This window comes from Marinomonas sp. G8-14, from assembly GCF_055808935.1.
Genome location: NZ_CM147891.1, coordinates 3,255,001 through 3,312,671, shown reverse-complemented (window position 1 = coordinate 3,312,671; position 57,671 = coordinate 3,255,001). Strand labels below are relative to the sequence as shown.

Here is a 57,671-nt window from a genome sequence, read left to right as displayed (position 1 = left end):
TCGCAATTCAGAGTACAAATAAGGAACCAAAATAGCCAAGACACAACCTAGCATCACCATAGCCGATGCTGAACCCAAGCCGATTTGGCTTCGTGTAAAGGTGTAGGTATACATGAAGTTAGCAGGTAAATCAGACGCGTAACCCCGCCACCATTAGTCAACGCGGCCACCAAGTCAAAGCTCTTAATCGCGATGTGAGACAGAACCACCAAGGCACTGAAGAATACCGGTTTCAATGACGGCAAAATAATACGGCGATAGGTTGTGAATGTGCTGGCACCGTCAAGATGAGCAGCTTTAATAAGGTCGCCATCAACACCACGAAGGCCAGCTAAAAACAACGCCATGACGAAACCGGATGCTTGCCATACTGCCGCAATGACCAAACAATAAACCACCATGTCAGGGTTAATCAGCCAATCGAACTTAAAGTTGACGAAACCAAAATCAACCATCATTTTCTCTAGACCGTTGGTTGGGTTAAGCAACCATTTCCAGGCGGTACCAGTAACAATGAAGGAAATCGCCATAGGATAAAGATAAATAGTACGGATTGCGCCTTCGGCACGAATTTTTTGATCCAAGAAAATGGCGAGTGTCACGCCAAGGAACAAACAAATAAAAATAAACAAACCACCGAAAATGCCAAGGTTGGATAGGGCTACCATCCAGCGGTCGTTATTGAAAAGACGCTCGTATTGTTCGAAGCCGACAAAATTGTACGACGGCAACATACGAGAGCCTGTAAAAGACAGTACGGCTGTCCAAATCATATAGCCGTAGATGCACACCAAGGTAACCAGTACCGTTGGGGCCATGACGATTTTCGGCATCCAATCGGCCAAACTTAGGCGTGCAGGACGTCCTGACTGAGTCTGCCCTGACCCAGAATTGGCGGCTTTAGTGTTCATAGTTGATGCTTCACTATTTGGAGATATTAAGAAGAGGTTGGCCAGAAGGCCAACCTCGTATGCTTACTGCAAACTAGGTGCTTGCAGGGGTAGATCTTACATACTGGCTTTAACAGCGCGAGCTAGCTTGTCTACGGCTTCTTTAGAAGTCATCGCTTCGTCATTGAAGAAGTTAGTTACTACGTCAAAGATAGCGCCTTGCACCATTGAGTTCACAGCCATGCCGTGAGCCATACTTGGTACTAGGTTGCCTGTTGTAGAACTGGCTAGGAACGCATCCATAGAAGCGTGTGCACAAGTGTCAAACTTCTCGCGAGGCATATTCAAGCGAACTGGAATAGAGCCTTTGTTCAAGTTAAATGTTTCTTGGAACTTAGGTTCAAGAATCAAACGAGCAAGGTCTTTTTGCGCTGCTTGTTTGTCTTTACCGTCTACTTTAAACATGGCTAGAGAGTCGATGTTGAAAGTAAACGCACCGCTTGTGCCTGGTGCTGGGTAACAAACGTAATCGATGCCTGCTTTTTTGCCAGCCGCTGTAAATTCGCCTTTCGCCCAGTCGCCCATGATTTGCATCGCTGCATCACCATTGATAACCATGGAGGTTGCGACGTTCCAATCACGGCCAGAGAAACCTGGATCAACGAATTCACGCATTTTTTTGAACGTATCAAACACGTCAATCATGTCTTGGCTGCGAAGCGTTGCGTCAGACAAACCGATGAACGCACTGTTATAGAAGCGAGCGCCTTTAGACAAAGCAATGGCTTCGAATAACGTAGCGTCTTGCCAGTTTTGGCCGCCATGAGCAAGTGGAGTGAAACCTGCTGCTTTGATTTTTTTCGCTTCTACAATGAATTGTTCCCATGTTGTTGGGATAGACGCACCTGATTTACGGAATACTTCAGGGTTCGCCCACATCCAGTTTACACGGTGAACGTTGACCGGTGCCGCTACGTAGTGGCCGTCGTATTTCATTGTGTTACTAACAACTTGAGGAAGGATGACATCCCACTCGCCCGCTTTAGCAACATCATCGAGATTGGTTAGGAAACCTAGGTCGCCCCATTCTTGAATGGTTGGGCCTTTGATTTGAGCCGCGGATGGAGGATTTCCAGAAATAGCACGAGATTTTAGAACGGTCATAGCAGATTCACCACCACCACCGGCGACTGCGAAGTCTTTCCAAGTGTGGCCAGCGCCTACCATTTCTTCTTTAAGTACATTGATCGCAGCGGCTTCGCCACCTGATGTCCACCAATGTAGAACTTCTACTTCACCAGCCTGAGCGGTTGCGGCAGCTAGAGAAAGTGCAACTGTGGTTAAACCGAAAGCAATTTTTTTCATGATAGTAACCTTTGTTATTGTTATGTCGTCCAATCAAATACAGAGTCTGTTTTGATGTTGCGTTATTTTCTATATCGACGTCGCCGTCTGATCAGTCAGTGTAAGCGCACGTTCGAGTGATAGAATTTAGCAAAGGATATGACAAGAGAGGGTAAAATAGAGCAACCTATTGTAACAAAGTCTTGCAAGATGGTTGTTCGGGTGATCATTTCTTGCTTGTTAAATGACGATTTATTGCATTTTACCCTTTACGAAAAAGGGCTTTTTCATGCTCTAGATACTCAATGTCTTGGTAACCAGAGTTTGGCTTCTAAGCCTTGTTCTATATGGTTACTTAGGGTGACTTCACCACCGTGAGCGCGGGCAATATTACGCGCAATACTTAAACCCAGTCCCATGCCACCAGGGTGACCGGAGTGATCGGGTGTCAGGCGAGTGTAGGGCTGAAAAACCTTATCCATTTTATCAATTGGAATGCCAGGCCCCTGATCACAGATACGAATACAGACCTCGTCTTCATCGTCTTCGATAAAAACCGTGGCGGTTTTGCCATAATACAAGGCATTGTCGACCAGGTTGCCCAGACAACGTTTAATTGCCAGCGGTTTACCGATAAAAGGGTGTTTTAACTCACCGACGACAGTGAGTTTGGTGTCGTGTAAATTGGCCGTAGATTGCATATCTTTAAGCATTCTTGAAATGTTCACTTCGATGCGATTTTCATGAATATCCGTCTCTTTTACGCTCTGTAGAGCACCTTTTACCAGCATATCCAAATCTTCAAGATCTCGAATCATTGCGTCGCGGATGTCATCTTCATCCAGCATTTCGGCACGTAACCGTAAGCGAGTAATAGGGGTTTTTAGATCATGGGAAATGGAGGCAAAGAGTCGTTCCCGGTCATTGAGGTAGCGCTGAATACGCCTTTGCATGTCGTTGAAGGCTTTGGCTGTATTGCGAACTTCGATACTGCCCACTTCCTTGATAGGTTTCCAGTCACCTTGACCAAAACGTTCTGCGGCTCTTGCCAAGGTAGCAAGGGGACGCGTTACTCGTCGAAGCACAACAATGCTAAGCAATAATACCGTAATGACCGACATGGCCATGGAAAATAGGCGGTCTTCGCTCAGCGCAGAAGCACCATCTAAAAAATACGGGTCGGGCATTAAGCTGGCGAGATACAACCAATCTTTATCGTTAATGGGAATTTGAATCACAATAATGGGCGGCGTTAGCGGTTTGACCAATAAGCTGTGATGTCCCCAGCGCTCCGGTAAGTCTACTAGGCGTGTATGGTTGTTAATAACGTGTAAATCACTTGGGCTGGAGAAGGCAATTTTGGCGTTATGAATGCCTAATTGTCTTATTAATGTGCCCTGTACTTCGTTTTTGACAATGTCTTTGAGCGGCGAGTCGGGAATATTATTGATGCGAATTTCTTCTTTGTTGAGCGTAACGAAGAAGCGTGTTCCCCCCATGTCTTGTAATTGATCGATGACAATGTGGCGATAGTTTGTCGGTAAGGATTTGAAATAGCTGACGGTCGCCGCAATGCGAAAGGCCATGTGCTTGGACACTTCACGGACGTTTTCTTCCGTGTCAGACTCTAATTGACGTAGCCAAATGGTCGAGCTGATAAATTGGGCACTGGCCACACCCAGCGCCATGATGATTAAAATTTGTCCTGTCAGCGACTGTGACCAGCGTTTAATGCGTGAACTTTTGCTGGTGGAAGCGTTAGTCGCGGACATCGCTGATGGCTTCCACGCTAGCGGTTAAAATGTAGCCTTGACCACGAATGGTTTTAATTAATTGTGGTTGACGAGCGTCTTCACGCAGACGTTGGCGTAAACGACTGACATGGACATCGATAAACCTATCCAATGGCGCACTGTCTCGACCTCGAGTGTTTTCGGCAATGATTTCACGAGTGAGTACAGCCCCTGGGTGGGTTAAGAACAACATCAATAAATTGTAGTCGGCACCAGATAATGACTCTTTTTCGTTTTTAAAGTGCAGTTCTCGTGAAAGGGTATCCAATGTAAATTGCGCGAACCGGTAAAAACGATGGGCGACGGGGGCGATTTCCACCACTTCACTGTGTTCCATACGTCTTAAGATTGCTTTAATGCGTGCCAGTAGTTCCTGGGGATTAAAGGGTTTAGCAAGATAATCGTCGGCTCCGATTTCAAGACCGATAATACGATCCATTTCATCCGAATTTGCCGTCAGCATGATAACCGGTACTTGCGATTGAGTACCTGAGTGATCGACAAACAGCAAAACCATCTTGGCCTGGAAGCATGATATCTAAAATAACCAAATCGACTTCTTGTTCTGCTCGAAAATCCGCTAAAAAGGTTTCGCCTGAGTCAGCGGTTAACACCGTAAATTGGTGTTTTTCTAGGTAAGTTTTGAGCAGGGTACGAATCTCATCGTCATCGTCTACAACATAGAGGCGTTTAGCTTTGGTCATTCTCTTGCTCAATGAAAGTTAATGTAAAGGTCTCTAAAGAATGTTACTGGTTTAGAAAGCTAGTCTAGCAAGAAAGTGACAGTGAACCAATTGTCATCTGAACCTATGGTGAAGAGCGCTTTAAATAAATTAAATTGATTTAATATTTTTCCCCCTGCATAATTTTTCGACTAATCTTTTTCCTATCTTCGATTCACAAAGAGAACCAAGTAATGACAACAAAAGTAATGGCGTTCGGTGAAGCCTTAATTGACTTTCTTTCAAATGGAGCCACTCAAGCAGGAGAGCTCGAATCCTTTACCAAGTTTCCTGGCGGTGCGCCAGCAAACGTGGCCGTGGCGGTCGCCCGTTTAGGTGGCAACAGTCATTTTGTGGGTCAAGTAGGTGATGATGCATTTGGTCATTTCTTAAAAGCGTCTTTGGATGGCTACGGTGTTAATACTGAAAATATGCTGATGACTAAGGAAGCCAAAACGGCACTGGCATTCGTCAGCCTAGATCAAACAGGCGAGCGTAGTTTTGAGTTTTACCGCAGCCCTTCTGCGGATATTTTGTTTAAAGAAGCCGATTTTGAGGCGTCGTGGTTTGCCGAAAAAGGCGTTTTTCATACGTGTTCCAATACCTTAACGGATGCGGATATTACTAAAGCAACGCTCGCTGGAGTCAGCATGGCACGTGCGGCTCATTGGATTGTCAGTATTGATGTGAACCTGCGCATTAATTTGTGGCCAAACGGACAAGTGGATACCAAGCGTGTTATCGATTGGATGCAAAGCGGTGACGTGGTGAAAGCCAGTCTTGAGGAGCTTGCTGTTTTGGCGGCAGATCCGTTTGCTTTAATTGATGAGTCTTTAGCCGCTGGTGTCACCTTATTTGTGTTAACGGACGGCGCGAATCCGATTCGTTTTTACACAGCAGCCCATGGTGAAGCGACAGTTCTTACACCAAAAGTAGAAGTAAAGGATACCACGGCAGCGGGTGATGCCTTCGTCGGTGGTTTACTTTATAAGCTGGCAGAACAGGGCGGTGATCGTGCTTCTCTGCATACATTATCTGCGCAGGAATTGGTGGATATTGTGCGTTTTGCGGCGGCTTGTGGTGCGGATTCTGTGACGAAGTTAGGTGCTTACCCTTCTTTGCCGACGCTGAGTGAAGCGCAAGCACAATTAAGTCGTTTCTAACTGACACAAAGCAAATATTTGCTTGTGCTTTGGCCGCAAGTGGCTTTTAAGTTAAACGGTTAAGACAATATTTAGTGACTCTAATAGCGATAAAAAGCGTGGTGATACCACGCTTTTTTTATGCGAAAAATAAGTACATAATGTGCAAATATACGATATGAAAGCGACGTTTATTGTGTACTTTTTTGCCATTAACCTGCTGAATTTAGTGAAAAAACCTATTTCTGTTGTTTTTTCATACAACCCACATCGATGAAATAAGATTCGCATTTTGGTGAGAATCTACTAAATTTTAAAAATAATTAAGTCAATATTAAGGAGTCTAAGCCCTTGAAGGGCGTGATTTGTTTGTGAATAATCAAATTTCTTCTTAATCCTTATAGAAGACATGTTTACCTTGTTTCGACCTATGATAATAAAAACAAAGGCATGCTATGGGTTTCCCAAGCCAGCCTGTGAGGAGCAATGATGAAAAAATCTCTATTGTCTGTGGCGGTCGCCCTGACACTATCCACAAACGCTGTGCACGCAGCTGACCTTTTATTTGCACCAGGTGAAGACGCTCGTTTTAGTTGGAGCAGCTATGATGCTTTAAAATCCGTTAACTTGTCTGGTGAAACTGTTTCTGTCTTCGGTCCTTGGATGGGAGACGAGAAAACCAATTTCGAACGTGTAATTGCCTACTTTGAAAAAGCCACTGGTGCAAAAGTGAACTATGCTGGTTCAGATTCTTTTGAACAGCAAATAGTGATCGATGCCCAAGCTGGTAGTGCGCCTAATATTTCTGTTTTTCCACAACCTGGTTTGGCAGCAGACTTGGCGGCAAAAGGCTTTATTAGTCCGCTTAGCGATACTGTCAAAAATGCCGTAGTAAAAGACTATGCGGCAGGTCAGTCTTGGGTTGATCTTGCGACATTTAAAAACCAGAAAGGACAAGACGATTTCTATGGTGTTTTCTATCGCGCTGATTTGAAATCTTTGGTTTGGTATTCGCCAGATAACTTTGCCGATGCAGGTTATGAGGTCCCTGAAACCATGGAAGACCTAAAAGCGCTAACCGAACAGATCGTTGCTGATGGCGGTACGCCATGGTGTATTGGTTTAGGTTCTGGTGCGGCAACAGGTTGGCCTGCGACGGATTGGGTAGAAGATCTATTGCTCCGTACTCAGCCAGCGTCTGTCTATGATGGTTGGGTAACTAACGACATTAAGTTTGATGACCCACGTATTGTGGGTGCGATTGAAGAGTTTGGCTGGTTCGCGCGCAATGATAAGTTTGTTGATGGTGGTGCGGGTGCCGTATCGTCGACGGATTTCCGTGATAGCCCAAAAGGTTTATTCCAGTCTCCTCCTAAGTGTTATTTGCATCGTCAAGCGTCATTTATTCCGGCTTTCTTCCCTGAAGGTACTAAGCTTGGTTTAGACGCAGATTTCTTCTACTTCCCATCGTATGCGTCCAAAGATTTGGGTAATCCAGTCTTAGGTGCGGGGACTTTGATGAGTATTACCAATGATTCGAAAGGGGCGCGTGCCTTTATTGATTTCATTCGCTCACCGATTGCTCATGAGCTGTGGATGGCACAAACGGGTTTCTTATCGGCACATTTAGGTGCTAATCCTGAACTGTATTCAAGTGAAGCCGCGAAGAAGCAAGGCGAAATTTTACGCTATGCTACCACTTTCCGATTTGATGGGTCTGATTTGATGCCAGGCAAAATCGGCGCGGGCTCGTTCTGGACTGGCATGGTGGACTACACCGGCGGTAAAGATGCCAAAGAAGTGGCTCGTGACATTCAAAAAACATGGGATGCTTTGAAGTAATACTTCTATAGAACCCCTAAGCCAGTGTGTGCTTAGGGGTTTTCGTCCTTTGTTGCCAAATAAATATGAGTAACCTAATGAGTTATCTCATGTGCTGTATGTATTTTTGGAGATTCTATGGCCCAGCTCGCTTCCGCGTTAGTGACCATGATATTGGGTGTATTGGGATGTGCTGTCTACTTTTATGGCTCCAACATTCTTCTAGACAAGATTTTCCCGACGAAAAATCGCCCTGCACAACAAGTCGCTAGTAACCTACGCATTGCTAACAGTATTCGTCCTTGGTTGTTTCTCGGCCCTGCCGTGTTATTGCTGACGTTTTATCTTTTTTACCCGGTGATCGACTCTATTCGTTTGTCTTTTTTCGACCGTAGTGGTGAAGAATTTGTCGGCCTGTCCAATTACACGTGGTTATTTGGTAGTGATGAGTTTTTCGAATCCTTCCGAAATAACATGTTGTGGCTGATCGTTGTGCCGACCGCTGCGACCTTTTTTGGTTTGATTATTGCCACCATGACGGATCGTATTTGGTGGGGCAATATTGCTAAAAGTCTTATCTTTATGCCGATGGCAATTTCCTTTATTGGTGCCTCGGTGATTTGGAAGTTTATTTATGATTACCGCAGCGGCGGCGATGCACAAATTGGTTTGTTAAATGCCGTTGTGGTGTTCTTTGGGGGTGAACCGCAAAACTGGATCACTATTCCTTTCTGGAATAATTTCTTTTTGATGATCATTTTGGTCTGGATCCAAACGGGATTTGCTATGGTGATTTTATCTGCTGCATTACGTGGCATTCCCGATGAAACTATTGAGGCGGCGGTACTCGATGGGGCAAATGGTTTACAAATTTTCTTTAAAATTATGGTGCCACAAATTTGGGGAACCATTGCGGTAGTATGGACGACGATCACCATACTGGTGTTGAAAGTCTTTGATATTGTTTTGGCGATGACGAATGGCCAATGGGATACGCAAGTATTAGCCAATCAGATGTTTGATTGGATGTTCCGTGGTGGCGGTGATTTTGGTCGTGGCGCGGTTATCGCGATAGTGATTATGGTGTTGGTGATTCCAATTATGGTGTGGAATATTAAGCGTGCAAACGCAGAAATGGAGGGGCGCTAATATGATTGCATCCTCGAAACGGTCGCCATTGACTTATTTGGTTCATGCCACTGTGTTGTTTTTAGTGGTGATTTGGACCATTCCAACAGCTGGTTTGTTTATTTCCTCTATTCGAGACAAGGATCAGTTATCTGTATCTGGCTGGTGGACAGCGTTGTCAACGTCAGAACAGCTGATTATTGCTCGAGCAAACGATCCTAAAACACAGGTCCAAGAAGGGGATCAGTTTGTTATTCGCGGTAATATTTTGGAGGGAGCTTCTGGCTCTGTGACTAAGTTTGGTTTTAGTTCTTTGGAACCTGAAGCATTTGACGCTGGTACGGTTGCAGACCTTAGAAAAGGCCAAACATTGCAGGTGATGGAGAATGGTGACTATGTGTTTTCTTCTCCAACGCCATGGCAAGGGCGCAGTCAGCGGATTTTTTATACGGCAGAAATTCCACCCCGCTTTACCTTGGATAATTACCGTGAAGTGTTGAGTACAGAAGGTTTAGGTAAGTCTTTTATCAATTCTTTAACCGTGACCATACCGGCAACCATTATTCCTATTTTGGTGGCAGCGTTTGCGGCTTATGCTTTGGCGTGGATGAGATTTCCTGGTCGGGCTTTATTGGTTGCGGCAGTGGTTGGTTTGTTGGTTGTACCGCTACAAATGTCCTTGATTCCATTGTTAAAAAGCTACAACCTGATTGGTGAGTTTTTTGGTGTGGAATCAAAAACTTACGTGGGCATCTGGCTGGCTCATACGGGCTTCGGTTTGCCTTTGGCGATTTATTTATTACGTAATTATATTGCGGGATTACCGGGCGAAATTATTGAGTCAGCTCGTGTTGACGGTGCCTCAGACTTTGATATTTTCCGTAAAATCATCTTGCCTTTGTCTTTCCCTGCTTTGGCGTCATTTGCCATTTTCCAATTCCTTTGGGTATGGAATGACTTGTTGATCGCTATGGTATTTCTTGGCAACAATGAAGAACATTTGGTGTTAACGGGGCAGCTGCGTGAACTATTGGGTTCTCGAGGTGGTAACTGGGAAATTCTGACAGCGTCCGCCTTTATCACCATTATTGTTCCTTTGTGTGTCTTCTTTAGTTTGCAGCGTTACTTGGTACGCGGCCTGCTAGCGGCTTCTGTGAAATAACATTACTTATACCTATACGAGTGGGTTGAGCTGGCTCCCTACTTAAGGTCAGTATTTAAATTGAGGCAATTGAATCATGGCAGATGTAAAGTTAACCCATGTTAAAAAGATCTACTCAAACAAAGTAGAAGTTCTAAAAGATATTAACTTGGACATCAAGCAAGGCGAGTTTATTGTGTTTGTTGGTCCATCTGGCTGTGGCAAGTCTACTTTGCTACGGATGATTTCGGGACTGGAAGAAATTTCGTCTGGTACTTTGGAGATCGATGGTCAGGTGGTGAATGACATCCCACCCGCTTTACGTGGTATTGCGATGGTGTTCCAGAGTTACGCTTTGTATCCGCATATGTCCGTATACGACAATATGGCGTTTAGTTTGCAAATCGCAAAGGTGAGCAAAGCCGATATTGATCAACAAGTACGCAAGGCAGCGGATATGTTACAGCTAACACCGTATTTGGATCGTTTGCCTAAAGCCCTTTCTGGTGGTCAGCGTCAGCGTGTGGCGATTGGCCGTGCGATTGTGCGTCGTCCGAAGGTGTTTTTGTTTGATGAGCCTTTGTCTAATCTGGATGCGGCGTTGCGTGTGGCGACTCGAATGGAGATTGCCAATTTAAAAGACAGTATGCCGAATTCAACCATGATTTATGTGACCCACGATCAGGTGGAAGCCATGACATTAGCGGATCGAATTGTTTTGTTATCCGCTGGTAATATTGAGCAAGTGGGGCTCGCCATTAGAATTGTATGAGCATCCTGCAAATGTCTTTGTGGCGAAGTTTATTGGTTCGCCTGCGATGAATATTGTGCCTTGTCGAATTGAAAAAGCAGGCGAACAGACTCGTGTTGCTTTGTCTTCTTCGGTGATGGTTGATACACCTATTAAAACCGACTCCGCAGAGCAGTCTAAGCCGGCTTTCTTTGGGATTCGTCCAGAAGACATGGTGGTGGTTGATACGCAAGAACAGGCTTTCTTGTCGGGTGATGTGTCATTTGTGGAGTCTCTAGGGGAGGCGACCTTGTTGTATGTCAAAGTACCTGGGTGTGATGACATGATTATCGCCAAACAAGCGGGCACCTTAAAAACTCAGCGTGGTGATAAGGTTCATTTGTCTGCTTTACCTGAAAAAATGCATTTATTTGATGAAAACGAGCAATCGTATACTCGTTAAGTTGTCCGTTATTTCTCATTGGGGTGGTGTTAAGCACTGTCCCATGTTTTATCTTTTTTGGAGAGTCTGATGACAACCAATCTGAACTGGTGGAAAGGTGGGATTATTTATCAAATTTACCCACGTAGTTTTATGGATGCAAATGGTGATGGCGTGGGTGACTTGGCTGGTATTACCAGTAAGTTAGATTACGTCGCTTCACTTGGTGTGGATGCTATTTGGCTTTCGCCTATCTTTACTTCGCCAATGAAAGACTTTGGTTACGATGTATCGGACTATCGTGATATCGATCCGATGTTTGGCTCGTTGGCAGATTTTAAAACTCTGATCGATCGGGCTTCATGAATTGGGCTTAAAAGTCATGATTGATCAGGTGATCAGTCACTCAGCCGATGTACACCCTTGGTTTGAAGAGAGTCGTCAAGATAAAACCAACCCTAAAGCCGATTGGTATGTATGGGCGGATCCAAAACCAGATGGCTCGCCACCAAATAACTGGTTATCCATCTTCGGCGGCAGCGCGTGGAAATGGGATAGCCGTCGTTTGCAGTATTATTTACATAACTTTTTAGAGTCTCAGCCGGACTTTAATTTCCATAATCCAGATGTTCGTCAGGCGCACCTAGATAATATGCGTTTCTGGTTAGAGCTTGGTGTGGATGGTTTCCGCTTGGATACGGTGAACTTCTATTTCCATAGCGAAGGTTTGGAAGACAACCCACCTGTGCCAGCGGGTGAGCCAAAAACGATGGGCGCACCACACGATAACCCTTATACATATCAGCGTCATGTCTATGATTTGAGCCGTCCGGAAAACTTAGATTTCTTGAAAGACATGCGTGCGATGATGGATGAGTTTCCAGGCAGTACAACGGTAGGTGAAATTGGTGATGATTTCCCACTGAAACGCATGGCGGAATACACTTCTGGCGGCGATAAGCTGCACATGGCCTACACCTTTGATTTTTTGAATAAACCACATACACCGGAATATATCCGTGACGTACTAAAAAATATGCAAGAAATTGTCGGTGATGGTTGGCCGTGCTGGGCATTGTCGAATCACGATGTCGTTCGCTCGCGCACACGTTGGGGAGCTGACGAAGATCCAGAAGCTTACCCGCTAGTTGCTTTGGCGCTGATTCTGTCCTTACGTGGCAGTGTGTGTTTGTATCAAGGTGAAGAACTGGGGTTACCTGAAGCCGAGGTGCCGTTTGAGCGTATTCAAGATCCTTATGGCATTCCACTATGGCCGGTGTTTAAAGGCCGTGATGGTTGTCGTACGCCAATGGTGTGGGATGATTCGGAGCAAGGTGGATTTTCAACGGTAGAACCTTGGTTGCCCGTTGATGCAAATCATTTGCCATTGAGTGTGGCGCAGCAGGAAGCCAATCCGGAGGCTTTGTTGCATAAGGTGCGTCAGTTGATCCATTGGCGTCAGCAGCAGCCAGTTTTGGTTAACGGTGAGTTGTCTCAGCTGGATGTAGGTAATGCGCAATTAATTGGTTTGGTACGTGAATATCAAGGTAATCGCTTGCTCGTAGTACTAAACATGACGAGTGATACTCAGCAGGCTACTGTAAACAGTGGCTTGGTTGAAGTGGACGGGCATGGTTTTACGTCTACGTTAGATGGACAAACATTGACTTTACCGGCTTATCAAGCGTTTTACGCTAAGCTGTCTTAAGCGTTATTGCGCAATGTATTGAGCATTGTTGTTAACAAACCGGTTTGCGTTTTACGTAAATCGGTTTGTTTGTCAAAGCTCTTTTTTGTGAAGCGTGGTTACGAGTGGTTAGTATGACAAAAAACATAAAAAAACTGACTTTAAAAGATGTGGCTGAGCGGTTAGCAGTATCCACAGCAACCATTTCAAACGCCTTTAATCGTCCCGATCAATTGTCGGCGACTCTACGTGAAAATATTCTGAGTGAATGCGAAAAAATGGGCTACTTTGGCCCGAATGCTGCTGCTCGAAGTTTACGAACCGGTCGCACTGGGATTGTTGGTATCGTGTTATCTGATGATCTTAGTTACAGTTTAACGGATCCTGTTGCCAATCAATTCTTAAAAGGTATGGCAGAGGTATTTGAAGCCAACGAATACAACATGTTGTTATTGTCATCTGATCAAGTCGAGCAGGACGCGCAGAGTCGTATGCAATCGTCTATGGTGGATGGTTTTATCGTCTATGGTCATAAGCCTCAGCAATGCATTAATGCGCCTTGGTTGATGCCGAATAAGAACATCATCACGGTGGACAGTTTTATTCCAGGTACCACCTCGGTCAATATAGAAAATCACAGTGGTGCTTACCGAATAGCCTGTCACGCCTTGCAGCACAAGCCAGACGCGGTGGCGATTTTGGGCTTGAGTTTGTTGGCGACCGATCGTGTGTGCCGGATACGTGAAGATGAGCTGTTCGATCGTGCGGCATCTATTTCCATTCAGCGGTTGTATGGTTATTTTCAAGCGCTAGAAGAACATCAGTTATCGGTTGCATCGGAACATATTTGGAATATCCCTGAGAACAATCATAAGCTGGCTTACCAGGCGGCGCGTGAAGCGTTAACCATGGCCAAGCGCCCTCAGTTATTGCTTTGTATGAGTGATTGTATTGCGATTGCTGCTGTACAAGCCGCGTTGCATATGGGGTTACGTGTGCCGGAGGATCTGCAAGTAGTGGGGTTTGATGGCATTGCAGAGGGTGGAAATATTCATCCTTCGATCACGACCATTCACCAGCAAACGGTTGAAAAAGGCCGTGTTGCCGCCGAGGTTTTTCTAGGTCTTAGGGAAGCGAAAGATGTGGTATTAGAAACGGAACTTGTGGTTCGTGAAAGTTGCCCTGCTATTTCTGAGTCCAAGTACATTAACACGGAACACTCTCATTCTGTTTTGGCGTGATTGTTATCTACAAATGGTCATTATCACAGCCAATAATTGGCGATATCGGCTGTTGGGTCCATGTGATGGGCAATTTGTGCTTGTAGTAATTCCGCCGATGATAAGGCATCAGTGAGTGCATGATGTGCTTTATAGCGAGGTAATTTATAGCGCTGACGACAAGCGTCTAAGCGCAACGAAGGTTGTCTGCCAAAGCGCTTCCACCATGGCTTGTAAATAATGTGGCGCTCAATATCCATGGTATCCAGTACGGGAAAATACAATGGGAAGCCGTAGATTTTCATCGAGGCTTCTAGTAGAAACTGACGCTCAATCGCCACGCAATGAACAACGATTACTTGGCCTGTTAGTGCGGCTAAAATCTGGTCTAAAATCGCTTCAAGTGGCGGTGCTTCCGCCAATTCGGAATGAGTGATTTCGTGAATAGTGACGGATTCTGCATTTAACGCTCGCTCAGGTTTTGCCATCCAATACTGGGCACCTTGGCAACGAATGATTTTGTCGCTCAGCGGAATCAAGCCAAGACTGATGATCTCATCTTGGCTCGGATCTAGTCCTGTTGTTTCCAAATCTAAGGCCAGTAATGGCGTATTTTGCAATGAGGTTTGTGGTGTAATCATCCCCGCCTGATAGTAACGTTTCAGTGCTCCTTCTGGCGCTTCTTCTGCCCATTGGGCAAACATGGCTTGCCAGTCTTGAATGTCCTTTTTGGGTTTGTTTTTGAATAAGGGTCTGGCCATTAGCTGCGTTTTCCTGCGTAGCGAAATTTAATAAATTCCTGTTGGCGCGAAACAATATGAAATGCATCTCGTAGATGACGTTTTTCAAAGGAGGACAAGTTTTCAGGATTGACGTGATTATTAGGTTCTTCACCCGCTTCTATTTGCTCTTTTTGATGTCGAATGCGCACCATACCTATCATTTCTAAGGCCAAGGCAAGATCTTTGGCGCGACCATCTGGTAATAATCCTGCCGCCTCTATGTCTTCGATACGTTCTAGCGTGTTTAACTTATCACTGCCACAGGCTAGGGCATGTACTCGGACAATATCTATGATAGGCGCAATGCCTCTCTCTTTTAGGTTAAAAGTACGGGATTGCTTGCCTTCACCATCCAGAACAAACTGTCTAAAGAAGCCTAGCGGTGGCTTGCGTTGATTGGCGTTGCGAGCCATAAAGGTTAAAAAACCGGAGTGCTGTTGCGCTTCACGGCGTATGTGTTGATTGAGTTGGAAGGCGAGCGTTTTATCACCATAGACGCCACGCAAATCAAAAAAGATAGACAGACGTAATAGTGCTTCAGCCTTGGGCCTTTGAATCCATTCACTGAAGTTTTCCTTCCAAACACTGAGCGGCTGACGCCAGCGTGGGTTTGATGCCATGATGTCGCCAGAGCACAAGTCGTAGCCACAGTCATCTAGGTGCCGACAGACCCAATCTGTTAGTGCCTCGAAATAGTCGCCGTGTACCTGTTTGTCGTACTTATCGCTTAATATCAGCGCATTGTCTTGATCGGTCTTTATGGTTTGCTCTTCTCTCGCTTGTGAGCCAAGCGCGATAAAGCAATAGGGCACAGGCGGCGGGCCGAATTTTTCTTCGCCAAGTTGCAGCAAGCGTTTCACAAAGGCGGTGCCTATGTGCGACATGGCGTTACCAATCATTTTCGTATTGGCATCGGCTACGACCAGATGGGTAAAGGTATGGGTCATCTTGCGACTAATACTTTTTAAACCTTCAATGTTAGTTTGCTTATAAATGTCACTGATGAGGTAAATGCTACCGTGGCTTTCTTTTTGAATGATGTCCCCAGTGCTCACGACACCGATAGGACGACCGTTTTTCACCACTGGAATGTGATGAACATTACGCTCCATCATTTTTAGTACGGCCTCAGCGGCATAATCACCGCTGTCCATGACAATTGGGTCACGAGTCATTATGTCTGCAATCGGCGTGTCGTAGGCAAGGCCTTGGGCAACGGCACGAGTCCGTAAATCTCGATCGGTCACAATACCGATAAGCTCACCATTTTCCGTGATGAGCAAACTAGACACTCTATGCTCCGCCATAATTTGCGCTGCGATGCGTATGTTTGAACGGATATCGGTACTAATAGGAGGGCGTCTTAACAGGCTGGCTACGGGACACGTCATTAACGACACGTCTGAGCTTTGTGAATCCATTGCCACACGTAGGCGCACTTCGCGCGCCAATTCAAAGAAGTCTGAAAAATTGTCGTTCTCTTCGTATAGTTTGATAAACCAGCGGGCAGGGATGCGGTACAACAAGCTGTCTTCAATGGTTCGCATGGCTTGCGATGATTTGCCACCACGTAATAGAGAAAAGTAGCCAAATAGCTCTCCTTCGTTCATGCGTCGAATTAACTTATTTTCCTTACTCAGCACCTCTATGGCACCACTACGGATAAAGAAAAGCGTATTATTCAGTGCACTTGGAGCGATCACCCACTCACCAGCACGAACATACTGGATCTCGATTTCCTTAACCATGTCGTTGAGCTGTGGGTCGTCAGCAATCTCATTGAATGGTGCGTGTTGGCAAAGTGCCTCGAGTATTTCTGTTAATTCGACGTCCATCGTACCCTTCCCGTTTAGTGGAGCTTATTTATGACAGTAATGGCGATGCTATGGTCACTATTCCCATGATAAGAAAAAGTAAGCAAGCCAATTGACGAGTGCGGTCCGCATTGATTTTATCCATAATCCAACGTCCTGCGAAAACAACAGGCACGTTCGCCAGCATCATGCCAACCGTTGAGCCAATTAAGACCATCCAAACACTGCCGTAGTGTGCGCCCAATAGAACCGTAGCAATTTGAGTCTTGTCACCGATTTCCGCTAGGAAAAACAACACAAAGGTTGCGCCAAAGGCACCGTATTTAAGGACTTGGCTGTCTTCGCTGTCGTCTTTATCTGGAATCAATAACCATAGCCCAACAGCAATGAAGCTTAGCCCAACAATCCAGCTAATTGCACTTACTGGAATCCACTGAGCAATTTCAACACCTAGCCAAGCCGACAAAGCATGATTGAGCAATGTGGCTGCAAGAATTCCGAGAACAATTGACATTTTAGAGGCGAAACGCGTTGCAAGGAATAAAGCCAAAAGTTGGGTTTTATCGCCCATTTCAGCAAGGGCAACAGTAGAGATAGAAGTAAGTAATGCTTCCATTTTTGATAGGTCCTAGGTGGGCAATAAAACAAAAGACAATGAACCTGTGCCCACCTGAGCCAAGTTATTGTCTTAAGTCTCATCAATCCCGTCAATTCGATCAGGACTTCTTTGCCACGAGCTTGAGGCTCAATTATGTTGACAAAGAATCTTTGCAACATACATCAGGATGTGCAAAGAAGATTACTCCCCTAAGAGAACGCGGATAATAAAGTATTTATAAAAACAACACAACGCAAACGATCTACATCATTTGCGTTGTGTTGAGTTGTTTATTTATAAAGGTGCATATCGCTATGCAGACCTTTCCATAAACTCGCACACATGATTAACATGAGCAAAGTGAATGGTAGACCAATAGTAATGGCCGCCGCTTGGATCGCACCAAGTGCTTCAGACCCACCGCCAACAAGTAAAGCAATGGCGATAATGCCTTCCAGAACAGCCCAGAAAACACGTTGAATCATAGGCGCATCGGTTTTACCGCCAGCAGTAATACCATCAATAACCAAAGAACCAGAGTCGGAAGACGTGACAAAGAAGACCAATACTAGAATGATGCCAACAAAAGAAATCAGACCTGTTAACGGTAGGTTTGCAAACATTTGGAACATGGCTAGTGATGAGTCGCCAATGCCGTCGGCTAATGCACCAATACCGTTGGCAGATTGCTCTAAAGCGGAACCACCAAAAATAGACATCCACACAAGAGAAACAACCGTTGGGACCAATAGAACCGCCACTAGGAACTCACGAACAGTACGACCACGAGAAACACGTGCGATAAACATACCGACAAATGGTGACCAAGAAATCCACCAAGCCCAATAAAACACAGTCCAGCCATGGTAGAAGGTTGTGTCATCACGACCAATCCAATTACTCAGAGGGATGATGTTTTCAACATAGTTAAATAAATAAGAACCCATGGCCGCAAAAATAGCGCCGGTATGGCCCACGATGACAATAAATATTGCCAAGGCAGCGGCAATAATCATGTTGATATTAGAAAGAAGTTTTACACCGCCTTCTAGACCACGTGCCACAGACACGATAGCAACGGCGGTGACACCACAGATCACAAGGATTTGCGTCGTTAACGTATTAGGAATGTCGAATAAGAAATTGAGACCACCAGCGGCTTGTAGTGCACCAAAACCAAGTGAGGTCGCTAAACCAAAAATCGTTGCAATCACGGAAATTACATCGATTACATGACCAATAACTCCCCAGACTTTTTCACCAAATAATGGGTAAAAAGCAGAACGGATTGTCAGAGGTAGGCCTTTGTTGTAAGCGAAAAAGGCTAAAGATAAACCAACGACCGCGTAAATGGCCCATGGATGAAGACCCCAATGAAACATGGTGGCACCCATGGCGAGATCGCGTGCTTCAGGTGTGTTAGCCGCGACATCAAAAGGTGTACCGTACCAAGCTGTATAGTAACCAACAGGCTCAGCCACACTCCAAAACATCAGACCGATACCCATACCTGCAGCGAACAGCATTGAGAACCAAGTAATAGTGGAATGTTCTGCTCTAGCTTCTGTACCGCCTAAGCGAATTTTACCCAAGGGTAATGCAATCAAGAGTAAACAAAAAAGGACAAAGATGTTGCCAGCGACCATAAAGAACCAATCAAAATTATTGATTGACCAGTTTTTGGCTCCAGACAATACCGCACTAGCATCCGCTGGGAAAAGAATACTGCCAATAATGAATGCAAAAATGATCAAAGCACTGGTACTAAACACAGGATTAAGTACATCTAGGCCAAGAAACTGAATGTTATCTTGTCCTACTTTGTACGATGTGTTGTATTCTGCCCGACCACTTTCAGGTACTTTATTACTCATAAACATTCTCCTGAATTAGTGGAAATCTTTCTAATCTTTTTAAACGAAAATCAACATGAGTGTTTTTTATACAGCCTCGTTAGTTCACACTAAAAGAATTCTCATTATCAGATTGTTCTTAATGCGACGTATTTTGTCCTATTTTCACAATTCATTCATAATTTCGGTTTCATGTATAAATTGAGTGAAGCCGCGAATCAAAGAGTCAAAATAGCGTTATTTTTCGTTTAAAAAGACAAAGGAATTAGAAATGTTCACACTACGGTGTGTTTTTAATTAAGCGAAAAAAGGCCATCGAGGATGGCCTTTTTTCATTTTTAACTGGGTAAGAGTTACATCAATTTAATTAGATGTCAAATTATAGTAAACAAAATGGCCCGTACGATCAGGTTTAAGGAAGGAACAGCTCGAGTAATTCATTGAGAAATAGCTTACCCTTTTCTGTGGTTTTAATACGTTGATGTGTCCATTCATCGTGGTCTAAAAGTCCTTGTTTTAGTGCGGTTTCACAGGCTTTTATCAGAGAAAATGGCACACTTTGATAGGTAAATCGCTCATAATCCTTTAAATCGAAGGTTTCGAATAAACGCAGACGATTCATCATGAATTCAATAGGTAAGTCTTCTTGCTCGATAGCCTCTTTAATGATTAGCGCTTCAGGCAGATTGTTTAAGTAATGATTTGGGTGGCGAGTCTTTCGTGTACGAAATATTTCACCATTAACTAATGTGATCTTGCCGTGGGCGCCCGCGCCGATCCCTATATAATCGCCAAAACGCCAATAGTTAAGATTGTGTGCGGCGCGTCGATTATCTTTCGAGTTCGCTGACACTTCATACTGAGCATAACCATGCTGGGTGAGCAGTGCTTGCCCTGCGTCCTGAATGCCCCACAAGGTGTTGTCTTCAGGAAGCGTGGGAGGACGACGATAGAACTCAGTATTGGGTTCTATGGTCAGTTGATACCAAGATAAGTGCTCAGGGCTCAATTCGATGGCCAATGATAAATCTTCCATTGCCATTTCTAAACTTTGGTCTGGTAAACCGTGCATCAAATCTAGGTTAATGTTGTCAAAGCCTGCGGCTCTCGACTTATCCACAGCGTGTATCGCTTCTTCGCGATTGTGGATTCTTCCTAGGGTTTTCAACAGGTTTGGCTGAAAACTTTGGATACCGATGGACAAACGATTAATGCCCGCTTGGCGAAAATGACGAAATTTTTCTTGCTCAAACGTCCCTGGATTGGCTTCCATGGTGATTTCGGCATTGTCAGCCCAACTCAGCTTTTCACGTAGCGCGTCCATTAAACGATAATAGAAGTCTTCGCTCATCAAGCTGGGCGTGCCGCCGCCAATAAAAGCCGTTTGAATTTTCCGTCCAGCCACATAAGGTAAATCGGCGTCTAAATCTGCCAGAAGTTGTGCTAGATAAGCGTCTTCCGGCAGTTTGCCATTACTTTCGAAGCGATCCGCTTGATGGGAGTTAAAGTCACAGTAAGGACATTTACGCACGCACCAAGGTAAGTGAATGTACAAACTCAGTGGCGGTAATTGACGACTCAAAATGCGTTACCCGGTAGCAGAGAAGGGGATTGCTTAAACGCGGCAAACAGCTGTTTTAAGGCTTTACCACGATGGCTAATTTGATTTTTTACTTCTTTTGGTAAGCTAGCGGCGCTGCAAGCGCATTCTGGTACATAAAATATTGGATCATAACCAAAGCCTTCTTGGCCTTCTGTCGACGTTAAAATACGACCTTCCCATACACCATGAAAGACTTGTGGGGTCGGATCGTCTTTATGGCGCATGTAAGCTAGTACGCAATGAAAACGAGCGGTACGTTGCAGTTCAGGCACGCCCGCTAGTTTTTCCAACAGCAGCGCGTTATTTGCGTCGTTGTTGCCATGTTCGCCAGCAAAACGAGCGGAGTAAATGCCCGGTGCACCGTTAAGATAATCCACTTCAATGCCGGAATCATCGGCTAATGCAGGCAAACCCGTTTGTGCGCAAGCATGGCGTGCTTTAAGGATCGCATTTTCAATAAAACTTAAGCCAGTTTCTTCGGCTTCTTCAACGTTAAATTCGCTTTGCGGCTTAACGTCGATTCCCATATCGCTAAGCAAGGCATTGAATTCTTTGATTTTTCCAGCATTATTGCTGGCGAGTACGATGGTGCTGTTCATCGGTTTTTCCTTTGTCATTCTTTAAAACAAAGGCGGCTGATTGGCCGCCTTTGTGTGTGAGGTATCGTTTAACGACTGATATGAAAGATGGCCGTTTCACTGAATAAATTGGGCATAGAGCGAATCCACCAATGGTCTTTTAGGTGACCATCGACCGCGGCCCAACGTAGGATTTTGATGTTTTTTTCATGGCATAAACGCTCAAAATCTTGAAAGGTAAAAAAGTGAATGTTGGGTGTGTCATACCAGTTGTATGGCAAGAAATCCGACACGGGCATTCTGCCCTTTAACGCCAAATGTAGGCGGCTGCGCCAATGACCAAAGTTCGGGAAGGTAATAATGCATTCTTTGCCGATGCGCAGCATTTCATCAATCAATAAGTCGGGACGACGGAACTGTTGCAGCGCGTGCGTCATCAGTACTAGGTCAAAGCTTTGGTCATCGAAGTTTTGTAGACCTTCGTCAATGTTTTGCTCAAGAACCGGGATGCCTTTTTCTATACAGATATTTAAATCGTCTGGGCCAATTTCTAATCCATAGCCACTGACTTTTTTGTTTTGGATCAGGTGGTGAAGCAGTTCACCTGGACCGCAAGCTAAATCCAGCACTCGTATATTGGGTTGAATCCATTCATCGATCATTTCTAAGTCAGAGCGCATTTATAGGGTCTCCGTCGTTAAGCTGTTGGCGATGCGCGTTAAAAAGGTGTTTAGCACAGCCATGTAGCGAGGAATAGGGAAAAGAAAGGCGTCATGGCCCTCTGTTGCTTCAATTTTTGCGTAAGAGACCGGTTTGCCAGCTTTAACCAATGCGTTAACAATTTCTTCACTGCGTTCTGGTGAAAAACGCCAGTCAGTGGTAAAAGAAACCAGCAAAAATTCACACTGAGCCTCGACTCAGCACTGCAGATAAGTCACCGCCCGTTTGCGCAGCTGGATCAAAATAATCTAATGCTTTAGTCATCAGCATGTAGGTATTGGCGTCAAAACGTTTGGTGAAGGCTTCACCCTGATAGCGTAGGTAACTTTCGACTTCGAATTCAATGCCATAATTGTACTGGTAGCTGTCGTAGCGCATTTGGCGGCCAAACTTTGCGCCCATGGCATCGTCTGACAGATAGGTAATGTGACCTAACATGCGGGCCAAACCAAGGCCGTTGGTTGGAACGGAATTATTTTCTAGGTAATTGCCGTCAAAAAAGTCAGGATCACGACGAATGGATTGACGTGCGACTTCGTTAAAGGCGATGTTCTGTGTCGATAGTTTTGGTGCGGAAGCGACGATCACCGCGGATTTTAAGCGGGTAGGGAAGCGGATACTCCATTCGAGTACTTGCATGCCGCCAAGGCTTCCACCCACGATGGCTGCAAAGGTTTGAATACCAAGCAAATCGGCTAAACGCGCCTGACTTTCAACCCAGTCTTCTACAGTGACAATGGGAAAGCTGGCTTCCCAACGTTGTCCTGTAGCTGGGTTGATGCTGGTTGGTCCGGTTGAGCCGCAGCAACCGCCCAAGTTATTAAGGGCAATTACAAAAAAATTATTGGTATCGATAGCTTTACCAGGCCCTATTGCGGTATCCCACCAACCTGGCTTGGTATCCGAGCTGGTGTGATAGCCTGCCGCGTGATGGTCGCCGCTTAGGGCGTGACAAATTAAAATCGCATTAGACGCGTTTTTATTTAGGGTGCCATAAGTCTCGTAAACTAGCTGATACGAGGACAAGGTTTGTCCGCAGGACAGTGCCAACGGTGTGTCGAATTGCGCAATCTGTGGCGTAACAATACCAACAGAGTCGGCTGGGATGACGTCCGGCATAGGTTTGTTTTTATCCTAAAGTAAAGTCCTAAAGAAAGTGCTCGAATTCCCGTGAAGAAGCGTGGGAAGGTTCATCGATGAGTGATGCTACACAGTCTATCGTTTGCGTCTAGTGTCATCAAGAGGTTGCTATAGAATGGTCGTCTTTGAGAAGCGCTGGCGTTGTCATTTTTTGACCATACCAGCGCTTCCTTTCCGGTGGCTTGTTTAAGCGAGTGTGAAAACTTGTGTTTTTTCGGCAAGTTGAGCTGACAGGCGCTGAATTTGTTTTGTTTTGTCAGCCAAAATATCGATAGAGCTGGTATCTTGGCTGAGTTGTTGTGCAATTTCTTCCATCTCGGTACTCATTTGTATAGCGGTACTGGCAACGTCTTGAATGGCGTTAGCCATCGAGTCGGTGGATTGTGACCCTGTCATGGCATTGTTTTCGATGTCACGCATGGCTTCTTCGGCCTTGCTGCCATTTTCGCTGATGATTCTTAAGTTGTTTTGCCCACCTTCCATGGTACTAATGGCTGTCTGAGTGGACTGCTGAATGGTATTGACGATGTCTGTGATTTTCGAAGTGGCGTCGACGGTTTTTTCTGCCAAAGCCCGCACTTCGTCAGCTACTACGGAAAAGCCGCGCCCCGCTTCTCCAGCGCGGGCAGCTTCGATGGCGGCATTTAGAGCAAGTAAGTTGGTTTGGCTAGCAAGATCATTGATCATGGCAATGACGTTGTCGATGTTTTTGGATAAACGGCCAAGCTCATCAAGTTGATGGCTGGTCATATTTACAATATTCACAGTATCGGTGATGCTGCTTAATACCATTTTAATGGTGTCTGCTCCGGATTTTGCCGACTGGTAGGTGTCGTTAGAATGGGCTCTAAGTGTATTTGTGGTGCTGGATAGTTCGTTTAAGCGGCTTGATATATCGTCGGTGGCTGATGCTAATGAGTGGGTACGCTGATTGACTAGGTGGTTGCTACTGGCAATGCTGTTGATGGTGTTATTTAGATCGGTTGACATGGTACTGACATTATCTGTTGTGGATACCACATCTTTGAGAACGTCCCCCAAACCATTTGTCATTTCATTTAGCGATTGACTGAGTTGGTCAAACTCATCGTTACGTTTTTTGTTAATTATCGCTTTGGACGACATGTCCCCTTTTTTTACCTTGTTTAGGTCAGTAATGATGCTGTGTAAGGTCGTATTAACACTGCGACCAATGGCAACCATAAGCAAAGCGGCGAAAATGATGACGGCAGTGCTGACACTAAGAAGAGTGATGTTGGCTTGGTTAGAGCTTTTTTCGGCGTCGGTTTCGGCTTGCATGATGGCCGCTTCAATCAATTGACTGGCCTTGAGTTGGCTGTCATTAAAGCGTTCTTTTTGTTCAGTAAACTTGGCTTCTACGGTATCAAGAGATTGGTATTCTTTCCCATATTGAATAAGGGCATCACGGTAGGCATTGGCTTTAATACCATGTGTATCTTGAAAACCAAAGTTCTCTATCCGGTTATCAAAACGAGAAAAACTTTCGTTAAATTCGGCTAACGTGCTGTCTTTTGGATCTGATAGGTAGCTCGCCTCTGCTTTACGCACGTTGGTAAACTCTCGCTTTAGTAAACTGAGACTTTGTATATCGTCACTGATCTCTAGACCCATTTTGTCGATACTGCCACGTAAGCCTGAGGAGGAATCGAAACCAATAATGTAAAGCTTGCCAATTAATGCCATTAAAGCTTGGCTGTAATTGTTCATTTCAATGAGGTTGTCTTCCAATGTACGTTTTAATTCTAGGCTATGAGCTTGTTGGATATTCGCGTTAATAGTTTGGTTGTTTTGTTCTATTTGCTGATTGGCGCTCGCAACATAGTCCGCGTAGTTGTCGACTGAAATGGACCTTAGTTTATCGGCAATTTCGAGCATATGAATGCTTAGCTGATCATTTGATGCCTGAATTTTGGATAACGTTCTTAGTTCGTTATTGGCATCTTGCTGGGAGGAAAGCCCTTTCATGGCAACAAAGGTTACTATGATGAAACCCAGAACGGCTGTAACAAGCAGCAATAATAATTTTGTCTTAAAGGATAGGTTGGCTAGCATGATGACTTTCCTGATTATAGAGAAGTGTTAGAGTGAGTGCGCAATATAAGTAACACCTAGTGGTTTAGATATATGCAAGCATCGTGCTAAAAATACAAAATGACCTGTTATGTTGGAGCGGACAATACGCAAAGTGACTTTTATTTGTCCTGTTATGGTGCGGCGTATGGTTTGGGTGCAAAAAAAGCCCTAATTTGGTTAGGGCTTCGTGTTTATTTATTGATGTCAAATAGCCGATAAACCAATTGCCCAGCCTGTTTTTCTTTTATTAGAGACCAGTGAGTAGGTAGGGTTGGTAATTCGGCTTCTTTTTCCATTTCGATGTAGACCAAAGCATGTGATGCGAGCCAGCCTTTTTCTAGTAATGGAATAATTTGAGCAAGCCAGCCTTTGCGAAAAGGGGGATCTAAAAATACGATATCCATCGCATGTGGCGTCACGGTATCTAGAAAAACGGCGGCGTTTTGAGCGATCACCTTGGCTCTGTCTGTCGCGCCTAGTGTGGCTAAGTTGGCGGTCATTTGTTGTGACACTATGCGTGAATTATCCACAAACGTAAGATGTTTGGCGCCACGTGATAAAGCCTCTAAGCCCAGCGCGCCTGAACCACAAAACAGATCGCCACAGACTGCTCCTGGAATATGGTGATTAATCCAGTTAAACAGCGTTTCTCTTACTCTGTCTGGTGTGGGTCTCAAACCCTCAACATTGGGGATTGGTACTTGGCGAGATCGCCATTCACCCGCGATGATACGCAGTTTTGATGCCTTCGCTTTGCTTTTGTTTACCGCACTACTGGGTGTTTGTTTTTTCATTGGTAGACCTGAATCTCTTGATAGGACGATGGCTTTAATAGGGTTTTAAGGGTGGTTTTGTACTCTTCTATTGAAAAGTTGTTAATGGCTTCTTGGTAGTCTGTAGCGAATTTTTCCAACGTTAATGGACCATTTTGATTCGTGACTTGGGTGGCGATGTTGCTCCACCAAGTGGGCGATAAGCTTTGTTGCTCGAGTTGTTGCTTGAAGTTGTCTAATAGCATTTTGAAGGTTTTGGGATGGTTGATGGACGGTACCTCTTCAACAAAAATAAGGCTCTTGGCATTGATAAAACGCATAGCGTCATCGGTAGGTAAGTCAGTATTGATATTGTTGCCATATTGAATACTCCACCATGCCCAAGGATTTTGTGGTGACAGTATTAAGGTAAGTTGAGCAAAATCAATGTGTGGTTGTTGATTTAGCGTGGCAACCAAATCGGCTCCCCATATTTGTAAACTGATCCAGTCCTCAACAGAGGTGATGGGCGTCAGCGCCAAGGCGCTGCGCGTTTGCCAAAGTTCACCTTCCTGTTGTTGAATGGTCGCACTAAGCGGAGCATGTTGGATGTTGTCTACTGTCTCATTGGATAGACGATAATCTTGGCTAATAGTGTTGATTGCATTTTGAATAGCCATTTTGGCTTCTGCTGACATATCGCCGATAATATAGATGGCTGTCGCAGACGTTGTTAGGTGCTGATAATAGTTTGAAACGTCTTGTAGAGATATCGTGACATTGTCCGATTCTCTTTGTGGTTGGGTGTTGTCAAAAAATAAAATTTCTTCTAGTTGATGTTGTATCTGTGGGTTGTTCTGTTGTTGGCGCTGCCAATTCTCAAAAGTGCGATGTTTGAATTCCGGTGCTGTTAGCCAGTTGTTAAGCAAAGATAGCGTGGGTACTAAGTATTGAGGGTCGCTGCTTAACGTAATACCAATACTTTGCCTTTCGTGATCATAATAGCTGCTTGCGCTCGCCGCTAAAGGCGTTAGTCTTTGATTAATTGACGCTGTACTAAGTGGCAATGAGTCGCTCATCAAAAGGGCAAGAGTTGTCTGAATCAGTGGTGTGTTGGTAGTCGCCGCGCGAAAAGTAAAGCGAATTTCCAATTTGTCACTTTCTTGCCATTGCTCTTGTTTTAGCCAGATAACAGGAATGCCCGATGTTGTGGTCCAGGTTTCAATACTGGGAGTAGCCAGTTTCTTGCCTGGTGCCGTGAGGTTAAGTAGCCAAATTGCTAATGTGCAGAACAACATTATGGCCGCTAATACGGGGCGACTAAAAAGAGGTTTGTTACTATCGGACATAATTTACCTTAGAAAGAGAAGGGCGGTTGATTAAAACTAAGCCTGTTTGCGAGCCAGAATAATGTTAAAATAATGGTTTCTAAGTGTTTGTATATGTGGTGCTGTGTCTAATCATAGCATTTCACCCTTGTTTCCTGCATCAGTCAAAATAAAGAGATCGATTTAATGGAAGTTGTTAATCAAATTGTTGCTTTTTTTACTCCGTATCTTGGTGAGTATGCGCGTTATGTTCCAATTATCATTGGTACGCTTTTAGCCATTATCGCTTTCGTGATTCGTCGTCGTTTTGTCCAAAAAATGAATGCCAGTATCGCGACTGCTAAACAACAAGACGCTCAGGATTCTGCTGTCATGTCGCATGAGTCTGAAGACGAAGCGACTACTGCTGACGTACAGGATGATAACGAGACAAATACACTCAAGCGCCAGATGCTTGTGACGCAGGAGACTACTCCGCCGCAACCATCGCTGTCTTGGTCTCAGCGTATCAAGTCGGGTTTGTCGCGTACACGCAGTGGTTTAGGGAGCGGGTTGTCATCAGTTATTGGGGGGCATAAAAAAGTCGATGACGATTTATTAGAAGCATTGGAAACGCAATTGTTGATGGCGGATGTTGGCATTGATGCCACTCAAGCCTTGATCAGTGGATTAACCGATAAGCTTAATCGTAAAGAACTGAAAGATTCGGCCACCTTACTGACCCATTTGAAAGCCGATATGGAAAGTATTCTGAGTCAGTCTCAGCAGGTCTTGGACCCAGTTAGTCAAGATGGGCCCTTTGTTATTTTAATGGTGGGTGTAAACGGGGTCGGTAAAACGACAACGATTGGCAAACTGGCGAAAAAATATCAGGCAGAAGGCAAAAGTGTTATGTTGGCAGCGGGCGATACTTTTCGTGCGGCGGCGGTTGAACAATTGCAAGTCTGGGGTGAGCGCAATAATGTTCCTGTTGTGGCACAGCATACCGGTGCCGACTCTGCATCGGTTATATACGATGCTATTGAGTCCGCTAAGGCGAAAGGCATTGATATCGTCATAGCGGATACGGCCGGTCGTTTACAAAATAAAGCCAATTTGATGAACGAGTTGTCGAAAGTGGTTCGTGTGATGAAAAAACTGGATGCAAAAGCGCCACACGAAGTGATGCTGGTGCTGGATGCAGGCACAGGTCAAAATGCTATCAGTCAGGCGAAGTTGTTTTCTGAAGCCGTTGGCGTGAGCGGTATTACGCTGACGAAACTGGATGGTACCGCTAAAGGTGGTATTATTTTCGCGATTGCGAAACAGTTTGCTTTACCTATACGTTATATTGGTGTGGGCGAGCAGGCCGAGGATTTGCGTCCTTTCGTGGCACAAGAGTTTGTCGATGCCTTGTTTGATAGTGAGTAAGTTGTGATTGGCTTTTTTTACTGTTTTTTTCTAATTTAAGGATGCTGGATTAGCGTGGAAATCGAATTTCAACGAGTGGGAAAAAAGTACGAGAGTGGACAAGAAGCACTGTCGCAGGTGAGTTTTCATTTGCAGCAGGGCGAAATGGCCTTTCTTACTGGTCATTCGGGTGCCGGTAAAAGTACCTTAATGAAACTCATGATGATGATTGAGCGTCAAACTTCGGGCCAGATTTTGGTTGATGGTGTGGATTTGCGAACACTGAGTCGTAGAGCCATTCCCCATCATCGTCGCCGAGTAGGCGTGGTCTTTCAAAATCATCAGTTGTTATTGGACAGAAGTGTTTTCCATAATGTGGCCTTGCCGTTGCAAGTAAGCGGAGCAGACTCTCAGCAGATTGCTAAGCGAGTGCGCGCTGCTTTGGATAAAGTCGGTTTATTAGATAAAGAAAAGTACAATCCAATGGCCTTATCTGGCGGCGAACAGCAGCGAGTTGGCATTGCCCGCGCCGTGGTGAATAAGCCACAGCTGTTGTTAGCGGATGAGCCGACAGGGAATTTGGATCCTAAGTTGTCAGCTGAAATCATGAATTTGTTTCAGGAATTTAATCGCGTGGGTGTCACGGTTCTTGTCGCCAGTCATGATTTGGCACTGGTTGCTCGTATGCGTCATCGTGTTTTGACTTTAAGTCAAGGTCGAATGGTAAATGACGGAGGGTTTGCCTAAATGGTGCAAAAACCCAATCAACGAGGCGCGACTAGAGAGTCCATTAAGGCGACCAAGCATAACTGGCCAACGCGGAGCCTCTTTCAGCCCTACTAAGTACTTTCGTCAGCACCAAGAAACACTAACAGAAAGCTTTATGCGACTGGTCAGTTATCCATTGGCCAGCATTATGACGGTGATGGTGATTGCCATTGCCTTGTCTTTGCCGGGCGGTTTGTATGTGTTGTTGAAAAATGTGCAATCGATGACAGACCAATGGGAGCAACAGTCGGTTATTACCTTGTACCTTTTTCCCAATTTAGAAGACACACAAGCGCTTGCCTTGTCTCATCGTCTGTCTTCTTTGGATAATGTGGCTTCTGTTGAGTACATTTCTAAAGAAGAGGGCTTACGTTATTTTGAGCGATCCAGTGGCTATGAGCAAATTATGGCGTCGTTACCTGAAAACCCCTTGCCGATTGTATTACGAGTGATTCCTACGCTTACTGTCGATGTGAACACTCTGGCCAGTTTACAAGCCCTTCGGGACCAACTGGCGGCACAAAAGGAAGTGGAGTATGCAGAATTGGATGCACAATGGTTACAGCGTCTTGCCAATATACTGAGTTTTGGGCAACGATTTGTCTATGCGTTGTCTGTGTTATTGATTGTTGCTGTGTTTTTAATTGTAGGCAACACTATTCGTATGGCGGTAGAAAGTCGTCGTGATGAAGTCTTGGTAATGAAGTTAGTGGGTGCGACAGATGCTTATATACGTCGACCTTTTTTATATATGGGACTGTGGTTTGGGCTTTTGGGTGGTTTGTTTGCCAGCCTATGTATTCTCTTGCTTAGCTGGTGGGTAAGTGCGCCTGCTGAGCGGCTGATTGAGCTCTATCAGAGCGGCTTTCAACTACAGACTTTTAATGCAGATGAAATTATTTTATGTTTAACTATAAGCGCATTGGTTGGTGTTGTTGGCGCGTGGATTGCGGTTAGCCGACATATTTCAAACATTGAGCTGCAGTGACGATGAAAGGCTAAAATCACTACAAAGATAATAGCCATGGTTTATTCACATTTATGTCACACACAAGCAGAATTTACTTGGTAGTATTTTGTCATACAGGCATGAACAACGAGAAAGGTGGAAATAGAGATGGGTAAAGCTCTTCAGCCTACAGATATGATGATTCCAGGTCAAAACCTAGAATCCTATATACAAGCCATTAGCAGAATTCCGATTTTAACGGCCGACGAAGAAAAAGTGCTGGCAGATCGTCTTTATTATCAAGAAGATCTTGAGGCGGCACGTACGCTGGTTATGTCGCATCTAAGATTTGTTGTGCATATCGCGAAAAGTTACTCTGGATACGGTCTAGCACAAGGTGACCTTATACAAGAAGGCAACGTTGGCTTGATGAAAGCCGTTAAACGCTTTAATCCAGAAGTTGGTGTGCGCCTTGTCTCGTTTGCGGTGCATTGGATCAAGGCCGAAATTCATGAATTTATTCTGAAGAACTGGCGCATCGTGAAAGTCGCGACGACGAAAGCCCAGCGAAAAATGTTTTTTAACCTTCGCAGTGCAAAGAAATCTCTATCTTGGTTCAGCAATTCTGAAGTAGAGTCGGTTGCCAGTGATTTAGGTGTGACCCCAGAAGTGGTTCGCCAAATGGAAGGGCGTTTAAGCTCTTCTGATATGGCATTTGATGCATCCGCTGATGACGATGACGACAGTGCGTTTCAAGCGCCATCTCAATATCTAGAGGATCACCGCTCAGATCCAGCCATGTTACTTGAAAACGGCAATTGGGAAGAAGACTCTAATCAGCGTCTTGAAGTGGCGATGGCTGATCTTGATGAGCGTAGCCGAAACATTTTGGTACAACGTTGGTTGTCTGATGCGAAATCGACCTTGCATGATTTAGCGGATGAGTATGGCGTTTCTGCTGAGCGTATTCGTCAACTCGAGAAAAACGCGATGAAAAAAATACGTCTGGCAATGGGCGATGGTCAGTTCGACTGATTTTAGCGTTGCGTTGTTGAGACAATAAAACCCTCCTAAGTGAGGGTTTTTTTATGCAATAAGATTAGAATGGAATAGAGATTCATTATTGGCTTTGGAGTTGGTTGCCCGGTACAAAGCGCCATGTACGAATGATTTCCAGCTTATCGACTTCTTTCTTTAGTTCACTGGGGAATATCTGAAAGGGTTCTGCAAGGCGAACAATACGCATGGCGGCATCATCTAATACTCTGATGCCAGAGGAGTGCAGTACTTCAATATCATCCACGTAGCCATTTGGCAGTAAGATCACGGCGAGGCGTAGTTCACCATATAAATGGTTGCGTTTTGCTTCTTCTGGATAGTGAATGTTGCCAATGCGTTCGATGCGACGACGCCAATCGTCAAGGTATTGAGCGTCAATGGCGGCCTTAGCTGAGACCGAGGTGAGGCGGCGAATTCTTGGTCGTTTGGCATAGGATTGTCGTTGTTGGTCCAGTAAAGCCTCTAACGTCGCAATATCATTGGAAAGGTGACTGGGAAGTTGCGTTTCTCCTCGAAACTGCTCTTCTAAGGTTTTTGGCTCTTGCTCCGTATCATTCACTATCTCAAAAACAGCTTCTTGATTGGTTGTCGCTAGCAAATTTGGCTCGTCAATCGGCTCTGCTGAAGCAAGTTGAGGTTGGATAGGAGGGGATATTTCCTGAATCGTGTCTGCTAAAAAGCGTGCTTCTTCAGTGGTAGTGAGTTTTTGTTTTCGTATCTCTGTGCCGCTGGCTTGTTGGTTTGCTTGTGCAATAAAGTCGGCTTCCGTGGGGGCGCTTGTTGTGTGTTGAACCAGTGTGACCTCCAGTGTTTTTGGCTTGGGAGAGGGCAACTGAAAATCGAAGCCAACTGCCATCACCATTAGCACATGAAAGCTAATGGCGATGAAAAGCGCGACGGAAAATTTATCGATTACTCGCATGTTGATCTTACTGAAGGCGTTTTTCTATGGCTTCTATTAACATCATGGCGATATTCAGATCAAATTGCGCATCTAATTCACGAACACATGTTGGGCTGGTAACATTAATTTCGGTGAGATAATCACCAATGACATCTAAGCCAACAAACATTAGATTTTTTTCTTTTAGTGATGGGATGACCTGGTCGCAAATCCAACGATCGCGTTCAGTCAAAGGACGACCTTCACCACGTCCGCCAGCGGCCAAGTTGCCTCGAGTTTCACCTGAAGCTGGGATACGTGCCAGCGCAAACGGTACCGGCTCACCATTAACGACTAAAATACGTTTGTCGCCATCTTTGATTTCAGGGATGAATTTCTGTGCCATGATTTGCTCAACGCCCATATTCGTCAGTGTTTCGATAATCACACTGACGTTGGAGTCATCTGGCTTGATACGAAATATTGAGCTGCCGCCCATGCCATCTAGTGGTTTGAAAATGACATCGCCATGCTCTTTATGGAACCTTTTGAGTAAGTCAGCACGTCTTGTCACTAAAACCGGTGGGCAACAATGTGGGAACTGGGTAGCGAACAGTTTCTCGTTGCAATCACGTAAGCTTTTCGGATCGTTAACAACAAGGGCACCATCTCGTTCGGCCTGCTCGAGAATCATGGTGCTGTAGACAAACTCGCTATCAAATGGTGGGTCTTTGCGCATTAAAATCACGTCCATATCACCCATTGCCATTTTGGTTTCTTCACCAAGATCGTAAAAATGCGCAGGGTCTTTATAAACCTGTAAAGGGCGAGTCATGGCATAGGCTTTACCATTGTCTAAAAATAAATCTTTTTGCTCCATGTAAATAAGTTGCCAGCCCTTTTCAGCGGCAGCCCATAACATAGCGAGTGAGGTGTCTTTTTTGTAGTTTATGGATGAAATTGGATCCATAACAATGCCGAGTTTGATAGTCATAAGGCGTTTCCTAAAGCGAAAGCAACGTTTTAGTGCTTTTTCTAATCTGTTAATAGATGTTGATGCTATAGAAATATGGGGGCGCTGAGAAGAAAAAACAGCCATGATTTGTAGATAGTTACGTTTATAAACCAAAATACTTTGTGTGATGAAGATTGAGGTATAAGGTTCGTCATATTATTTAGCACAAAGCCACTGGTTATAGCGTTAGACGCATAAGTCCAATGGCTCTGTTTTCATCATTTCTGTTTGTTATTACCAACTCCCTGTATTTTCATCCGCTTCTAAGAACAACTCATCTTCTGGCGTTTTGTTGCTTCTTTCTGTTGGAGACTTGGGTGTTGATGAGGTATTTCGCAGTGCTTTTTCGTCTTCTTTTAATTCATCAAGCGCGGTTGGGCCTGCCTTAGGGATAACTTTCTTTTTATCAAATTCATCATTGAAACCAAGTAATTGTGGGCGATAAATGCGGAAGGCACGCATTAGTTCACCCTTGGCGTTAAATAAACGGAACTCTGAGAACAGTTCGTCATAGTCGGCATTAACGTAATCTTGGCGGGCTTGGAACAACTCGTTTTCACTATCCAGTACGTCTAGCAAGGTTCTGCGGCCTAGACGAAATTGTTTTTCATAAGCGATCTGTGATTCTTTTGTGGCAATAACGTATTGTCGGATATGCTCTTTTTGTCCTGTTGTTGCTTCAAACGCAGCCCAAGCTAGTCGTACAGTAAGCTCGGTGTCTCTGATGGTTTTACGGCGAATTTCAGAGGCTTGAATGTTTTGTTGAACGGCGACTTGTTTTTGGCGTTTTTGAGTGCCACCACTGTATAGATTGTAGTTCAGTCTAACCATGGCCAACAAATCTTCACTCGGACCTTCATCCCCATCGATATTGTTATTCCAGGTTCGTTCTAAGACAAAGCTTATGTTTGGGTAGTTGCTTGCATCAGCAATTTTCTCAAGGCTTTCTGTGGCGGCAACGTCCCAACGAGCACCTTCAATGGCGGGATTCTTTTTTAATGCCTCACCGATAGCCAAGTCTAAATTTTGAGGTAGGAGATCTTTGTCTGGGACAGGATAAATAAGGTCATCAGGTGGCAGCTCTCCAACAATGTTGAGATAGTTGCTTTCAGCATCTCGAAGATTATTGACGGCCGCTAGGTGGTTTGCATTGGCTTTTGCAAGTCGGGCTGTGATTTGGCTCAAGTCAGATTGACGACTAACCCCAGAGTCGCTCTTTAATTTAATTTGTCCGTAAATGCGTTCATGGGTTTTTAGGTTGAGCCTCGGCGAGTGTGACCAGCTCCCGATAACGCAAGACATTGGCAAACACTTGAGCAACTTCCAAAGCGGTATTTTCAACAGAAATTAATGCATTCCAGCGATTGGCTTCGGCTTCACTGTTTAACCGAGCGATCTCGTTCTTGGTAGAAAAACCATTGAATAGAGGCTGATTTAAGGAAAGTGTTAGTTCACGACGCGTCAAGTCAACGTCGTTAGAGTTTGCATTGTCTGCGTAGGTTGTCTCACGGCCGATACCTGCAGAAAGATCTGCGCTTGGATAGTAGCCAGAGCGTCGGGCTATTTCGGCATTTTCTTTGGACTCTCGATATTCAGCAATGGCTTGTCTAACCACAGGGTTATTCTCTATCGCAATATAGGTGGCTTCCTCTAGAGTGAGAGCTTGAGCCGTTGCAGGTAGAAGTACCGTCCCTAAATAAACCGTGCAAGTCAAAACGATTCGGTAAAACATGTGATCATCTGTCCTTTATTGAGTCATACTAAAATGGTAAAGCCATTTACGCTCTGAATATGTAGTGATTCTGTTAGTGCTTGCTTGATATGAGAATAGATTAAATATCGCCCCATAAAACATTAATGACACTAAGCGCGACCACCGGAGCGGTTTCAGTACGCAGTACTCTTGGCCCAAGTGTAATGGCGTTAAACCCTGCTTTTTCAGACAGTTGAACCTCTTTTTCTGTGAGCTCCACCTTCTGGCCCGATTAACAACGCAATGCGATTATTTGTTGGTTTTTCATATTGGCGAATCGGTTTGGCACTATGATGATGTAAGGTGAGTTTTAACATTGCGTTACATTTCTCTACCCATTCGGTCAATTCTATCGGAGGGTAAACGATGGGAACTACACCTCGGCCACATTGTTCCGCAGCGCTGATAGCAACGTGCTGCCAATGATGTTGGCGCTTTTCAGCTCGACTTTCTTGAAGCTTGACTTCACAGCGTTCACTAAACAGTGGCTGAATAGCAAATACCCCAGCTTCGACGGACTTTTGAATGGCGTAATCCATGCGCTCGCCACGAGATAATGTCTGTCCTATGGTAACTTGAATCGGGGATTCATTATCTAACGCTTCAAAGTCGGTAATTTGGATATTAGCAGAGCGTTTTTCGACATCGCACAGGGTAGCGTTAAATTGACCGACTTGACCGTTAAACGCTCGGCCATTGAACACAATAATAGGATGGTCTGTTTTCAAACGCAGGACTTTGCATAAATGCTGAAATGCCGCATCAGGTAAGGTAAGAGAGGTATTCTCGTTGAGTTCTGTGTCGATAAAAATTCGTGGAATACGCATACCTTATCCTATGTTTTCGAATGTTTAATAATATAGAAATGAAAAAGCCTTCTTCTGCCATTTAATCATAATGCAGAAGAAGGCTTTATAGCGGAAAATCAGGGAATTATAAACCAGCGGCTTTGCGTAATGCGTCGGCTTTATCGGTTTTTTCCCAAGTGAAGTTTTCGCCTTCACGGCCGAAGTGACCGTACGCCGCTGTTGGAAGATAAATTGGGCGTTTCAAATCGAGCATTTTAATTAAGCCGGCTGGGCGTAATTCAAAGTGTTCACGAACCAACTGTGTAATCACCGCATCGCTGACTTTGCCCGTGCCAAAAGTATTGATACTGATCGACGTTGGTTCAGCCACACCGATGGCGTAAGAGATTTGAATTTCGCATTTATCTGCAAGACCTGCAGCCACGATGTTTTTCGCTACATAACGACCAGCGTAGGCCGCAGAACGGTCAACTTTGGATGGATCTTTACCAGAAAAAGCGCCACCACCGTGACGCGCCATGCCGCCGTAAGTGTCTACGATGATTTTACGGCCCGTTAGACCGCAATCACCAACTGGGCCACCGATGATGAACTGGCCTGTTGGGTTGATGAAGTATTTAGTATCTTTTGATAACCATTCAGCAGGAAGAACTGGCTTGATGATTTCTTCCATGACCGCTTCGCGTAGGTCGGCTTGTTTTACTGACGCGCTGTGCTGCGTTGAAAGAACCACCGCATCGATAGCACAGGGTTTGCCGTTTTCGTCGTAACGGAAGGTAACTTGGCTTTTTGCATCAGGACGAAGGAAGTCTAGGGTACCGTTTTTACGCACTTCTGCTTGGCGTTGAACCAAACGATGGGCATAAGTGATCGGGGCAGGCATTAATACGTCAGTTTCGTTTGTGGCAAAACCAAACATCAAGCCTTGGTCGCCGGCACCTTGTTCGTGTTCTTCGGCTTCGTCAACACCGACGGCAATATCAGCAGATTGTTTTCCGATGGCATTCATGACAGCGCAAGATTCCCAGTCGAACCCCATGTCAGAGCTGTTGTAGCCTATTTCGCGAATAACGCCACGGGCGATTTCTTCAATATCAACCCAAGCGTTGGTACGGACTTCCCCTGCAACCAGCACCATGCCTGTTTTGACTAGGGTCTCGCAAGCAACACGTGCTTCTGGGTCTTCAGCCAGAATGGCATCAAGGATGGCATCGGAAACCTGATCGGCGATTTTATCTGGGTGGCCTTCAGAAACGGATTCTGACGTAAATAAAGAATATTCTGACATGTTTAGTGCCTCTATCAAAAATGATGGATAAGCGCTAAATAGGTATAAAAAAACCCGCTTAGCAATGTTTGTATCTCAAAAAAGCTAAACAGGTGATATTGCTTCTGTTTAGCTGAATTTATATAGCGTCCGCAAGCCGAAACAAATCGACGCTTTTAGTAGCGTTAAATGATGAACTAGAGCTGTTTAAATATCAACCCGATCTGTTGATTTTAATGAGGCAAAAGGCAGTTTTTTTGTTACGATGGTGCAGATTTATGTGTATTTTCATTTTCTCTGCCCAATGTTTGGGCGTATCGATGGGGTCAGCATTGCATGGCGGCTCTATCCCGTAGAGAATGTTTCTTCTATATGTTCGTTAAGCTATCAGGAGTAGAATAACCATGCCGTCTCGCAAACAACTTGCTAACGCCATACGCGCTTTAAGTATGGATGCTGTTCAAAAAGCTAACTCAGGTCACCCAGGTGCGCCAATGGGGATGGCGGATATCGCTGAAGTGCTATGGAATGACTTTTTAAAGCATAACCCAAACAATTCAAAATGGGTGGATCGTGACCGTTTTGTGTTATCAAACGGTCATGGCTCTATGTTGATTTATTCTTTACTGCATTTGTCTGGTTACAAGTTACCAATCGAAGAGTTAAAACAATTCCGTCAATTGCATTCTAAGACACCAGGTCACCCTGAATACGGTTACACCGATGGCGTAGAAACCACAACGGGTCCATTGGGTGCTGGTATCAGTAATGCCGTGGGCATGGCGATTGCTGAAAAGACATTGGCAGCGCAATTTAACCGTGAAGGCCATAAAATTGTCGATCACAACACCTATTGCTTTCTTGGCGATGGCTGCTTGATGGAAGGTATTTCTCATGAGGCGGCTTCGTTAGCTGGTACATTGGGCTTAGGTAAACTAGTTGCCTTCTGGGATGACAACGGTATCTCTATTGATGGTCATGTTGAAGGTTGGTTTACAGACAATACACCACAGCGCTTTGAAGCCTATGGCTGGCACGTTATCGCTGACGTAGATGGACATGATCCAGAAGCAATTAAAGCGGCCATTGAAGCGGCAAAGGCGGAAACTACGAAACCTACTTTGATTTGCTGCAAAACCATTATCGGTTTTGGTTCACCGAACAAGTCTGGTAGCCATGACTGCCATGGTGCACCGCTTGGTGATGCCGAGATCGCAGCGGCTCGTGAATTCCTAGGTTGGCCTTATGCGCCTTTTGAGATCCCTGCCGATGTTTACTCTGGCTGGGATGCAAAAGAAGCAGGTGCAGCACGCGAAACTCAGTGGAATGCTCAATTCGAAGCCTATAAAGCCGCTTACCCAGAATTGGCAGCAGAGTTTGAGCGTCGCGTTATTAAAGGCGAATTGCCTGCCGATTTTGAAGCGAAAACTCAGGCGTTCATTCAAGAGTGCCAAGACAAAGGTGAAAGCATTGCCAGCCGTAAAGCATCACAAAATGCGATTGGCTTCTTTGGCGCTATGTTGCCTGAATTGTTAGGCGGTTCTGCGGACCTTGCAGGTTCCAACTTGACGTTATGGTCTGGTTCGAAGGGTATCCAAGACGATCCAGCCGGTAATTACGTTTACTACGGTGTGCGTGAATTTGGTATGAGTGGCATCATGAACGGTGCGTCTTTACATGGTGGTTTTATTAACTACGGTGCGACTTTCATGATGTTCATGGAATACGCTCGTAACGCCGTTCGTATGTCTGCTTTGATGGGGATTCAAAACATCTTTGTTTACACTCATGATTCGATTGGTCAAGGCGAAGACGGCCCGACTCACCAGCCAGTTGAGCAGCTTGCTAACCTGCGCATGACACCAAATATGTCAGTATGGCGTCCGTGTGATGCGGCAGAAACAGCAGTGGCTTGGAAAGCGGCGATTGAGCGACGTGATGGTCCAACGTCTTTGGTTTTCTCTCGTCAAGGACTGCCAGCGCAGGCGCGTAATGCCGAGCAGTTGGCGAATGTAGCCAAAGGTGGTTATGTATTACATGATTGTTCTGGTACGCCAGACCTCATTCTGATAGCAACGGGTTCTGAGGTTGGTCTTGCAATAGATTCTGCCAAGGCTTTGACCGCAAAAGGTAGAAAAGTCCGTGTGGTTTCTATGCCGTCAACGAATGCGTTTGATGCACAAGATGCCGCTTATAAAGAGTCGGTATTGCCAAGCAGTGTGACTAAGCGTGTTGCTATTGAAGCGGCTCACACGGATTACTGGTACAAGTACGTTGGTTTCGAAGGGGCTATGGTGGGTATGACGACTTTTGGAGAGTCTGCTCCTGGCGGCGATCTTCTGAAATACTTTGGTTTTACAGTAGACAATGTAGTTGCGACTGCTGAGAGAATTCTAGCCGCGTAATCTCATTGCTTGATAAGAAAAGAGGTGTACGTTTGTATGCCTCTTTTTCCTTTTATTAAGGCTGAGAGTGATGTTTTTTTAGATCACTTTCTTTTCGATGAAGTAGTAGGAATATGTTGCGAGTCGCTATCAATGGTTATGGTCGTATCGGACGCTCGGTATTGCGAGCGCTTTATGAGAACGGCTACCGCGATCACATCCAGGTGGTTGCTATTAATGAATTGTCTGACATCGAGACAATTAGTTACCTTACACGCTATGACACGACTCATGGTCGTTTTCCTTTACCTGTATCGACGCAAGCTAATCAACTGTCTGTTGGTGATGATGCGATTGCGTGCTTTTCCTGCGCAACCCCAGACGAGCTAGATTGGTCGTCTCTTAAATTGGATATGGTGCTGGAATGTTCAGGCAGTTTTTCTGGTAGAGAAGGCGCTCAAGCTTATCTAAATGCTGGTGTGCCACGACTATTGCTTTCCCAGCCAGCAGCAGCCGACGTTGATGCCACCATTGTGTATGGTTTTAATCACCATGATATTCGGGCGGATCACCGTATTGTTTCGGCCGCATCTTGTACAACCAATTGTTTAATTCCCGTATTGGATATTGTTAAGCAATTTTGTGGTGTTGTGCATGGCATGACTCAGACGATTCACTCGGCGATGAATGATCAACCTGTCATTGATGGCTATCATACGAAAGATCTGCGTCTCACTCGTGCGGCTTTGAGCTCTATTATTCCTGTTGATACTGGGTTGGCGCGAGGTATTACGCGCATGATGCCAGAGCTGGGAGGCAAGATGGGTTGTAATGCAGTGCGTGTGCCGACTTTAAATGTCTCTGTGATTGATTTCGTTTTGCGCACAGAGCAAGACGTAACGGTTGAGCAGATACATTCTCAGTTGGAGCAGGCCGCCAATTCGAAATATGCCGGACTTATGGGATTCACCACAGAAGCACACGCATCGGTAGATTTTAACCATGATCCACGCTCGGTGATCATAGACAGTACACAGACTCAAGTCATTGATCGGCGTATGGTGAAATTACTGTGTTGGTTTGATAATGAATGGGGCTACGCTAACCGTATGTTGGATGTGGCTAAATATTGGTCTGGTGTGATCAAGCGATAACAGAGCGTTTGATCTGTCAGAATGTTAAATGATGAGGACATCGTACATGACCGTAATAAATATGAAAGATTTGGATTTGACGAATAAACGCGTGCTGATTCGTGAAGACTTAAACGTGCCCGTAAAAGACGGCAAAGTGACCAGTGATGCGCGTATTCGCGCTGCGTTGCCAACGATCAAGCTGGCGTTAGCGGCTGGCGCGAAAGTCATGGTGATGTCGCACCTTGGTCGCCCAACGGAAGGTCAATATGAAGAAGAATTCTCTCTTCAACCTGTTGCAACACATCTTTCTGATTTATTAGGACAAGACGTGCCGCTAGTTAAAGATTGGTTAGATGGCGTGGAAGTTGAGTCGGGTCAACTTGTGTTGGTTGAAAACGTGCGTTTTAACCTTGGCGAGAAAAAAGACGATGAAACGCTTTCTAAAAAAATGGCGGCGTTGTGTGATGTATTTGTGATGGATGCATTTGGCACGGCGCATCGTGCCCATGCCTCAACTCATGGTGTTGCGAAATATGCGCCTGTGGCTTGTGCTGGCCCTCTATTAGCTGCAGAGTTAGAAGCATTGGGCAAAGCGCTTGATAATCCAGCTCGTCCTTTGGTTGCTGTGGTAGGCGGTTCGAAAGTATCGACTAAATTAACCGTATTAGAATCACTGTCTAAAGTATGTGATCAGCTCATCGTGGGCGGCGGTATCTCTAATACGTTTGTTGCCGCTCGTGGCTACAATGTTGGTAAGTCATTGCATGAAAAAGACTTAATCCCTCAAGCTCAAAAACTGATGGCTGATTTGGATATTCCTGAGTTGACGGATGTTCGTGTGGGAACAGAGTTTTCAGAAACGGCGGTTGCAACGATTAAGCCAGTTGATCAAGTGGCTGATAATGAAGAAATTATGGACTTAGGTCCGGATTCTGCCCAAGTGCTCGCTGATATACTAAAAAATGCCAAAACCATTCTTTGGAATGGTCCATGCGGTGTGTTCGAATTTGATAACTTTTCTAAGGGCACAGAAGTTATTGCTCAGGCGATTGCTGACAGTGATGCGTTTTCAGTGGCTGGTGGTGGAGATACATTAGCGGCGATCGATAAATACGGTCTGGCTGACAAAATTTCTTATATTTCAACTGGTGGTGGCGCGTTTTTAGAATTTGTTGAAGGAAAAGTGTTACCAGCGGTTGCGATGTTAGAGTCACGAGCGCAAAATTAGTATTAAAGAACGGCAAAGATCGTTCTAAAGCACTACATAAATGATAAAAGGCGAAAAGCCTACTTTACTAACACTGTTTGAAGTTTGATGTGAGTTGCACTGAAAGCAGTGTTGGTGAAAACAAAACTAGAGAGTGACCTACTCGATGTCAGTCGGGTATGACAATAACGATAAGGCGTAAGCCACATGGTCTGTGTGAACAAGCCATGATTACAAATACAGAGAGTTAACTAACACCGTAACTCCAAACGTTATAAATACAAAACAAGACAAATTGTCAGAGGAAACCTTTTATGCCTTTAATCAGTATGCGCCAATTGCTCGACCATGCAGCAGAACACAGTTATGGTTTGCCTGCTTTCAATGTGAATAACATGGAACAAGTAAAGGCAATCATGGAAGCGGCTCATGAAGTGAACTCACCGGTTATCATGCAGGCATCGGCTGGTGCTCGTAAATATGCAGGATCTCACTTTTTGCGTCACTTAATTGCGGCCGCGATTGAAGATTACCCACATATTCCTGTTGTTATGCATCAGGATCATGGTACGTCTCCAGCTATCTGCCAACGCTCCATTCAGTTGGGCTTTTCGTCTGTTATGATGGACGGCTCTTTGATGGCTGATGGTAAAACACCAGCGACTTATGAGTACAATGTTGATGTTACTCGTCGTACGGTTGAATTCGCACACGCTTGTGGTGTGTCTGTAGAAGGTGAGTTGGGCGTATTGGGTTCTCTAGAAACGGGTCAAGCAGGGGAAGAAGATGGTGTGGGCGCTGAAGGCACACTTTCTCATGACCAAATGCTAACAGACCCTCAAGAAGCGGTAGACTTTGTTAATGCTACTGGTATTGATGCGTTAGCTGTGGCAATTGGTACTAGCCATGGTGCTTATAAGTTTACTCGTCCACCTACCGGTGACATTCTAGATATTGAGCGTATTGCGAAAATCGTTGAGTTACTTCCAAACACTCATATCGTATTGCATGGCTCGTCTTCGGTTCCACAGGATTGGTTATCTATTATCAATGAATTTGGTGGTGACATTCCTGAAACGTATGGTGTGCCGATTGACGAAATCGTTAAAGCGATTCGTTACGGTGTTCGTAAGGTTAACATCGATACTGACTTGCGTCTGGCGGCAACTGGGGCGATTCGTCGTAGTTTGGCTGAGCACAAGGGGAACTTTGACCCACGTAAATATTTAACGGAAAGTATCAAGGCGATGAAAGCGGTGTGTATCGATCGTTACGAAGCGTTTGGTTCAGCGGGCCAAGCTTCTCGTATCCATACCATTAATTTGGAAGAGATGGCGGTTCGTTATGAGCGTGGAGAATACTCCGGCGGTCGCGTTTTCTAAGTATTGTTAGTGTTATGTGTGGTGAGCAAAGAAGGTAGGGAAAATATTTTTATCTTTTTTTAATAAAAAACATAAAAAACTATTGACCAGAAAAATCAATTACCTATAATGCTCGCCATTCCTTGCGGGAGTGGTGGAATTGGTAGACACGCTGGATTTAGGTTCCAGTGCTTCACGGCGTGAGAGTTCGAGTCTCTCCTTCCGCACCAAATTTAAAAAAGCTGACTTTATGTCGGCTTTTTTTATGTCTAAAATTTATCAAATCGTCTTCTAATTGGTTATTACTGTCTTTACAGGTACATTTTTTGTTCTTGTTGTCAGTTTATTGTTTCCGTCATCATCAAAGTTCGCTAATTTGGTTAGAATGTTTTTCCATGATGCTTGATCGGATTTAGTAATGCGAAGATTGTGTGCTTTTATTGTTTGGGTGGCTTTTGGCTGTTCGGTGATGCCAACGCAAGCGGCGAGTATGGCGCTTGACTTAATGGATAGCCGTGATTTTTATCAATTGATTCCCGTGCAGGGTCCCTTAGCTGAGCAATTTTCTACGATTGTCAGTTCTCCTCCTAGTCCTATTCGTGTTTCTCAAAAAAACGCTGTACGTATTGCTTTGTTGTTGTTTGGTGATGTGGATTCAATAGAAAATAGATCATTGTTAGTAGCGTTTAGAAAACGTATGCGCGAGCTAAACATAGACTATCGCTTAGATACGTATACGGACAAATCAGAATGGGACGGTGACTTGACGCCGTATTTTAAAATAGCGGATTCGTTACCGGATTATATTGTTGTGACTAGGTTGGGCTCTGTTCCGAGACGGTTTTTAGAACGATTTTTGCGATCCGGTAAGCCTAAGGTGATTTTATACGATTTTGCATCGCCATTAACTCATTGGATAAATCGTCCGCCACTCATGTACGTAGGGTTCGACCAAAAGAAAGCGACGTCTATGCTCGCGAGCTATCTTGATCGTCAATTGCCAGCAGAGGCAAGGATTTCGGCGTTGGTTTTACCGCCCAGTTACCTTGGTCATATGCGATGTGATTTATTTTTAGATGAAATGATGAAGTATAAACGTCGAGTTGAGCGTATTTTGGTTGTACCCGACGATAAGCAAGAAGCATTTATGGCGGCAAAAACGCTTTTAAAAGACAGCGGTATAGATTTTATTTTTAGTTGTGCTCAAGGTATTTCTGATGGTGTTGTGGCGGCATTGCAGGCACAAGAAGAGCGTTCACAAGTGCAGACAAATACTTGGGGGTGGCTTTGAATGGACTGGCCGATCTAGAAAGTCGTCGTGTGAAAGTGAGTGTCTTGTTTATGAAGGATGATTTATCGATTGCGGTTGCAGAAGCGATTAAATTAGATCTTGAAGGAAGAAATATGCCAAATCTTTATGTGGCTAACGCCATTTTGATGCCTGCCGAATTAGACGCTGAGAGTTTGCGTTTGATGCTGTTGCAGGCTCATCATTATTCGGTGGAATTATGGCAATAGTGACCTTTAGTTTACGTCGTCGTTTTCGGCAAAGAGCCCCTAATTCTGATCAGTGCGGTTTTTCTGGCCATCACTTTGGCGATTTTGTATTTCATTGATAGTTTGCATCAGTCTGCTTTAGAAACAAACTTAGCGTTAAAGCATCGTATGGTCGAGCAGACATTTAATGGGTATTTGGCGCGAGCTGAAGATGAGATGAAATTCATAGGTCAAGATCTTTCCCTGAGCGATTATGCTTCAGGACGGGAGTTGGATTTATTGTTCAGTCATCATGAAGTGCTGTTTTTTGGAGGCTTGGATTTTTTCTACATTGAGTGGGCAAATGGTAAAGGCTCTATGGATCCTAGGGCACGCTTATTTACAAAGGTGGACTTTCGTTCAGTCTTAGATGCAGGTCTGATGAATAAATGGGCATCTGTTGTCACCAAAGATAACTCAACTCTGCTTTTGTACAAAAAGAGCTTGGTTTCTGCAGAGCAGGAAAGCATTGGTTTTTTATATGGTTTCATTTCTCTAAACGATAACTTAACGTTGGCGAATGAGTTGTTAGAAAGTGCTCAGGTGAGTGCCGTCAGTGTTTATGACAATGAGCGTGACCGTATTTTGCTCGAAGAGCATAAAGTGGGTGTGGATTTGTCTGGCACTGTGTTGCATTCGCGTTTGCCTCTAGTGTCTCCCGTGCAAGCCGATTTGCAACTAGATATTATGCAGAAGTATACGCTTTCTTCTGCGACTCTAAGCAGTGCAATGCCCTTGATTCTCAGTGTTGGCTTGGTGTTGCTCTGCTGTTATTTGTTTCTATTGCGTTTGATTAGGCAGTTAATTTTTTCTCCGTTAGAAAGGATTGTGTATCGTCGTGAGGACAATCTGTTGCCCTATGCTGAGCTGCAGCCTATACAGTTACAAAGTAATGAATATAAAGCCTTTATTAAGGCGAAAGAGCATAAGTTCATGTTACTGGCTGAATCGGTGCACAGTGCTATCATTTTTTGTAATGAGGTAGCCGAGATTGAGCTTATTAATGCAGAAGCCAAGCGTCTTTTTCCCGACACCGAGAAGGCTAGGACATTATTTGATTTTATGCCTATTTCTTGCCACCAACCCATTCAGGAAGCGTTAAAGGGCGGGGTTGGTGTAGTTTTTGATTTAACTATCAATAATTTAAGTCAAATATATCAATGGCGTGCTTATTCCTTTCAGAACGAGAGTGACTATCGTGGTGTGTTGTTGGTGGGTAGAAATATCACCCAAGAGACGAGTCTGACTTGGCAACTGGCTCAGCTGCAACCATTATCCTCTGTCGTCCAAAGAAAAGTGGATACAGATGCGATTTTAAATGAGCTAACGTATTTGTCTGCTTTGCCTGGGCCGTTAGAAGCGAGGCATCTTCAGGGGTGGCTGTCTTTATTGATTTCAGTGTTAGATGACATTGATTGTACGGACAGTGATGTGGCTTATTTGCCACTAGGTGAGGTTTTTAGTCAAGAAAGTGCGCGTGTTATGGCCGCGATGGGAGTCGAAGCAAACAGGGCCTTAGTGGATTGCTCTATTGAATCTGGTGCGAAGGTGGTGGCAGTAGATGCCAGCTTTAGAAGTTTGATTCGTGTACTACTTATGATGGTCATGTCAAATGACATGGCGGAAAGGCGTCTCACTATTCGTTTTTATGATTCTGAACTTGAAATGGTCGCGATGAATGATATGGCGTTTAGACCACTTTTTTATTGGATGATTAAGATGTTGCTAACAACGCTAGGGGGGCAGCAAAAGATTCTACAAAACAATGCCGTACAGTTGAATTTGTTGGTAGGAGAGAATGATAAGAGCATGGAGTGTCATTCTCTGGTGGCCAATAAGATCGTGGCTTGGGTGATGAATGATTATCCGAACACAAAAGCCATTAAGGAAGCATTGATCAGGCTAGGTATGCAGGTTGAAGAGTATGTGTCAACGGACAGCTTTTTCACTCAGTCCAGCACGGTGGGAAAGTTTGATGCAATATTAATTGGTTGTGATAAGGATGTTAATGCACAAGCGGATATGACTCGCGCGTTGCAGCTAAAATACAATCGTGATCATCTTCCCATCGTTTGGCTTAACAGCATTTTACCGGTGGAAGTGAATCCGTATGTTTTTACTTTGCAAGGGTGTTCTTTCGATTATAGTTTGCACCAAGTGTTGGCTAAAGCATGTGCAATAGAAGGCATACTTCCTATTCGTTCAAATGAAAAAGGGCGTTCTTGGGTGATGATTGGTGGTAGTCGAGTAACAAAAGCCATTTGGTATACTGAGTTAGAGAAACACCATGTTACGACACAATGGTTGGCGGATCTTTCTAACTATCATGTTGTGTTGTCTTATCACTCTGAAGCGACAGTCGTGTTATTGGAACCTCAATCTTCAACTCTTTTGCAGTCGATCCAGCTTGCTTTTCCAAAAGTGCGATTTTTTTCTTTACAACAATGGCCCGAAATGCCGGATAATGTGTCATTTTTTGATATGGCATGGCCTTACTCTATTGAGCAGATAAGGCAATTTACTGAGAACGTTATGCAACGAAAGACAAATATTGGGAGTAGTGAATGAGTGTAATTGGATTAATTGGCGCCATGGACGAAGAAGTCGCAGTAATCAAAGCGTGGATGACAGAGGTTCATGAGCAGTCTATCGCTGGCTGTGATTTTTTTGTTGGGCGTTTTGAGGGCAAAGACGTTGTGTTATTGAAATCGGGCATTGGCAAAGTCAACGCTGCCGTTTCTACTACTTTGCTTCTATCTCAGTTTAAGCCAGAGTATGTGATCAATATTGGTTCTGCTGGTGGTTTTGACCCTGAATTGCAGGTCGGTGATGTGGTGATTTCTGATCACGTTGTTCATCACGATGTAGATGTAACGGCTTTTGGTTATGTTATGGGGCAAGTGCCAAATATGCCTGCGACTTACGCTGCCGATATGCAATTGGTTGATCAAGCTAGAAAAGCCTTACAGTCGGTGACGCAAGTGAAAGCGAAAGTGGGCTTGATTGGTACCGGCGATAGTTTTATGAATGACCCTGTGAGAGTAAGCGAAGTGCGTGCTGTTTTTCCGGCGCTGGTGGCTGTGGAAATGGAAGCGGCGGCTGTGGCGCAGGTTTGTTTTAAATTTGCGACGCCGTTTGTGGTTGTGCGCTCTTTATCAGATATTGCAGGTAAGGAATCACCTCAAAGTTTTGAGGAATACCTTCAAGTAGCCGCCGAAAATTCTTCTCTTATGATCCAGAAAATGCTGAAGGACAATTAAGTCTATGTTATTACGTAAAGGCTGTTTGATGGCAATCTGTTTCGCCTTCTGCTGGCCTTTATTGACTGTTTCGGCCGAAGAGGACTCTCTTCAACCACCTGAGTCTAGTGATGAAGGTCAAGTATCATGGTGGCTTGATTCTCATGAATCTTTCTCAAAAACGATTGGTAATTGGTCTACGAATATGGACTCCTTTTTGTCTGGTAGTCAGAGCCTCTCAGCAATCAGATAGTAATGTGCAGATTCGTTTTGGATCCGTTTTTAATGAAGATAAAAGCACGGGTTTTTTTGATTTTCGCACACGATTGAAGTTACCGAATACACAGGATCGTTTACGCTTGATCGTTGAGTCTGAGCCAGATTCTTTGGCACCAGAAAGTTTGCGTGGCGAGTCGTCGCAGCAAAATACTTTGATCGATTCGGCGTTGAAATCAAGTGTATCAGCAGCCGTTCGCTATATAGAAGACGATATAGGTTTGGATGTTGATGCTGGTATTCGTGTTGATTTTCCGCTTGATCCATTTTTACGTTTGCGACTTAAGCAGGGTGAGGTGGTCGATCAGTGGGAATGGTGGCAGAAACAAGAGGCTTTTGCTTATTATTCTAAAGGTATTGGTGCACGTTATGGTATTGGTTTGGGGTATGTTGTTACTCCAACTCTTGATTTAGGTACTGACTTTGGCATCACTTGGCTCGATAAAGAGGGGTTGTTTTACGCCCGTGAAAACTTTTTTGTTCAGCATCAATTAGACGATAGCAATCGCTTAAGATATCAAGTCAGTTTTCTGCAGTCTGGTGAGCATGAGCTTGAGCCGGATAGTGTGTTGTATAACCTACAATATGAGCGTCTTCTCTATAAAGATTGGCTAATAGGGCAAGTGATTCCTCAGATTACGCACGAGGCAGATGAGGATTATGAGGGTAAACTTTCATTGACTTTATCGTTGGCGATTTTGTTAGGGCCTAAATACCTGCATTAATTTGGTCAGCTAATTTCAGTGTATGGTGGTGAGCGATTAGATTTGTATGCAGGGAACTCGTATAATGCCGCGCTTAATCAGTATCGATCGCTTCCAAGAGTATCAGCTATGAGACCGGATCAAATCCAACCAGAAATGTATCAAAAGCAGCTGCAAGAAAAGCAAGCTGAATTAGCCAAACTAATGGCGACTTTGTCATTGCCTGAGATGGAAGTATTTGCGAGTCAGTGTTCTCACTATCGCATGCGAGCGGAGTTTCGTATTTGGCATGAAGGTGATGACCTATATTACGCCATGTTTGATTCTGCTGATCCTAGGACACCGATTCGAACGGATCAGTTTTTAGCGGCATCAAACCTCATTAATGAATTGATGCCCAAACTGCTTAATGCGGTTCGTAATATCCCTGTTTTACGTCATAAGCTTTTTCAAGTGGACTTTTTAACGACCACGACGGGCGAGGCCTTGATTAGTCTGCTTTACCACAAGCCCATCGATGCAGAATGGAATGTGGCGGCGCGTCAGTTAAATGAGGCTTTTCCAGCGTGCCATTTTATTGGCCGCAGTCGTAAGAAAAAGCAAATTTTAACGCGCGATTTTGTGATGGAAACATTGACTGTTAACGGTCAAAAATTCCATTATCAACAAGTTGAGAATAGTTTTACTCAGCCTAATGCTGGTATTAATGAAAAGATGCTCGAATGGGCATTGGACGTTACAAAAGAGGCGTCAGGTGATTTGTTAGAGATGTATTGTGGTAACGGCAATTTTTCTATTCCTCTTGCCCGCCGCTTTGATCGAGTGGTCGCAACCGAAATTTCAAAAGTGTCAGTGAGTTCTGCGCAGTTGAATATTGCTATTAATGGCATGAACAACGTCCAAGTAGTCAAAATGGCCAGTGAAGATGTGTCTGCGGCTTTGAATGGAGACGTCGAATTGCCTAAGAGCTTAGTTCAGGCTGGTATTAGTGAATTAACGCCTTCGGTGGTGTTAGTCGATCCACCGCGAGCTGGTTTGGACGATGCGACGATTGAGTTAATTCGCAAAATAGATGCGATTCTTTATATTTCCTGTAACCCTGAGACACTGAAACGCAATCTAGAAGCGTTATCTAGTACCCACGACGTGGTTCGATACGCCATGTTTGATCAATTTCCTTATACGCATCATGTGGAAACGGGTGTGTATTTACAAAGAAAGTCGTTACTTTAAGAAGATTAAGTAACTTGTAACAACATTAATTAGTCTGATTTCGCTATGAGTTTTGCTCTTCTTAAAATGAAAGACATTCTCATAGTGACATTAGGCTACAGATTATTCTGTGTTAAGATAGGCGAACTTTTTCCCCCACCACCAAAGAGAAGTCGAACGAGCCATGAGTAATAACTCTCTAGACAAAGACAAAATTAAAATCTTGTTATTAGAAGGCGTTCATCAGTCAGCATTGGATGCATTGCATGACGCAGGCTATACCAACATTGAATATCATAAAACAGCGTTAGCTGGAGATGAGTTGATCGAGAAAATCTCGGAAGCGCATTTTATTGGTATTCGATCTCGTACCCAGTTAACGGCAAATGTGTTAGAGCATGCGAATAAGCTGGTTGCCATTGGTTGTTTTTGCATTGGCACGAACCAGGTAGACCTCGATGCCGCTAGTGAGAAGGGTATTGTCGTCTTCAATGCTCCGTACTCTAATACACGTAGCGTGGCTGAGCTGGTTCTTGGACAATTGATTCTATTACTTCGTGGTATTCCTGCGAAAAACGCGGCTTGCCATCGTGGCGGTTGGATCAAATCTGCTGCAGGGTCTTTCGAAACTCGTGGTAAGCGTTTAGGTATTATTGGTTACGGTAGTATCGGAACGCAGTTGAGTGTTCTGGCTGAATCTTTAGGCATGGAAGTATGTTTTTACGATATCGTCACGAAATTACCATTAGGTAATGCACGTCAGATTAAGAGCTTAAAAGAGTTGCTCTCTACCAGCGATATTATTAGCTTGCATGTGCCAGAAACGAGTTCGACTAAGATGATGATTGGCGCAAAAGAAGTGTCTCAAATGAAGAAAGGTTCTATCTTCATTAATGCTTCTCGCGGTACGGTTGCAGATCTAGACGCTGTGGCGGAAGCCATTAAGTCTGGAGATTTAGGCGGCGCCGCTGTCGACGTATTCCCTGTCGAGCCTAAAGGTAATGACGAAGAATTCGTATCACCACTACGTGGTTTAGATAATGTGATTCTAACGCCTCATATTGGCGGTAGCACAATGGAAGCGCAAGAAAACATTGGTATTGAAGTGGCTGAGAAGCTGATTAAATATTCTGATGTGGGTACGACAACTGCAGCGGTTAACTTCCCAGAAGTGGCGTTGCCGTCTCAAGCAGATAATCACCGTATTCTTCACATTCATGAAAACCGTCCTGGTGTGCTTTCTAAGATCAACGCGATTTTCTCTGAAAACAACATCAATATTACGGGTCAGTACCTTCGTACAACGGAAAAGCTTGGCTACATGGTGATGGATGTGGATGCTGCTGCCGGTGAACTTGCGCTTGAGAAAGTAAAAGAAGTTGATGGCACGATAAAAGCGCGAGTCTTGTTTTAAAGAATTATCGTGACTATGTAAGACACAAAAATCCAGCGATTAAGCTGGATTTTTTGTTTCTAGACAGGGAGTGAGCTGTGTCGGGCTATTAATGAATACCGAGTGTGGTTGTAATATCCTGAATCTTTTGTTTAATGCTGTCAGTCACATTTGCCATAAACGCTTCGGATTCATTGGCTTGCTCTCGGACTTTGACTACGGCAGCGTTTAGCTTATTCATTCCAAGTTTTTGTTCTGCGGCATACCCAGTCGCTTTTTTCGCTAAGTGGGTTGATTGTTTTGACTTTTCTAAGATCTCTTGAGCAGATTGGCCAAGAGCTTGCGTCAGACTGACTTGTTCGGTTGACGCACTTTGAATCAGCTCAAGGTTGGTCTTTAGTTGATTCGTGGCGGAGGTGAGCAATGAAAAAATTTCCGTTATTTCTTCCAATGATTGCTGTGTACGACTTGATAATGTGCGCACCTCTGACGCCACAACGGCAAAGCCTCGACCATGCTCTCCTGCGCGAGCTGCTTCGATTGCTGCATTTAACGCCAGCAGGTTGGTTTGCTCTGAAATATCTTTGATTCCACCGACGATAGAAGAAGCGCTTGATACTGAGGTGGCTAAGTTAGTCAAGGCGTTGTTGCTGTTGGCTAATCGTTCTAGCGTTGTCTGATTTGCCATTGCCAATGACGCGGCTTGATTAACGCTGTGCGTCATGGCGGTATTGGTGTCCGCTGCGTAGCTGGCGACTTCCTGAGCCTCGGACCTCGGCTTTATTGGCAAGTGTTTCGACTTGATTAGACATATTTAGTGTGTCGTCAAGTTCTTGGCGCGAGGCCATGCTGAGTTCATGTACTTGTCCAAAGGCATTTAGCATGTCATTAAGCGACAATGATATATTGCTAAGTTCGGTGTCTTTTTGTTGTCGTTGAACAGCGATTTGTTCCAAATAACGATTTAGATAATGAGCAACGTCTGACAGTTCGTTTTTGTTTTTGCCTACTTTTAGTGTGCTGATGTTTTGGTGTTCCACTAATTCTTTAACGGCGGTGTATAAATCTCTCGCGCTTTTTACAACGACTTTGTTTTGGAAAATATGCACTGAAATAGTGGTGAGTACCATTAAAACAACAAACACAGAGAACGCCAGCAACGTTTGTTGCTGCGTGGCCTGAGCACTTTCTTGAATATTTTGTGTACCTGACTTGAGGGTCGCTTCAAGTTGTTTAATCTGGGTGCGTATTTTACCTTGTGCGGCAACGGCTTGTTTAATCACCTGAAGACTCACGTCTACGTCTTTGAGGTATCTGTCTGACCACGAATGCAGCTCGGCTTTGGCTTCTTCCAACGGGTCAGCTTCTTGTTCTGTCTCTTCTGCGCTCGTTGACCAGCCCATTAGTGCAGAGAGATCATTATTAGCACTACCGCTTTCTTCCCCAGCCAATGTCAGTATGGGCAAATTGCTAAAGTCTTTAATGTGAGATTGAAACAGCTGTACGGCTTGCTTTAAACGTTCATAGTTTTCCGGTGTATTGTTGGCTAAAAATTCGTCCTTCGCACTGCTGACATGAATAAGGTCTGCATATAATGCAGCTTGGCTGGCTAAATAAGGTGCCGCGGTCTGTATGTCAGTTTGAGCTTGGTAAGATTGTATTTTTCCGGCCGCTTCATCTATGGATAAGAGGGTTTGACGCTTATTATTTTCGATAAGAGCAAAAGGATCCCCCGATAATTTCCCCGCCGCTCTAATATCAGACTGAAGGCTTTTTTCTATTTCCGTCAGCTGTTTTTCAATAGGGTTTTTTATGTCATCTGGTAGCGTGCTTAATGCAGGACGAATTTTAGTTTGGATGAATTCCTCGGTGGTTTGCAATGTGGAGGCTTCACCAGAAGATAGATACCCTTCGATTAGTTGTTTTAGATCAATGGATGAATAGGACCAAACTTGGGTATAAGCATCGCTTTGCTCAAACGCATCACGGAATTTCATCAAACTCCAAAGTAGTAGGGCGATGAGCATCCCTGCAATAATCAAATAGCTAATGGTTGTTGTGCGAGTCACATGGGAAATTTTCAATCCAGAACCTACTTTGTTTACATTCTTTTGGAAATGGGACTACCTTAATAGGAGTAGATGACAAAAATGTGACAGCCTAGACGCTGAAAGGGTGAGTGGGGTGATATTGAGTCTTGCTATCTAATTGCCCAAAGACGCTTTATTTTTGACTATTAGCGTCGTGTATAGGATTAAGTACACCTAATAAGCAAAAAAACTTCCACGGTCACTTTTTCGTCATTATTTTGTATTAAATTAAAAAAGATATTAAACGAGTGTTTAATAAAAGAGTGTTTTAAGCGTCAAAACGTTTTTTCATGAATCACTAAAAATCATAAACTCAAAGGAGTTCAAGAATGACCCTTTCTCGTCGTCAGTTTGTTAAAGGTGCCTCTATTGCAGGTGCCGTTGCCGCCGCCCCGTTTTCTATCAATAGAGCTATTGCTGCGAACAAAGAATTGCGTATTTATGCTTGGGCTGGCTACATCACCGATGAAATGCTAGCGGATTTTAAAGCAAAAACTGGCATTAATGCGACTTTTACACCCTATGGCACAAACGATGAGTTGATGAACTCTTTACGCGCTACGGATGGTACGGGCTTCGATATTATTATGCCAACGGTCGACCGAGTGCCTGGGTATGTGGATTATGATTTGGTTCAGCCACTTGATGTGAAAAGAATCAATTGGGATGGCTGCTTAGAAAGTGCTTTATCTGGATCGGATGTCGGTGGTGTTGTGAAGGGTAAGCGTTATTTTGCGCCGTCTGATTGGGGAACCGAGGCCATTGCTTACAATAAAAACGATGCCAAGCTAAGCAAAGAGCTAAGTTACGGTGATCTTTGGTTGCCTGAGAATGCGGGTGGCGTTACGGTACGTGGCCACTCAGCTTTGGTTGGGATTGGCTTGTGGTTAGAAAAAGCGGGCAAGTTACCTTATCCATTGCTTGAGTCTTATAAAAATGAACAAGCCATGCGTGCTAACTTTGATGTCATTCTTAAAGTAGCGGTTGAGCATAAAGGGGCGATTGCTCAGTTCTGGTCAACCGAAAACGAGGCGCAAGGTGCATTCCGTACTAATGGTGCAATCATTGGTCAAACGTGGGACAGCACCGCATTTAAATTGCAATCCGAAGGTGAGCCAATTGCTTACGGTGCACCAAAAGAAGGGGCATTGGCGTGGATGGAAGGATTTGTTATTCCAAAGAATGCGAATAATGTGGATTCGGTATATGAATTCATTAATTGGTATTACACGCCAGAAGCGGGTGCGATGTTTGTGAAAGCAACGGGCTACAATTCAACAGCCAAAGGCGCGGATGCACTCTTACCTGCCGAAACGAAGCAGTTCTTCCAAGACTCTTATAGCCAGCAGGACCTTGCTAATCTTTGGTGGTGGCCAATTCAAGAACCATGGTACGTAGCGTTGCGTAACGAGTACCAAGACCGTTACTTGTCTGCATAAAACCTCGAAGGCCCCTTGCGACTTTTTTTGCGTAAGGGGCTTTTTTGTATCGAGACGATTGTGTCAAGAAAATCAATCAGCGAGAGAAATATGGATAGCAGTGTTCATCTAGATAATACCGTCATGCAATTTGGCGACTTTACCGCCATACAGAAAACCGATCTCAAAATTGAATCAGGTGAATTTTTCAGTTTTTTAGGGCCGTCAGGCTGTGGCAAAACCACGATTTTAAACATGATTAGTGGCTTTATAGACCCAACACAGGGCGACATTAAAATTGGTGGTAAGAGCATGCATGGTGTGCCGGCGAATAAACGTCCCACTTCGATGATTTTTCAAAACCTCGCGCTTTTCCCTTTGATGACAGTCGCTGAAAATATTGAATTTGGCTTAGAGGTTCGCGGTGTTTCGAAAAGTGAGCGTAAAAAAGCATCAGATCGTTTGCTTGAGTTGGTGGCTTTGGAAGGCAGTGGAACCAAAAAAGTGTCCGAACTATCCGGCGGACAAAAACAGCGCATTGCTATTGCTCGAGCCTTGGCGGTCGAACCGCAAGTATTATTGCTCGATGAGCCTTTGTCTGCGTTAGACTTAAAGCTGCGTCAGCACATGCGCACGGAGTTAAAAGCAATTCAGCGTAAAACGGGCATTACGTTTATTTACATCACGCACGATCAAGGGGAAGCCTTGACCATGTCAGACCGTGTGGCGGTAATGTCTGCAGGTCGTATCCAGCAAGTAGCTGATCCTATCACCTTATATCGTGATCCTCACACCGCTTTTGTGGCGTCATTTGTTGGTGAAAATAACGCTGTTGCTGGTAAGGTGGTTGAGGTGAATTCAGAGTTTGTTGTCTTAGATTGCGGACCACTGGGTAAATTAGCGGGACGCTGCCAAGGAAATGTAGCCGTTGGTTCCGATGCGACCCTTTTTGTTCGCCCCGAGCATTTTAGACTACAAGCAGAAGACGGTATGCATACCTTGCAAGCCACCATTGATGAAGTGAATTTTGAAGGTGCATATCTGACACTCAATGCTAATACGCCAGCTAATCAAGCATTGTCTATACAGCTTGGTACTCATCAGTTTTCTGACGCCTTGCAAAAAAATGCCCCTGTGAGTCTTTCGTATAATGAGAAAGACGCCATTGTAATTGCTGGAGGCGGCCATGTTTAGTCAGCTAAAGTCGCGATTCGGTAGCGGTTTGGCGGTTGGCATCATTGGTATGATTGCTATCTGGCTGATTGGCTTGGTAATTTTGCCACAGCTCCTCATGGTGGATTACTCCCTTCGGCCGAACTTGCTTCCGGCTGATATCGGTGGACCTGAAGACGTTTATTCACTGACAAATTACGAAACCCTGTTTAGCAATAAAATACATTTGGCCATTTTCTTCAAGACCATATGGTCAAGTGTGCTAGTCACTTCCTTGACTCTCGTGGTGAGTTATCCAATTGCGTTTTATTTGGCCAAAGTCGCTACGCCACAAAAGGCGGCACTGTGTCTGTTGCTATTGATTATTCCTTTTTGGATTAATGAAATTTTACGTACTTTTTCTTGGTATATTATCCTAGCTTATAAAGGACCACTGAATGCTTTGCTACTGGGGCTAGGTCTCATTGATCGACCAATTCGATTCTTGTCTGGTGATGGTGGCGTGTTAATCGGCATGGTTTACGCCTATATTTTATTTATGATCTTTCCTATTTATAACGCTATTGAAAGCTTGGATACTAACCAGATCAAGGCGGCACGTAATTTGGGGGCGGGCTGGATTCGTACTCACTGGCGAGTGGTCATGCCGCACGCTAAGCCCGGGATTGCAACGGGGTGCATTATGACCTTTATGCTTGCAGCAGGTAGTTATGCTGTGCCGGCTTTATTGGGTTCACCGGGGAGTCGATGGTTTACACAAATTATCTATAACTGGTTTTTTGAAGGCGGCGATTGGAACCAAGGTGCGGCGTATGCGTTTCTCTTGTTGGTGATTTGTATCGGTTTCATTGCTTTGGTTATGCGTATCTTTAAAGTTGGTTTAGGGGATATTGCTAAATGAAGTCTGAAACGATCATGCGTTTTGCAGTGCGCTTTTATATTGGTGTTTTTTTTGTTTATTTATTCACCCCACTTATTATCATGGGATTGGCGACGTTTAACGACAGCCGTTTCCCGACAGTGTCTCCTTGGCGGGGCGCGACACTAAAATGGTTTGAGGCGCTTGCTCAAGATGGTGCTATGTGGACAGCATTATGGACAAGTATTATGGTTGCGGCAGGTGTGTTGGTGATTGCTGTGCCTGTGGGTATTTGTTGTGCGCTTTTTTTATCGACAGTACAAGGCAAAGGAAAGACGTTTCTTTACACATTAATGATGTCACCGTTATTAACACCTGGTGTCATTGTTGGCATATCAACGCTTATTTTTTGGAAAGGCCTATCTGTAAGTGGCGGTGTGTTTCTAACGGTTGTCGCTCAAACCACCTT

Annotated in this window: 43 protein-coding genes, 1 tRNA gene, 6 pseudogenes and 1 riboswitch (2 of these 51 only partly in view); of the genes and pseudogenes, 27 read left to right on the top strand and 23 right to left on the bottom strand. The window is 44.5% G+C overall.

Annotated features, from left to right (window positions below):
• The 4 genes and pseudogenes from AC0L6V_RS16895 to AC0L6V_RS16880 all read right to left on the bottom strand — a co-directional run.
• A pseudogene (locus AC0L6V_RS16895) lies at nucleotides 1-911 on the bottom strand (carbohydrate ABC transporter permease); it reaches 18 nt to the left of the window's first position.
• Nucleotides 912-1,007: 96 nt separating this feature from the next.
• Nucleotides 1,008-2,255, bottom strand: coding sequence for an ABC transporter substrate-binding protein (locus AC0L6V_RS16890; protein WP_265219544.1), 1,248 nt, complete (start codon nucleotides 2,253-2,255; stop codon nucleotides 1,008-1,010).
• Between the two features lie 281 nt (nucleotides 2,256-2,536).
• Nucleotides 2,537-4,006 (bottom strand): ATP-binding protein, encoded by a 1,470-nt coding sequence (locus tag AC0L6V_RS16885; protein ID WP_111605920.1) that lies wholly within the window; start codon nucleotides 4,004-4,006, stop codon nucleotides 2,537-2,539.
• Nucleotides 3,993-4,731: pseudogene (locus tag AC0L6V_RS16880) on the bottom strand (response regulator). Before AC0L6V_RS16880 ends, AC0L6V_RS16885 begins: the two are co-directional and overlap by 14 nt.
• A gap of 212 nt (nucleotides 4,732-4,943) precedes the next feature.
• Here AC0L6V_RS16880 and AC0L6V_RS16875 point away from each other — a divergent pair.
• From AC0L6V_RS16875 to AC0L6V_RS16845, 7 genes and pseudogenes are all read left to right on the top strand, one after another.
• On the top strand, nucleotides 4,944-5,912 hold the full coding sequence (locus tag AC0L6V_RS16875; RefSeq protein WP_265219542.1) for a carbohydrate kinase family protein: 969 nt from the start codon (nucleotides 4,944-4,946) through the stop codon (nucleotides 5,910-5,912).
• 468 nt (nucleotides 5,913-6,380) lie between these two features.
• Complete coding sequence (locus tag AC0L6V_RS16870) at nucleotides 6,381-7,733, top strand: ABC transporter substrate-binding protein (protein WP_265219540.1); 1,353 nt, start codon at nucleotides 6,381-6,383, stop codon at nucleotides 7,731-7,733.
• A gap of 117 nt (nucleotides 7,734-7,850) precedes the next feature.
• Nucleotides 7,851-8,861 carry a carbohydrate ABC transporter permease gene (locus AC0L6V_RS16865; protein WP_409418813.1) on the top strand — a complete coding sequence of 337 codons (1,011 nt, stop codon included), beginning with the start codon at nucleotides 7,851-7,853 and terminating at the stop codon, nucleotides 8,859-8,861.
• A 1-nt stretch (nucleotide 8,862) separates the two neighbouring features.
• A complete protein-coding gene (locus AC0L6V_RS16860; protein ID WP_418138447.1) occupies nucleotides 8,863-10,002 on the top strand; it encodes a carbohydrate ABC transporter permease in 1,140 nt (379 codons plus the stop codon).
• A 76-nt stretch (nucleotides 10,003-10,078) separates the two neighbouring features.
• Nucleotides 10,079-11,174, top strand: a pseudogene (locus tag AC0L6V_RS16855) (ABC transporter ATP-binding protein).
• A 69-nt stretch (nucleotides 11,175-11,243) separates the two neighbouring features.
• Nucleotides 11,244-12,861, top strand: a pseudogene (locus AC0L6V_RS16850) (alpha-glucosidase).
• Between the two features lie 113 nt (nucleotides 12,862-12,974).
• Nucleotides 12,975-14,081: a LacI family DNA-binding transcriptional regulator gene (locus AC0L6V_RS16845; RefSeq protein WP_265219536.1), complete on the top strand. Its 1,107-nt coding sequence runs from the start codon at nucleotides 12,975-12,977 to the stop codon at nucleotides 14,079-14,081.
• Nucleotides 14,082-14,104: 23 nt separating this feature from the next.
• On the opposite strand, the gene AC0L6V_RS16840 is transcribed toward AC0L6V_RS16845, so the two are convergent.
• The 11 genes and pseudogenes from AC0L6V_RS16840 to AC0L6V_RS16790 all read right to left on the bottom strand — a co-directional run bounded on the left by AC0L6V_RS16840 (nucleotide 14,105) and on the right by AC0L6V_RS16790 (nucleotide 27,343).
• On the bottom strand, nucleotides 14,105-14,821 hold the full coding sequence (locus AC0L6V_RS16840; protein WP_265219534.1) for a 3'-5' exonuclease: 717 nt from the start codon (nucleotides 14,819-14,821) through the stop codon (nucleotides 14,105-14,107).
• Entirely contained in the window at nucleotides 14,821-16,677 is a 1,857-nt protein-coding gene (locus tag AC0L6V_RS16835; RefSeq protein WP_265219533.1) for a putative nucleotidyltransferase substrate binding domain-containing protein, read from the bottom strand. The genes AC0L6V_RS16840 and AC0L6V_RS16835 overlap by 1 nt, the downstream gene beginning before the upstream one ends.
• 28 nt (nucleotides 16,678-16,705) lie before the next feature.
• Nucleotides 16,706-17,272, bottom strand: coding sequence for a TMEM165/GDT1 family protein (locus tag AC0L6V_RS16830; protein WP_265219532.1), 567 nt, complete (start codon nucleotides 17,270-17,272; stop codon nucleotides 16,706-16,708).
• Between the two features lie 8 nt (nucleotides 17,273-17,280).
• Nucleotides 17,281-17,477, bottom strand: a riboswitch (yybP-ykoY riboswitch).
• A 67-nt stretch (nucleotides 17,478-17,544) separates the two neighbouring features.
• Entirely contained in the window at nucleotides 17,545-19,128 is a 1,584-nt protein-coding gene (locus tag AC0L6V_RS16825) for a BCCT family transporter (RefSeq protein WP_265219531.1), read from the bottom strand.
• Between the two features lie 391 nt (nucleotides 19,129-19,519).
• The gene (gene hemW / locus AC0L6V_RS16820; RefSeq protein ID WP_265219530.1) at nucleotides 19,520-20,689 is read right to left on the bottom strand and encodes a radical SAM family heme chaperone HemW; all 1,170 of its coding nucleotides are present in this window, start codon (nucleotides 20,687-20,689) and stop codon (nucleotides 19,520-19,522) included.
• Nucleotides 20,686-21,309 carry an RdgB/HAM1 family non-canonical purine NTP pyrophosphatase gene (gene rdgB / locus AC0L6V_RS16815; RefSeq protein WP_265219528.1) on the bottom strand — a complete coding sequence of 208 codons (624 nt, stop codon included), beginning with the start codon at nucleotides 21,307-21,309 and terminating at the stop codon, nucleotides 20,686-20,688. Before rdgB ends, hemW begins: the two co-directional genes overlap by 4 nt.
• A 68-nt stretch (nucleotides 21,310-21,377) precedes the next feature.
• The gene (gene metW / locus AC0L6V_RS16810) at nucleotides 21,378-21,968 is read right to left on the bottom strand and encodes a methionine biosynthesis protein MetW (protein ID WP_265219526.1); all 591 of its coding nucleotides are present in this window, start codon (nucleotides 21,966-21,968) and stop codon (nucleotides 21,378-21,380) included.
• Nucleotides 21,969-23,127: pseudogene (gene metX / locus AC0L6V_RS16805) on the bottom strand (homoserine O-succinyltransferase MetX).
• A gap of 207 nt (nucleotides 23,128-23,334) precedes the next feature.
• Nucleotides 23,335-25,221: a methyl-accepting chemotaxis protein gene (locus AC0L6V_RS16800; protein ID WP_409418808.1), complete on the bottom strand. Its 1,887-nt coding sequence runs from the start codon at nucleotides 25,219-25,221 to the stop codon at nucleotides 23,335-23,337.
• Between the two features lie 212 nt (nucleotides 25,222-25,433).
• Nucleotides 25,434-26,036 (bottom strand): 16S rRNA (guanine(966)-N(2))-methyltransferase RsmD, encoded by a 603-nt coding sequence (gene rsmD, locus AC0L6V_RS16795; protein ID WP_265219522.1) that lies wholly within the window; start codon nucleotides 26,034-26,036, stop codon nucleotides 25,434-25,436.
• A complete protein-coding gene (locus AC0L6V_RS16790; protein ID WP_265219521.1) occupies nucleotides 26,033-27,343 on the bottom strand; it encodes a peptidase M16 family protein in 1,311 nt (436 codons plus the stop codon). The genes rsmD and AC0L6V_RS16790 overlap by 4 nt, the downstream gene beginning before the upstream one ends.
• Before the next feature lie 165 nt (nucleotides 27,344-27,508).
• Here AC0L6V_RS16790 and ftsY point away from each other — a divergent pair, with 165 nt between their 5' ends.
• The 4 genes from ftsY to rpoH all read left to right on the top strand — a co-directional run bounded on the left by ftsY (nucleotide 27,509) and on the right by rpoH (nucleotide 31,463).
• Nucleotides 27,509-28,732, top strand: coding sequence for a signal recognition particle-docking protein FtsY (ftsY, locus tag AC0L6V_RS16785; protein WP_265219520.1), 1,224 nt, complete (start codon nucleotides 27,509-27,511; stop codon nucleotides 28,730-28,732).
• A gap of 54 nt (nucleotides 28,733-28,786) precedes the next feature.
• Nucleotides 28,787-29,458, top strand: a complete 672-nt coding sequence (gene ftsE / locus AC0L6V_RS16780) for a cell division ATP-binding protein FtsE (RefSeq protein WP_111605941.1) — start codon at nucleotides 28,787-28,789, stop codon at nucleotides 29,456-29,458.
• Nucleotides 29,439-30,467, top strand: coding sequence for a permease-like cell division protein FtsX (gene ftsX / locus AC0L6V_RS16775; protein ID WP_418138446.1), 1,029 nt, complete (start codon nucleotides 29,439-29,441; stop codon nucleotides 30,465-30,467). The genes ftsE and ftsX overlap by 20 nt, the downstream gene beginning before the upstream one ends.
• A 129-nt stretch (nucleotides 30,468-30,596) precedes the next feature.
• Nucleotides 30,597-31,463, top strand: coding sequence for an RNA polymerase sigma factor RpoH (gene rpoH, locus AC0L6V_RS16770; RefSeq protein WP_265219517.1), 867 nt, complete (start codon nucleotides 30,597-30,599; stop codon nucleotides 31,461-31,463).
• 85 nt (nucleotides 31,464-31,548) lie between these two features.
• On the opposite strand, the gene AC0L6V_RS16765 is transcribed toward rpoH, so the two are convergent.
• The 7 genes from AC0L6V_RS16765 to metK form a co-directional block, all read right to left on the bottom strand.
• Entirely contained in the window at nucleotides 31,549-32,409 is an 861-nt protein-coding gene (locus AC0L6V_RS16765) for an energy transducer TonB (RefSeq protein WP_265219516.1), read from the bottom strand.
• A 7-nt stretch (nucleotides 32,410-32,416) separates the two neighbouring features.
• Nucleotides 32,417-33,364, bottom strand: coding sequence for a glutathione synthase (gene gshB, locus AC0L6V_RS16760; RefSeq protein ID WP_265219514.1), 948 nt, complete (start codon nucleotides 33,362-33,364; stop codon nucleotides 32,417-32,419).
• Between the two features lie 255 nt (nucleotides 33,365-33,619).
• Nucleotides 33,620-34,687 carry a TolC family protein gene (locus tag AC0L6V_RS16755; RefSeq protein ID WP_418138445.1) on the bottom strand — a complete coding sequence of 356 codons (1,068 nt, stop codon included), beginning with the start codon at nucleotides 34,685-34,687 and terminating at the stop codon, nucleotides 33,620-33,622.
• On the bottom strand, nucleotides 34,629-35,117 hold the full coding sequence (locus AC0L6V_RS16750) for a TolC family protein (RefSeq protein ID WP_418138444.1): 489 nt from the start codon (nucleotides 35,115-35,117) through the stop codon (nucleotides 34,629-34,631). The genes AC0L6V_RS16755 and AC0L6V_RS16750 overlap by 59 nt, the downstream gene beginning before the upstream one ends.
• Nucleotides 35,118-35,217: 100 nt before the next feature.
• Complete coding sequence (locus tag AC0L6V_RS16745; protein ID WP_418138443.1) at nucleotides 35,218-35,358, bottom strand: RsmE family RNA methyltransferase; 141 nt, start codon at nucleotides 35,356-35,358, stop codon at nucleotides 35,218-35,220.
• Nucleotides 35,324-35,965 (bottom strand): 16S rRNA (uracil(1498)-N(3))-methyltransferase, encoded by a 642-nt coding sequence (locus AC0L6V_RS16740; protein WP_418138442.1) that lies wholly within the window; start codon nucleotides 35,963-35,965, stop codon nucleotides 35,324-35,326. Before AC0L6V_RS16740 ends, AC0L6V_RS16745 begins: the two co-directional genes overlap by 35 nt.
• 106 nt (nucleotides 35,966-36,071) lie before the next feature.
• A complete protein-coding gene (metK, locus tag AC0L6V_RS16735) occupies nucleotides 36,072-37,235 on the bottom strand; it encodes a methionine adenosyltransferase (protein ID WP_265219511.1) in 1,164 nt (387 codons plus the stop codon).
• A gap of 383 nt (nucleotides 37,236-37,618) precedes the next feature.
• Here metK and tkt point away from each other — a divergent pair, with 383 nt between their 5' ends.
• The 12 genes from tkt to serA all read left to right on the top strand — a co-directional run bounded on the left by tkt (nucleotide 37,619) and on the right by serA (nucleotide 51,683).
• A complete protein-coding gene (gene tkt / locus AC0L6V_RS16730) occupies nucleotides 37,619-39,619 on the top strand; it encodes a transketolase (RefSeq protein ID WP_265219510.1) in 2,001 nt (666 codons plus the stop codon).
• A gap of 113 nt (nucleotides 39,620-39,732) precedes the next feature.
• Nucleotides 39,733-40,752: a type I glyceraldehyde-3-phosphate dehydrogenase gene (locus tag AC0L6V_RS16725; RefSeq protein ID WP_409418805.1), complete on the top strand. Its 1,020-nt coding sequence runs from the start codon at nucleotides 39,733-39,735 to the stop codon at nucleotides 40,750-40,752.
• A gap of 46 nt (nucleotides 40,753-40,798) precedes the next feature.
• Nucleotides 40,799-41,962 carry a phosphoglycerate kinase gene (locus AC0L6V_RS16720; RefSeq protein ID WP_265219508.1) on the top strand — a complete coding sequence of 388 codons (1,164 nt, stop codon included), beginning with the start codon at nucleotides 40,799-40,801 and terminating at the stop codon, nucleotides 41,960-41,962.
• A 293-nt stretch (nucleotides 41,963-42,255) separates the two neighbouring features.
• Nucleotides 42,256-43,323, top strand: a complete 1,068-nt coding sequence (gene fba / locus AC0L6V_RS16715; protein ID WP_265219506.1) for a class II fructose-bisphosphate aldolase — start codon at nucleotides 42,256-42,258, stop codon at nucleotides 43,321-43,323.
• A gap of 124 nt (nucleotides 43,324-43,447) precedes the next feature.
• Nucleotides 43,448-43,532: transfer RNA gene (locus AC0L6V_RS16710), tRNA-Leu, on the top strand.
• Between the two features lie 188 nt (nucleotides 43,533-43,720).
• The gene (locus tag AC0L6V_RS16705) at nucleotides 43,721-44,593 is read left to right on the top strand and encodes a substrate-binding domain-containing protein (RefSeq protein WP_418138441.1); all 873 of its coding nucleotides are present in this window, start codon (nucleotides 43,721-43,723) and stop codon (nucleotides 44,591-44,593) included.
• Complete coding sequence (locus AC0L6V_RS16700) at nucleotides 44,590-44,820, top strand: hypothetical protein (RefSeq protein ID WP_265219501.1); 231 nt, start codon at nucleotides 44,590-44,592, stop codon at nucleotides 44,818-44,820. Before AC0L6V_RS16705 ends, AC0L6V_RS16700 begins: the two co-directional genes overlap by 4 nt.
• A gap of 75 nt (nucleotides 44,821-44,895) precedes the next feature.
• Complete coding sequence (locus AC0L6V_RS16695; protein WP_265219499.1) at nucleotides 44,896-47,406, top strand: nitrogen regulation protein NR(II); 2,511 nt, start codon at nucleotides 44,896-44,898, stop codon at nucleotides 47,404-47,406.
• Nucleotides 47,403-48,098, top strand: coding sequence for a 5'-methylthioadenosine/S-adenosylhomocysteine nucleosidase (mtnN, locus tag AC0L6V_RS16690; RefSeq protein WP_265219498.1), 696 nt, complete (start codon nucleotides 47,403-47,405; stop codon nucleotides 48,096-48,098). The genes AC0L6V_RS16695 and mtnN overlap by 4 nt, the downstream gene beginning before the upstream one ends.
• A gap of 143 nt (nucleotides 48,099-48,241) precedes the next feature.
• Nucleotides 48,242-49,078 carry a hypothetical protein gene (locus AC0L6V_RS16685; protein WP_265219496.1) on the top strand — a complete coding sequence of 279 codons (837 nt, stop codon included), beginning with the start codon at nucleotides 48,242-48,244 and terminating at the stop codon, nucleotides 49,076-49,078.
• 108 nt (nucleotides 49,079-49,186) lie between these two features.
• Complete coding sequence (gene trmA / locus AC0L6V_RS16680; RefSeq protein WP_265219495.1) at nucleotides 49,187-50,290, top strand: tRNA (uridine(54)-C5)-methyltransferase TrmA; 1,104 nt, start codon at nucleotides 49,187-49,189, stop codon at nucleotides 50,288-50,290.
• A gap of 163 nt (nucleotides 50,291-50,453) precedes the next feature.
• Nucleotides 50,454-51,683 carry a phosphoglycerate dehydrogenase gene (gene serA, locus AC0L6V_RS16675; protein WP_265219494.1) on the top strand — a complete coding sequence of 410 codons (1,230 nt, stop codon included), beginning with the start codon at nucleotides 50,454-50,456 and terminating at the stop codon, nucleotides 51,681-51,683.
• 88 nt (nucleotides 51,684-51,771) lie between these two features.
• Here the strand turns inward: serA and AC0L6V_RS16670 are convergent.
• A pseudogene (locus tag AC0L6V_RS16670) lies at nucleotides 51,772-53,659 on the bottom strand (methyl-accepting chemotaxis protein).
• Between the two features lie 422 nt (nucleotides 53,660-54,081).
• Here AC0L6V_RS16670 and AC0L6V_RS16665 point away from each other — a divergent pair.
• The 4 genes from AC0L6V_RS16665 to AC0L6V_RS16650 form a co-directional block, all read left to right on the top strand.
• Complete coding sequence (locus AC0L6V_RS16665) at nucleotides 54,082-55,191, top strand: extracellular solute-binding protein (RefSeq protein ID WP_265219491.1); 1,110 nt, start codon at nucleotides 54,082-54,084, stop codon at nucleotides 55,189-55,191.
• A 90-nt stretch (nucleotides 55,192-55,281) separates the two neighbouring features.
• Entirely contained in the window at nucleotides 55,282-56,364 is a 1,083-nt protein-coding gene (locus AC0L6V_RS16660) for an ABC transporter ATP-binding protein (protein ID WP_265219490.1), read from the top strand.
• Complete coding sequence (locus AC0L6V_RS16655; RefSeq protein WP_265219489.1) at nucleotides 56,357-57,244, top strand: ABC transporter permease; 888 nt, start codon at nucleotides 56,357-56,359, stop codon at nucleotides 57,242-57,244. Before AC0L6V_RS16660 ends, AC0L6V_RS16655 begins: the two co-directional genes overlap by 8 nt.
• Nucleotides 57,241-57,671 carry the 5' portion of an ABC transporter permease gene (locus AC0L6V_RS16650; RefSeq protein ID WP_265219488.1) on the top strand. The gene runs 367 nt beyond the window's last position, so 431 of the gene's 798 nt are visible here — the first part of the coding sequence; the start codon lies at nucleotides 57,241-57,243; the stop codon falls past the right edge of the window. Before AC0L6V_RS16655 ends, AC0L6V_RS16650 begins: the two co-directional genes overlap by 4 nt.

What these genes read in the sequence shown, in the direction of transcription:
- AC0L6V_RS16890 (WP_265219544.1), bottom strand. Translation starts at nt 2,255, where the DNA reads ATGAAAAAAATTGCTTTCGGTTTAACCACAGTTGCACTTTCTCTAGCT.
- AC0L6V_RS16885 (WP_111605920.1), bottom strand. Translation starts at nt 4,006, where the DNA reads ATGTCCGCGACTAACGCTTCCACCAGCAAAAGTTCACGCATTAAACGC.
- AC0L6V_RS16875 (WP_265219542.1), top strand. Translation starts at nt 4,944, where the DNA reads ATGACAACAAAAGTAATGGCGTTCGGTGAAGCCTTAATTGACTTTCTT.
- AC0L6V_RS16870 (WP_265219540.1), top strand. Translation starts at nt 6,381, where the DNA reads ATGAAAAAATCTCTATTGTCTGTGGCGGTCGCCCTGACACTATCCACA.
- AC0L6V_RS16865 (WP_409418813.1), top strand. Translation starts at nt 7,851, where the DNA reads ATGGCCCAGCTCGCTTCCGCGTTAGTGACCATGATATTGGGTGTATTG.
- AC0L6V_RS16860 (WP_418138447.1), top strand. Translation starts at nt 8,863, where the DNA reads ATGATTGCATCCTCGAAACGGTCGCCATTGACTTATTTGGTTCATGCC.
- AC0L6V_RS16845 (WP_265219536.1), top strand. Translation starts at nt 12,975, where the DNA reads ATGACAAAAAACATAAAAAAACTGACTTTAAAAGATGTGGCTGAGCGG.
- AC0L6V_RS16840 (WP_265219534.1), bottom strand. Translation starts at nt 14,821, where the DNA reads ATGGCCAGACCCTTATTCAAAAACAAACCCAAAAAGGACATTCAAGAC.
- AC0L6V_RS16835 (WP_265219533.1), bottom strand. Translation starts at nt 16,677, where the DNA reads ATGGACGTCGAATTAACAGAAATACTCGAGGCACTTTGCCAACACGCA.
- AC0L6V_RS16830 (WP_265219532.1), bottom strand. Translation starts at nt 17,272, where the DNA reads ATGGAAGCATTACTTACTTCTATCTCTACTGTTGCCCTTGCTGAAATG.
- AC0L6V_RS16825 (WP_265219531.1), bottom strand. Translation starts at nt 19,128, where the DNA reads ATGAGTAATAAAGTACCTGAAAGTGGTCGGGCAGAATACAACACATCG.
- rdgB (WP_265219528.1), bottom strand. Translation starts at nt 21,309, where the DNA reads ATGAACAGCACCATCGTACTCGCCAGCAATAATGCTGGAAAAATCAAA.
- metW (WP_265219526.1), bottom strand. Translation starts at nt 21,968, where the DNA reads ATGCGCTCTGACTTAGAAATGATCGATGAATGGATTCAACCCAATATA.
- AC0L6V_RS16800 (WP_409418808.1), bottom strand. Translation starts at nt 25,221, where the DNA reads ATGCTAGCCAACCTATCCTTTAAGACAAAATTATTATTGCTGCTTGTT.
- rsmD (WP_265219522.1), bottom strand. Translation starts at nt 26,036, where the DNA reads ATGAAAAAACAAACACCCAGTAGTGCGGTAAACAAAAGCAAAGCGAAG.
- AC0L6V_RS16790 (WP_265219521.1), bottom strand. Translation starts at nt 27,343, where the DNA reads ATGTCCGATAGTAACAAACCTCTTTTTAGTCGCCCCGTATTAGCGGCC.
- ftsY (WP_265219520.1), top strand. Translation starts at nt 27,509, where the DNA reads ATGGAAGTTGTTAATCAAATTGTTGCTTTTTTTACTCCGTATCTTGGT.
- ftsX (WP_418138446.1), top strand. Translation starts at nt 29,439, where the DNA reads ATGACGGAGGGTTTGCCTAAATGGTGCAAAAACCCAATCAACGAGGCG.
- rpoH (WP_265219517.1), top strand. Translation starts at nt 30,597, where the DNA reads ATGGGTAAAGCTCTTCAGCCTACAGATATGATGATTCCAGGTCAAAAC.
- AC0L6V_RS16765 (WP_265219516.1), bottom strand. Translation starts at nt 32,409, where the DNA reads ATGCGAGTAATCGATAAATTTTCCGTCGCGCTTTTCATCGCCATTAGC.
- gshB (WP_265219514.1), bottom strand. Translation starts at nt 33,364, where the DNA reads ATGACTATCAAACTCGGCATTGTTATGGATCCAATTTCATCCATAAAC.
- AC0L6V_RS16755 (WP_418138445.1), bottom strand. Translation starts at nt 34,687, where the DNA reads ATGTCTTGCGTTATCGGGAGCTGGTCACACTCGCCGAGGCTCAACCTA.
- AC0L6V_RS16750 (WP_418138444.1), bottom strand. Translation starts at nt 35,117, where the DNA reads ATGTTTTACCGAATCGTTTTGACTTGCACGGTTTATTTAGGGACGGTA.
- AC0L6V_RS16740 (WP_418138442.1), bottom strand. Translation starts at nt 35,965, where the DNA reads ATGCGTATTCCACGAATTTTTATCGACACAGAACTCAACGAGAATACC.
- metK (WP_265219511.1), bottom strand. Translation starts at nt 37,235, where the DNA reads ATGTCAGAATATTCTTTATTTACGTCAGAATCCGTTTCTGAAGGCCAC.
- tkt (WP_265219510.1), top strand. Translation starts at nt 37,619, where the DNA reads ATGCCGTCTCGCAAACAACTTGCTAACGCCATACGCGCTTTAAGTATG.
- AC0L6V_RS16725 (WP_409418805.1), top strand. Translation starts at nt 39,733, where the DNA reads ATGTTGCGAGTCGCTATCAATGGTTATGGTCGTATCGGACGCTCGGTA.
- AC0L6V_RS16720 (WP_265219508.1), top strand. Translation starts at nt 40,799, where the DNA reads ATGACCGTAATAAATATGAAAGATTTGGATTTGACGAATAAACGCGTG.
- fba (WP_265219506.1), top strand. Translation starts at nt 42,256, where the DNA reads ATGCCTTTAATCAGTATGCGCCAATTGCTCGACCATGCAGCAGAACAC.
- AC0L6V_RS16705 (WP_418138441.1), top strand. Translation starts at nt 43,721, where the DNA reads ATGCGAAGATTGTGTGCTTTTATTGTTTGGGTGGCTTTTGGCTGTTCG.
- mtnN (WP_265219498.1), top strand. Translation starts at nt 47,403, where the DNA reads ATGAGTGTAATTGGATTAATTGGCGCCATGGACGAAGAAGTCGCAGTA.
- AC0L6V_RS16685 (WP_265219496.1), top strand. Translation starts at nt 48,242, where the DNA reads ATGAATCTTTCTCAAAAACGATTGGTAATTGGTCTACGAATATGGACT.
- trmA (WP_265219495.1), top strand. Translation starts at nt 49,187, where the DNA reads ATGAGACCGGATCAAATCCAACCAGAAATGTATCAAAAGCAGCTGCAA.
- serA (WP_265219494.1), top strand. Translation starts at nt 50,454, where the DNA reads ATGAGTAATAACTCTCTAGACAAAGACAAAATTAAAATCTTGTTATTA.
- AC0L6V_RS16665 (WP_265219491.1), top strand. Translation starts at nt 54,082, where the DNA reads ATGACCCTTTCTCGTCGTCAGTTTGTTAAAGGTGCCTCTATTGCAGGT.
- AC0L6V_RS16660 (WP_265219490.1), top strand. Translation starts at nt 55,282, where the DNA reads ATGGATAGCAGTGTTCATCTAGATAATACCGTCATGCAATTTGGCGAC.
- AC0L6V_RS16655 (WP_265219489.1), top strand. Translation starts at nt 56,357, where the DNA reads ATGTTTAGTCAGCTAAAGTCGCGATTCGGTAGCGGTTTGGCGGTTGGC.